The following is a 57,671-nucleotide window of genomic DNA, read 5'->3' as shown; positions in this document are numbered from 1 at the left end:
GGCGGGGTGGTGCCGGAGATAGCGGCGCGGGCGCATGTGCAGGCGATCGTGCCGTGTGTGCGGGCGGCGTTGGCGTCGGCGGGGATGGCGGCGTCCGATATCGGGGCGGTGGCGGTGACGGCGGGGCCGGGGTTGGCCACCGCGTTGCATGTGGGGGTTTCCGCGGCGAAGGCGTATGCGACGGCGTTGGGCGTGCCGTTGTACGGGGTGCATCATCTCGCCGGGCATCTGGCGGCGGACCTGGTGGATGGGCAGCCGCTGCCGAATCCGCTGATCGCGTTGATCGTCTCGGGTGGGCACACGTCGTTGTTGCAGGTCGGGGACCTGGCGCGCGATCCGATCGTCCATCTTGGGGACACGTTGGATGACGCGGCGGGTGAGTGTTTCGACAAGGTCGCGCGGGTACTGGGGCTGTCCTATCCGGGGGGGCCGGCGGTCGACCGGGGGGCGGCCGGGCATGATCCGACGGCGCTGGCGTTTCCCCGTCCGTTGCTGGGGCGAAACGATGCGCCGTACACGTTCTCGTTCTCCGGGTTGAAGACGGCGGTGGCCCGCTGGGCCGAATCGCATCCGGATTCGGGGGTGGCGTCCGGGGATGTGATCGCGTCGTTTCAGGAGGCGGTGGTCGACGTGCTCACCGCGAAGGCGATCCGGGCGTGCCGCGACCGGGGCATCGCCGATCTGCTGATCGTCGGTGGGGTGGCGGCGAACAGCCGGCTGCGGGAGGTCGCCGCGTCCCGCTGTGCGGCGGCGGGGATTCGGCTGCGGGTACCGGCCCGGCGTCGCTGCACCGACAACGGGGTGATGATCGCCGCGCTCGGTGACCTGCTGGTGCGGGCGGGTGCGCCGCCGTCCCCGCCGGATCTGGCCGCGATGCCCGGCGCCTATCTTGAGCGGGCGCAGCTCGGCGTCCCGGTGACCCTGACCCCGACCGCGGCCTGAATCGGGAGGACCCCCAGGATGCATCTCGGCCACGATCACAGCGATGCCCTGCCCGCCGGCAGCCCAGCCGGTGTCGGCGTCGGCGTCGGTTCCAGCGCTCGGCCGGGGTCGGTGGACGCGGGTCGCGCGCCGCGGATCGGGATCGGCGGGCCGGTCGGCAGCGGTAAGACGGCGCTGGTCGCGGCGCTGTGCCGGGCGCTGTCGGGGAGCCTGCGCCTCGGCGTGGTCACCAACGACATCTACACCACCGAGGACGCGGACTTCCTGCGGCGGGCGGGTGTGCTCGACCCCGGGCGCATCCGGGCGGTGGAGACCGGCTGCTGCCCGCACACCGCGATCCGCGACGACATCAGCGCGAACCTCGACACCGTCGAGGATCTCGAGGCCGAGACCGGTCCACTCGATCTGGTGCTGGTGGAATCCGGCGGCGACAACCTGACCGCCACGTTCAGCTACGGTCTGATCGACCGGCAGATCTTCGTCGTGGACGTCGCCGGCGGCGACAAGGTGCCGCGCAAGGGCGGTCCGGGTGTGACCAGCAGCGACCTGCTCGTCATCAACAAGACCGATCTCGCTCCGCTGGTCGGCGCCGACCTTGGTGTGATGGCCCGTGACGCCGCCGTCGCCCGCGGCACCCGTCCGGTCCTGTTCACCTCCCTGGCCACCGATCCCACCGCCACCGACGTGACGGCCTGGGTCCGCGTCCAGCTCGCCGAACTCGCCCCCGCCGCCCACTAGACCGGGCACCCGGGCATCCGGGCATCCGTCGGGCATCCGCGGAGCAGTGTCATCGCGCGGCCACAGGCGGCACCGCTCAGGGTAGGTGCGGTTCCCGCGCCTGACCGGACGGCTCCGCGACCAGGGGGCGTCCCCGCAGGGCAGGGGGCGTGGGTGTGTCCGACGGATAGGTTCGCAGCGAGCTCGGGGCCCGGCGGCGGGGCGAGGCGGGCCGGCCGGGCCGGTGCGCCCGGGCGACCAGGATGCCGGCGAGGAGAGCGGTGCCGGCCTGGCAGCCGAGCAGGGCGAGGACCGTCGAGGTGATCTCGTCGGCGAAGACGGCCACGACCACGGTGGACGTCGGCGTGCACACCGCCAGCACCCAGACGATCCCCCGATCACCGACACCGAGCAGATAGGTCGCGAACAGCAGGGTCGCGGCGAGGAACGTCGTCGCCAGCGCCAGCACCCACAGGACCCCGGACGCCGCCGCCAACCGGGACCCGAACAACAACGACAGCAGCGGGCGCCCCGCCACCGCACCCGCCGCGGACAGCAGCAGCCCCGGCACCACCACGATGATCATCGCCAGGGCCAGTGCCGCGTAGGCCGTGCGTCCCTCCCGGCGCCGCCGGGCCGCCTCGGCCAGCAGGTAGTTCGCCACCGCCAACCCGACGAACACCGGGATCTTGCAGGTTGTGGAGATCGCCGCGTAGCTGCCCGCCGCCTCCGGATCGCGCCATCCGACCAGGACGACATCGACGTTCTGGAGCAGCGCCAACGGCATCAGGGTCGCCAGCGCCACCGACGAGTCCGCCAGCAGCACCCGGCGCGTGCGCCGCCCCTGTACCTCGGAGCGCACATGCTCGGACCGGGCGTGGTCGGGCGCGGCGTGGGTGTCCGAGGTGCGGGCGTCCACCGAGGTGCGGGAGGTCGAGGTGCGGGAGGTCGAGGTGCGGGAGGTCGAGGTGCGGGAGGTCGAGGTGCGGGAGACCGTGGTGCGGGCGGCGGAGGTGGCGGCGAGGGCGCCGACGAGCAGTCCGAGGCCGGCGCCGTCCACGCCGAGGCCCGCGCAGGCCGCGACGATGATGACGGCGACCCGCAGGACCGTTTCGTACACCATGTTCCAGGCGAGTCCCGGATAGTTCCCGCGCGCCTGGAGCAGGCCCCGCTCCACGCAGACCGCCAGCCACAGTCCGGCGGCCACACCGGCCTCGGCGATCGCGACCGGATGCGGGTAGGACAGCAGCGCCGCGACCGGCCGGCAGGCCACGACCGCGATCCCCGCCGCGACCAGTGCCATGGACGCGGTCGCCGCCCGCAACCGCCGAATCCAGGCGATGCGGGCCCGTCCGGGAATGCTGCTGGGGGCCAGATCCCGGCGCACGACCGCGGTGAGCACGGCGGTGCCCACCACCGCCAGCACGAGGTAGATGTTCGTCTGCACGACCACGGCGCCATAGCCGGACGGGTCGAGCACCCGGGCGAGCACCAGGTTCATCACCAGGTTGAGCCCGTTGGCCACCCCACCCGCGACCGCCAGCAGCATCGGCCCGCGCAGCAGCTCGACCACCAGTTCCCGCCGTGCCGGCCGCACCGGTCGTGCTGGCTGTGCTGGCTGTGTCATCGGCCGGAGGTCCTGCTGTCCGCCAGGGGCGGCGAGCCGCCAGGGGCATCCGAGGTGGACGGGAGGGCTGGGGCGCCGGGCGGGAACGGGGTCCGCACGGTGGTGGGGTACGGGGCGGTTCGGGGGGTGGCCGGGTGGGTGAGGTCGAGGACGGCGGCGCGGAACAGGCCGGCGAAGGTGCGGGCGGCGGTGTCGTCCCACAGTTCGCGGGCATGGCTGAACGTCAGATGGATCTGGTCGCCCATGCGCACGACGTGGATGGCCAGGCCCTGGGGCATCCGGGCGGGGGCGGCCAGGTGCAGGTCGAGCAGTCGTGGGCCGTCCGGGCCGACGGTGAGGTCGGTGCCGACTCGTCCGATGTTGCTGACCGCGGCGCTGGGCATCAGCGCCGCTCGTGACGCCGAGACGGCCAGCCGCAGCAGGGCCGGCCGCCCCCGGTGTGGCAACACGGCGGACAGCGCGTTCGACAGTGCCATGGTCAGCGACGCGACGGCGGGACGGGTGGCACCGCCGACCAGGGCGGCATCGGAGCCGGACGGCGCCGACGCGGAGGTGCGCGCGACCCGGGTCTTGGCGGTCGAGGTCCGGTCGATCACGGTGGCGAGCAGCCGCATCGGTGTGGCGCGGGCGTCGGCGTCACTGGAGATGATCGTGAAGCGGCTGGACAGGCCGCCCAGCACGGTCGGGGTGCCCGAGGTCAGTGCCATCCGGACGCGCAGGACGTCGTCGGCGCGGCCCCTGCCGGCGTTCCAGCGTCCGATGGCCAGATGGGCGGCGGTGATCAGCACGTCGTTGACGGTCGGTAGCCGCCCGTCGGGCAGGCGAGGCGGCCGGGGTACCGGGATCACCTGCGGTACCAGGCCGAAGCCGTGTTCCCCCGGCCTGCCCATCGGCTCGACGAACCGTGACCGTGACCGTCGCCGCCACCACCACCGCGCCTGCGGTGAGCCGCGTCCGCTCACCGTGACTTCCACCGACCCGGGCGGCCTCGCAGGCGGGGCCGCCACCGGGGACGGGTCCGTTTCCGGCGCATCGTGGATGGCCTGGGGGTGGTCGGCGGTGAGCTCGGCGGGTGGGCCGGGCAGGCGCGTCGGGTGGGCAGCGGGGTAGCCGGCCAGGGTCTCGGTCAGGATGGCCAGCAGGCTTCGGCCGTCCAGGGCGAGGTGGTGCCCGACCAGGCCGATCCAGTCGCCGCCGCGATGGTGGACGACGAGCAGGCGGGCCAGGGGGGCGCGGTTCAGGTCGATGCCACCGCCCATCAGCCGGGCCAGTGCCTGCCAGGCCTCGCCGCTGGTGGCCGCCTCGGTCTCGTGGACCGGTGCGGGTCGGGGCAGCGGGCGAATCCGCCATCCGCCGTGTCCGGCCGGGTCGGCGAGTTCCGACCGGGTGATCGGATGGCGGGCGAACACGTCGATGGTCGCGGCGGCCAGGCGGTGGGCGTCCACGTGGCCGTCGGTGCGCCCGAGCAGGGCGATGACGATCGGTGTGTCGGCGCGGTCGGAGGCCAGCAGCACCTGTTCGGCCAGGCTCAACGGACGACTGACCAGGCCGGCCGCCACCGATGTCAGGTCCGGGGTGAGGTCCGGATAGAGGTCCGGGGTGAGGTCCGGGGTGGGCGGCGACTGCGGCGGGGAGGCCGCCAGCGCGGCGAGGACCGCCGCGAACGCGACCGTGCCGGCCGCCTGGGCCCATCCCCCGAACGCACCAGCACCTGATCGCGGTGGCAGGCCGGGCTGCACGATGACGGCGATACCCGCGACGACGATGCCACAGGCGGCGATCCACGGCGGCGCCAGCGGACGACGGCGGGCGACCACCGCCAGCAGCGGGACGATCAGTGCCAACGGCCCGGCCGCCAGGGCCACGATCAGGGTGGCCAGTCCCACCGCGCCCCACCGGTCAGGCAGCCACCCACACCGACCGAGCCAACCAGGCCGGCCGAACCGGCCGAACCGGCCGTCGAGCCTGGAGCCGGCACCGTCCGAACGGGCCATCGGTCTGGGGAATGGACGCGGTCGACGTCGTCCGGGAACCAACGCGCCGGCGAGCAGGGCCAGGGCGCACGCCAGGCCGACGAGCAGGCAGGTGCGGTAGAACTCGCCGGGCCGGTTCGTCAGGACGATCGTGCCGCCGGCGCCGGCTGGCAGGATCCAGCCCTGCTGCCAGCCGTCCAGGCGGACCGGGGCCAGGGCCACGCCGTTGAGCGACGCTGTCCAGGAGATGTTCGCGTTCTCGCGCACGGCGAAGAACGACTGGCCGCCGGGGCCGACCGTGACGGTGCGCCGCTGCGCCGTCCACTGCCCGACCGACGTCGACCGCACCTTCTCACCAGCCGTCCCCACGGTCCCAGCCACAGGCACGGTCCTGGCCCCGGTCCCAGCCACGGTCCCGGGGTCGGGGTCGGGGTCGGGGTCGGGGTTGGCACCTCCGACCAGGGTGATCGTGTCGACGAGCAGCGGCAGGGAGTCGTCGCGGACCACGCGCAGCAGATGGGCGCCGGCGGTCAGCGGCACGGTTCCGTCCGGGGTGCAGGCGGTGAGGCGCAGCGGTCGGCCGTCGGCGACGTCGGAGGTGGTGCCCTCGACCCGCAGCGGGTAGCGGACGCCGTCCAGGTCCAGGGCCGGACCCTGGCCGCACTCCCAGCCGCGCCGGGCGGCGGCGGGTCTGGGCGCCGTGGCCGGACTCGGCAGGGCGGTGACGGTGCCGTCCAGGGTGAACGACATCGCCCGGGGCACGCTGAAGCGTCGGACGATCAGCTGCTCCTCCGACACGCTGAACGGCTCGGTGATGTTCTCCCGGGTTCGGTCGAAGGCCACCAGCACGGGACCAGCCGGAACCGTCCGGCCGGTGGGGTCGGTCGAGGGGTCCGCCGCGAACAGGGCGGTGGCGTCGGTGGGCGCCTGCGCGTAGTGGACGAAACCCTGCCCGGGAACGGCCAGTTCGCGGATGCCGGCGCCCAGAAGCTCACCATCACCGCGGGTCACGTCGCGCAGGGTCACCTGGTACCAGGAACTCGGCCCGGCGGGCACCGCCAGGTACTGCGGATGGTCGGTGGCGGCCACCGACGTGTCCACCGAGCCCGCGGCGGAGGTCACCGTGATCGTGCGGGCCACCGGACGGCGCGGTGTCTCGGCGAGCAGCGCGACCACCAGGTAGGGCACGCGCAGCGGCGTGCCGACATCGACGCGCAGCCAGGCGCCCTCCGACCCGGTGCGCGGGTCCGGCCGGGCCGTCCACCCGGTGTGGGGCAGGCCGTCGACGGCGCTGGCCGGGCCGAGTTCGGGGGCCGCCCGCAGCAGATAGCCGTACGACGACGCGGTGACGGATTTTCCGTCGAGGTAGCCACCGACGGTCTGATGGCCGGCGGGTGGACGGTCGGTCCACTCGCGGGGCGCCCGGGTGGCGCCGGCGGCCCACTCGTCCGGTCCGAGCAGGTAGGACGGTGAGCTGTGGACCACGCCGAAGCTCTGGTCACGGCGGGTGAACGTGTCGGTGATGGCGAGGCCGGTGGTCGCGGACAGGACCGTGGCCGGCGGGGTGAGCGGGGCGGAGGCGACCACCGTGCCCGGCTTCCCGGTGCTCGCGGCACGCGGATCCCCGAGGTCCTCGGCCAGGATCATGGCCCGGTCGGGGGGTAGCAGGCCGTGTGCGGCGAGCGTGACCGCCGCCTCCGGACCCCCGGCGACGACCAGCGTGTCACCGGCCGGATAGGCCTGCACCTGACGCGCCCCGCCGGGCACCGTCCACACCTCCAGCGCCGGTGCCTGGCCGATCGGGCGTCGCCGGTTCACCGGCAGCACCCGCTCACGGTCCCCGGCCCGCCCGATCACCAGCGGTCCGAACGTCGCGGCCGGACGCAGCCCCCCGGCCACCAGCGCCTGGTGGATCTCGTCGGTGGACGGGGGGACGTCCCAGTTGCTGTCGGCGAGATCGTTGCGGACGAGGACCTGCCCGACCCCCGCCCGGGCCAGTGCCACGCCCAGGCCGCGGCCGTCACCGGACAGGGACGTCTCGACGGCGTCCAACCAGCGGGTGAGGCCGACGCCACCGAGCGGGATGAGGCTGCGTTCCCCCCATGGGGTGGACGACAGCCAGCGCATCGGCTCGTCGAGGGGCCGACCCCAGTCGTACTGGGCGAACGGCGCGCCCGGCAGCAGCAGTGTGCGGCCGTTGTCCGGATGGTCCGTCAGCCAGTCGGCCGCCTGCTCCCAGTAGGCGGGCACGGCCCGAAACGATCCCGGCTGCAACACCTGCCCGCGTAACACCGGCAACGTGCTCGCCACCAGCGCCGTCACCGTCAGCACCAGCAGCGCCGCAGCCGGTCGCGGGCTGGGGCTGGGGCTGGGGCTGGGGCTGAACCAGGATCGGGGGCCGCGGTGGGATCGGGAGCTCAGGCGGCGGCCGGCAGCGGTGGTCAGGCCGGCGGCGTGGGTCAGGCCGAGGGCCATCGGGAGGTGGGTGACGGCCTGGAACTTCGCGATGTTGCGCAGCGGGCTGAGCTGGCCGTCGAGCAGCGCCCGCACATCGGCGGACACCGGCCCGCCCAGCGCACCCGGATAGCCCGCGACGATCACCACGGTGCCCAGCGCGAAGCAGAGCACGAGAAAACGCCGGGCGGGCAGGTCACGCCGGGACAGCCCCCACACCCCGATCGCGGTGAGCGCGTATGTCCCGGCGATGACCACCCGGGAGCCGGCGTAGTCGGCGGCCGAGGGCAGCCAGACGTTGGGAACCCGCAGGTAGGCCATCCAGTCGGTGGCCGCGCGCAGCGCTTCGGGCAGCGAGGCCGAGGCGGTGGTCAGATCGGCGGTCTCGGTGAACGGGACGAAGTTCAGCCCATACCGGCCGACCGCGAGCAGACCCAGCGCCCACCAGGCGATCGCGGCGCCCACCGCGGCGACCCACCAGCCGCGCACCGCCCAGGCCCGCCGGGACCCACCGGCGAGCAGCAGCAGCATCGCCGGCACCACCAGCACATCCACCGCGACGCTGGCGTTGATGCCACCGACGCACAGCACCGCCAGGCCCGACCGGGCGGCCGCGCGCCGAGGTGAGAGCCATCCATCCGCGTACAGCGCGCGGACCAGCGGTGTCACGATCCACGGCAGCATCGCCGCCCCCAGGACCGCGGCCGACGTCGCCCCGATCTTGCCGAGGAACATCGGCGACAGCGCGTAGCCGAGCCCACCGAGGACCCGTCCGGTCGGCGCGCCGATGCCCAGCGCGTCCGCGAGCCGCACCACCCCCCAGGCGGCCACGGTCAGCAGCAGCGCCATCCACAGACGTTGGACCAGCCACACCGGCAGTCCGGTGAGATGACCGGCGAGGAAGAACGGTCCCATCGGGAACAGGTAGCCGTAGGCCTGGTTGGGGACGGCCCCGAAGTCCGCGGTGGAGTCCCACATCCGGGTGGCCGCGGCCAGGAACCGGGCCGGGCTGACGGCCAGGGGAAGCTTCGTGTCCGCGGTCAGCCGTCCCGGCGCCTGCGACACGAACAGCAGGACATGTCCCAGTGCGATCCACAGCAACGCCCGACGGGACGTGCGCGACGGCGCGGCCGGGACGAAGGAGCGCGCGGGGGCCGGCGAGGTGCGGGTGGCGCTGGCCGCCGCGGCCATCTCGCGGCCCGCGCGCCGGACGTGGCGGCGGACCCGGGTCAGCTCGACCAGCATCATCGGGGTGTGTGTCAGGGCGTGGAACCGGCCGCCGGGCTGCTCGACCCAGCGCACCGGGACCTCGGCCATCCGGTAGCCCAGTGCGCGGGCGAGCGCCAGGACCTCCACGTCGAACGCGAACCCGGTGAGCCGGGTGCGGGCGAACAGGACCTTCGCCTCGGCGTGGCGGAACGCCTTGAAACCGCACTGGGTGTCGGCGACGTCCAACCGCACCAGCAGCCGCACGACCAGGTGGAACAGCCAGCTGCCGAGGCGCCGGACGGGGGCCCGTTCGGCGCTGTTCGCAAGCCGGCGGGAGCCGAGGGCCACCTCGGCGTTCCCTAACGCGTTCAGTAATCGGGGCAGGTCGTCGACGTCCGAGGCGAGGTCGGCGTCCATGAAGGCGATCACGTCGCCGGTGGCCGCGGCGACCCCGGCGCGCACCGCCGCGCCCTTGCCCTGGTTGACCGGCAGGCGCAGGACCCGCCGGTTCGGTGCGTCGCCGAGCAGTCGCGCGGCCAGCCGGGCGGTGTCGTCCACACTGCCGTCGTCGACGACGATCACCTCGGCGTCGGCCAGGTGATGACGGCGCAGCGCCCCCACCAGGACGGGCAGTGATCGTGGCAGCCGGGCCGCCTCGTTGAACGCGGGAACCACGATGCTGACGGAGGCCTGACGCACACCACACCCCTAGCCGCGCCGGCTCGCGAGTTCCGCGGGTCACCAGCCGTCGCGCGTCGCTGTCCTCAGCGGAGCTCGCGAGGGCGACGATGACAGGAAAAAGTGCGATGTGCCCTGTTTAGTCAGGCCTGAATGGCCCTTTTGGGTGACTTCCTGATGCGCTTCCGGTCAGCTGTTGACATCCTGGCCGGCGGCGGCGCGGGCGGCCAGCAGGGTGTTGCGCAGCAGCATCGCGATCGTCATCGGACCCACACCGCCGGGGACGGGCGTCAGCTTCCCGGCGACCTCACGCACCGCGTCGAAGTCGACGTCGCCGCGCAGACCCGCCTCGGTGCGGTGCATGCCGACGTCGATGACGGTCGCGCCGGGCTTCACCGCGTCCGCGCCGATGATGGCCTGCTTGCCGGCGGCGACGACGAGCACGTCCGCGCCCCGGCAGACCGCGGCGAGGTCCCGCGTGCGCGAATGGCAGATGGTGACGGTGGCGTTGCGGTCGACCAGCAGCTGTGCGACGGGCCGCCCGACCAGCTCCGAACGTCCGACCACGACCGCGGACGTCCCCTCCAACGCCACCTCGTAGGCGTCCAGCAGTTCGAGGATGCCCGACGGCGTACACGGGCGCAGCCCCGGCTCGCCACGCGAGAGCAGACCGACGCTCGCCGTGGTCAGACCGTCGACGTCCTTACCCGGCGGGATCCGCCCGACCAGCGCCGAACCGTCCAGCCCCCGGGGGACGGGCAGCTGCAGCAGGATGCCGGAGACGGCCGGGTCGGCGGCGAGGGAGTCCAGCAGGGCCGCGACCTCGTCCTGGGCGGTGTCGGCGGGCAGGTGCTGGTGCAGGTCGGCCATGCCGGCCTCGACGCACGCCTTGCGCTTACCGCCGATGTAGACCGCGGACGCCGGGTCGTCACCGACGAGCACGGTCGCGAGCCCCGGCTGCAGCCCCGTCGCCGCACGGAACTCGGCGACGTCCCGGGCGACGTCCGCCCGGACCCGCGCGGCCACGGCCTTACCATCGATGATCACTGCGCTCATGTCGGCCTTTCGCCTTGACGATCTCGCCGGATGACGGCGCCGCCCGCCGCCCGCCGTCGTAGCGTGGCCCGCGGGGCGACCTCCGTGAACGTCGACCGTATCGCCCACCACCATGACGCGACCCGCGGCGGCGAGCAACGACGAGGAAGGTGGCCGCCGGACGTCCGCCGTAGCGGTGTTACGGGATGTCAGGTGCCGACGTGACCGGCGGACAGGGAGCGCATCCGGGGCAGGCCCGGCGCCGCCGCGCCGCCCAGCCAGGCCCGCACCTCGCGGGGATTGCACAGGCGCACCACCCGGGCCGCGGCACCGTGCGCGTCCAGTGCCTGCAGCAGCCGGTCGCGGCTGTCCCGCGGGTAGGTCCACATCCACCGCAGGAACGACACGTCCATCTTCTCGGGGCAGCCCGCGCCCATGTCCGGACGGGTACGCCCATGCCAGCGCGCCCAGCGCCGCACCGCCCGGATGATCGCGACTCGCCGCGGCAGATCGAGGAACACGATCAGCTCGGCCGCGGGTATCCGCAGGTCCAGCGTGCCACCGTAGTTGCCGTCCATCACCCACGCCGGCCGCGCGACGAGCCCCGCGACGACCGCGCGCCACTCCTCCACGGGGGTGGCGACCCAACCCGGCTGCCAGAAGTACCGGTCCAGATGGATCACCGGCAGGCCGGCCCGGCGGGCGATCTCCCGCGCCAGCGTGCTCTTGCCCGCGCCACCACTGCCGACGACCAGCACCCGCTGAATGTCCGGGGTCATCGACGGCGGGCCCTCCGGGCACGTCCCGTGCGCATTCACGGTTCCAGTCTCGCACCACGACCCACCACAGGAACCCCGAACACCCTCCTTGGCGTGCCCCTCCCACCCGCCGGGTCGCGCACCGCACCCCGACGTGATCGCAGCGCAGCCTTCGGGTTGACCGGTACCCGCCGAACCGGGGGTCGGCCGGGTGCGGTGGTGGGGCGCCGGGAACTCCGGCGCCGACGGCGATCAGCCGAGCCCGCGGGAGTCCTGCTTGAGGGCGGTGTCGATCGTGAGGGCCGAGGCGACGACCATGCTCAGCAGCGGCTGCGGCAGCGGACGGTGGAGCTGGACGACGTAGTTGTCGGCGCTGGTGAAGACGTTGCGCATCAGGCCCTCCCAGGTCTTGGTGACCCGGGCGACCTCGGTCTCGGTGTGGTCGACGATGGAGAAGTTCCAGGCCCGCCAGTTCTCGGCCCTGATGGATCCGATCGTGGCGCCACCGGACTGCAGGTCGAAGCGGATCTTACCGAAGACGTTCTGCTGAACGATCACGCCGAGTTCGGTGCCGTCAGGAGTCGAGACGATCACCTTCGACTTGAGCACCTTCGCGGGCCGAACGAGCATCAGCTGCGGCACACCGGCGGCATCACGGACCTCCAGCCGGTGTGTGAAGAACTGGTCCCAGGAGGAGAGCACCCGGACGGCCTTCTTCAGCGCGTTCTGCCCGACCTCCACCACCGAGCCGATCTGGCGGCCCTGCTGGTCGAAGACGGCGTACTCGTTCGTCACTTCGATGATCTTGGTCTTCTGGTTGACGACGAGAACAGGCTCGCTGAACAGGCCCCCGCCACCCGGCCCGCCGGGGGCAAGCCCGGCCTGTTCGCGGACCTGCCGCTGCACCTGCTCAGGGGTGCGGTTGGTCAGCACCGACGCACCGCCCTGCGGCGTTCCCCAGCTCACCGCGCCCGACCCGCCGCCCTGCCCCTGGGGATAGCCCTGACCCTGGCCATATTCCTGGCCCTGACTCTGGCCATAGCCCTGGCCTTGGCCATAGCCCTGACCCTGCGGGTTGCTCTGGCCCTGGCCATATCCCTGGCCCTGGGGATAGATGTGCCCCTGGTCCTGGTCCTGGCTCTGGCTCTGGCTCTGGCCGGGAGGTGAGCCGGCCTGGGTGTGGTCGGTCCACTGGGTGCCGTCCCACCATCGAGAGCCCTGCTGCCCGCTCGGATCCGGGTACCAGCCAGGCGGGACGGTCTGCGTCATGCCGCCACTTTCGCATCTGGAACTGGCCGACCGCCAGGGTGGGTCCGCGTCGGCCATCTGACGCTCAGACGGTCTGCTCGTGGACCGTGCCCTCGGCGACGTGGAGCCGACGGGTGACCGACACGGCGTCGAGCATCCGCCGGTCGTGGGTGACGAGCAGCAGGGTGCCCGCGTAGTCGGCGAGGGCCTGCTCCAACTGGTCGATGGCGGGGAGGTCCAGGTGGTTGGTGGGCTCGTCGAGCACCAGGCAGTTGACGCCGACGGCCTGCAGCAACGCGAGACCGGCCCGGGTCCGCTCACCCGGGGACAGCGACGCCGCGGGCCGGGTCGCCTGGTCGGCACCGAGACCGAACTTGGCGAACAGGGTCCGCACCTGCCCGGCCGCCCATCCGGTGGCCTCCTCGGCGACGGAGACACAGGTCTGCTCGCCGCGGAAACGTTCGCGGGCCTGGTCGATCTCACCGAGGCGCACCCCGGAACCCAGCGACTGACCGCCGCTGTCGAGCGGGACGCGGCCCAGCAGCGCGCCGAGCAGCGTCGACTTGCCACCACCGTTCGGCCCGGTGATCACGATCCGGTCCGCCCAGGCGACGCTGAGGTCGACCGGTCCGAGGGTGAAACCGCCGCGGCGCACGGTGGCGGCGGTCAGCGTCGCGACGACGTCACCGGAGCGCGGCGCGGTGGCGATCGACATCCGCAGCTGCCATTCCTTACGCGGCTCCTCGACCGCCTCGAGCCGGCCGAGGCGGCTCTCGATCGAGCGGACCCTGGCGGCGCTCTTGGTCGCGGCCTCGATCCGCGCGCCGCGGGCGGCCCGGTCGCCGTCGGGCGCACGCCGCTTGGCCCGCACCGCCCCGCGCACCGACTGCTCACGCTGGCGCTGCGCCTGGGAGACCAGGTCGGAACGCTCGTCGGCGAAGTCCTCGTAGCGTTCACGGGCCTGCTGGCGGGCGAGCTCGCGGGCCTCCAGATAAGCAGACCAGCCACCGGCGAACAGGGCGAGGCTGTGCTGGTGCGGATCGATCTCGGCGACCGTGTCGATCGCCCGGTCGAGGAACTCCCGGTCGTGGCTGACGACGACGAGCGCCCCGGAGACCTGGCGGACGAACCGTTCGAGCCGGTCGAGACCGTCGAAGTCGAGGTCGTTGGTGGGCTCGTCCAGCAGGGTGATGTCGAACCGGGACAGCAGCACGCTGGCGAGCGACCCGCGGGCGGCCTGACCACCGGAGAGGGTCGTCGTCTCACTGTCGAGCGCGCCGGCGGGCAACCCGAGGTCGGCGCAGACCTCCTCGGCGCGGGCGTCCAGATCGGCGGCGCCCAGGGCGAGCCAGCGTTCGAGCGCCACGCTGTAACGGTCGTCCACACCGGGGCCGCCGCAGGCGAGGGCCTCGGCCGCGTCGTCCAGCTCCCGCTGGGCGGACGCGACCCCGGTGCGCCGATGCACGAAGGCGCGCAGGGTCTCCCCGGGCGACCGGTCGGGTTCCTGGGGCAGCAGGCCGACGCCGGCGCTCGGCGGCGCCAGGTCAAGACGGCCGGAGTCGAGGGGCACCAGGCCGGCGAGGGCGCGCAGCAACGTCGACTTGCCAACGCCGTTGGGCCCGACCACACCGAGACGATCGCCGGGCGCCACAGTGAGGGAGATCCCGTCCAGGACGGTTGCCCCACCGCGGGTGACGGTGAGGCCGGAGGCGATGAGCGTGGCGGACATCCCACGAGTCTCGCGTATGCCCGGACGGCGCTGCGGACGTACCCGCCCAGCACGGCCAGGCCCGCATCATGGCGGGCGGGCGCGGGTGTTCGGGCGCGGGGTGTTCGGGCGCGGGGTGTTCGGGCGCGGGGTGTTCGGGCGCGGGTGTTCAGGCGCGGGGGCGATCCCAGCCGGGGGGCAGGCTCGTCGGGGTCTGCCAGGACGGATCGGGTTGGAAGTCCGTCCAGGTGCCGTCGAAGGGGAAGGCCCCGGATTCGACCAGGCGCAGCAGGCGTTCGCCTTCGGCCCGCACCGCGTTCGGATCGCTCACCCAGTAGTGCTCGGGGAAGGCCAGGCGCTCGGCGAGTTCGTGTTCGTCCTTCCACTCCCAGGTGCGGGCGGGGGTGACCCACACGTCGAGGTCGTGGTCGGTGGTGTCGACGCCGACGAGGCCGTCGCGGCGCCAGGCGACCGCCGGCTCCTCCAGGTTGATGTACCAGCGGACGAAGCGGCCCTGCCAGTCCCAGAACCACCAGACCGAGTGGGCGCCCCGCGTCGGGATCAGCATGAAGATGTTCGGGCCGCGCCAGATCGAGGTCGTCATCACCGTCGGCTGGCGGACCCACTCGGCGAAGGGCATGTCCCGCAGGCCACGGCCGTCCGCGCTGAGTTCCACCGCCATCGGGCAGCCATGCGGAATCCACAGCCGCAGGCCACGCTCGTCGTGGTCGATGACATGCCCGGTACGGACGAAGACCAGCCGTTTGGTCGTGAACGACCGGTGCACGACGATCTCACCAGGCGTGTAGGGCGCGCCGGCGGGGGGCCCCCCCCCCCCCCGCGGGGGCCCCCGGGGCCGCCCCCCCCCCGGGGCGGGGGCGGGGCGCGCGGGGGGGTGCGGCGGGGGGACCGCCCGCCTGGGGCCCCCCCCCCCCCCCCCGGGGGGGGGGGGGGGGGGGGGGGGGGCCCCGCCGCCCGCCGACGTGGGCACCGGTACCGACGACGACACGGGGCCGGGTTCGTCGCGCGCGGGGCTGTCCGGCTTGGTCACGGCCTGACTGTACGACCAGCCGCGGCACGCGCCACCCCCCGGTCAGGGCGGGATGGCCACGAGAGGGCTCGGTGCGGGTGGCTCAGTGCGTGTGGTCGGGCTGGGCGGCCTCGGGGTGGGCGCGCAGCCAGGCCAGGCGGGCACGGGTGGTCTCGTCGACCGGGTTGTGGACGGTCAGCCGGATGCCGGGGCGACCGCTGAGATCGAGGTGGGTGGCGCGCAGACTGATGTCGCCGACGGCCGGGTAGCAGTACACCTTGTCGCACGGGCGGGGTGGGGCGACGTCGTGGGTGGCCCACAGCCGGGCGAACCGGTCGCTGGCCGCGCTCAGGCCCTGCACGAACTCCTGCCAGCCTGGCTCGCCCAGATGCTGGATGTGCCGGTAGCGCAGGATCGCGACGTACTCCGCGGCCTGCTCGTCCAGGTTGCGCATCGGATTGCAGCAGGACGGCGTGGTGAAGGCGAACCAGAGGGTGTTGCGGTGGGGTGGCGCGGTGGAGGCGATCATGGGGAGCAGACTGGCGTAGCCCTCGTTCCAGGCCAGGACGTCCGAACGGGCGTTGGTCACCGCCGCCGGCAGCGGATCCAGGGCGTCCAGAATGCCGCGGATCTCGGGTGGCAGATCGACCGTGTCGTCCCCGATGGACGGCGGTGGCGCCACATCGGCCAGGCGGAACAGGTGCGCGCGCTCGGCCGCGTCCAGCTGCAAAGTGCGGGCCACCGCGTCGAGGACCTGGCCGCTGACGTTGATCGGACGGCCCTGCTCCAGCCAGGTGTACCAGGTGACACCGACCCCGGCGAGCTGGGCGACCTCCTCCCGGCGCAGCCCGGGTGTCCGCCGGCGAGGGCCGGGCGGCATGCCCACGTCCCGTGGGGTGACCCGCGCACGCCGGCTCCGCAGGAACGCCGCGAGATCGTCCCGGCGCCGCGGCGCGTGCCGGGTCGCCGACGTGTGCCGGGGCGGCGGTGCGAGCCGGGGCGGCGTCGTTGTCATGCGTCCAGCGTCCCCTGTCAGTGGCACGGGTGCCAGGTGCTGCCACTACCAGTATCAACGGGCTCTCGTTACTGGTATCCGACGCCCAGCACGATGTGGACCATGCTCCGATTCGCCGCACCCACCGACTCCGTGCGGGCCCCTTCGGCCGCACCCACCTCGAACCGCGGTGATCCGCCGACGCCGGCGCCGCCCCCGGGCCGGCGGGCGTCCGCGGGGCTGGTGCTGGGGGTGGTGCTCGTCGGGCAGTTCATGGCGAACCTCGACGTCAGCATCGTCAACGTCGCGCTCCCGGTGTTGCGGACCGATCTGCGTGTCTCCGACGCCGGGCTCCAGCTGGTCGCCGCCGGGTACCTCATCAGCTACGCGGTGCTGCTGATCACCGGGGCTCGCCTCGGGGGCATCCTGGGGTACCGGCGGGCGTTCCTGGCCGGCCTCGCCGCGTTCACGCTCACGTCGGCGGCCTGCGGGTTCGCGCCGCGGGCGGGCTCGCTCATCGGGTTCCGGTTCGCCCAGGGGGCGAGTGCCGCGCTGATGACGCCGCAGGTGATGAGCATCATCCAGCGCACCCGCTCCGGCCCCGCGCGCAACCGGGCGCTCGGCTACTTCGCCGCGGTCATCGCCGGTGGGATCGTCGTCGGGCAGGCCGCCGGTGGCCTGCTGGTCGACGCGGACCTGTTCGGCAGCGGCTGGCGGGCGGTGTTCCTGGTCAACGTGCCGGTCGGGCTGCTGCTGCTGATCGTCGCCCCCCGGGCGCTGCCCGCGGACCGGGGGCATGGTGGGCCCGCGCTGGACCTTCCCGGGCTCGCCACGCTCAGCGCGGCGGTGCTGCTGTTCGTCCTGCCCCTGGTGCTCGGGCATGACCTGGGCTGGCCCGCGTGGACGTTCGCGTCGCTCGGCGCGTCCGTCGTGCTCGTCGGGGTGTTCGTCCTGGTGCAACGGCACGTCGCCGCGCGCGGTGGCCGCCCGTTGATCTCCCCGCGGGTGCTGCGCGCGCCGGGCCTGCCGGCGGCCGGTGTGGCGCTGCTGCTCGCCCCGTGCGCGTGGGGGGCGTTCCTGTTCACCACGACGCTGCACCTGCAAGGGGAGCTCGAGCTCAGTCCGCTGCGTTCGGGGCTCGCGTTCATCCCGTGCGTCGGGGCGTTCGCGCTGGTCAGTCTGAGTGTGCCGCGGCTTTCGGGGCGGCTTCGGCGGCCGGCGATCCCGGTCGGGCTGTCCTTCGCGGCGGTGTCCTACCTGTTCCTGGGGCCGACCGCGGGCGGCGGGGTGCCCTACGAGGTCGTCACCGCACTGGTCGGGCTCGGTCTCGGCGTGATACCGCTGATCATCTCGGTGGCGTTGGAACACGTGCCGGTCGAGGACGCCCCCGACGCCAGCGGGCTGCTGCTCACCCTGTTGCAGCTCGGGCAGGTCATCGGCCTCGCCACGGTCGGGACGCTGTTCCTCGCCCTCGCCGGCGACACCGGGGCGACCGGGCACGCCGAGTGGGGCGTCGGCTGGGCGCTGGCGGCACTCGCCCTGCTCGCCGCGGCCAGCGCGGCCTTGCTGGTGCGCGGTCCGCGACTGAACCGACGCTGAACATCCCCCGCCTAGGATGGTGACATGGCCGTGACAATCGGTTACGACCGCGTCCGGACAGGACGGGAACGGAGGAACAACTCATGATGGCGCAGTACGAAGCACCGGCTCTGCGTGCGCAGGGATCGTTCCAGGCCGTGACCCACGGATTCTTCATCGCCGGTTTCGGCGGCGGTGGCGGCTGGGGTTGGCGTCGCGGTTGGGGTGGCGGCGGCTGGGGTGGCGGCGGCTGGGGCGGTAACGGATGGGGCTGCGGTGGCGGCGGCTGGGGCGGCGGAGGCGGCTGGTAGACCGTCCACTGACTCCACTGACTCCACTGACTCCACGTAGCTTCTCGCATCGGGCCCGGGCGGGCCGGCAACGGCCACCCGGGCCCTCGCACGTCCACCGCGGACCGGGATGGCCCGCTCCGCGGGACGATCCGCATACTGGTAGACATCGGACGTGACGCCGGGCGCTGCGGCGGCGAGGGCGAGGACGGGAGCGGACGGGGACGGTGAGGGCGGATCTGCCAGCCGGTGTCGAGCCGCTCGACGACGGCGACCCGACCCAGGCCGGCCCCTACCTGCTGACCGGGCGCATCGGTGTCGGTGGGATGGGCAGCGTCTACTACGGTCAGGCGCCCAGCGGGGCACCGGTCGCGGTCAAGGTGATCCGGCGGGAGTACGCCCGCGAACCCGAGTTCCGCACCCGGTTCCTGCGTGAGGCGCAGGCGGCGCGCCGGGTCGCCCGTTTCTGCACCGCCGAGGTCCTCGACGTCGACACCGACCGGACCGAGCCCTATCTGGTCACCGAGTTCATCGACGGGCCGACGCTGACCGAACGGGTCCGCCGGGCCGGGCCGCTGCCCGCGGCCGAACTCGAGCGGGTCGGGGTGGCCGTGGCCGGGGCGCTGAGCGCCATCCACGGCGCGGGCCTGATCCACCGGGATCTCAAACCCGGCAACATCCTGCTGTCGTCATCCGGCGCCCGCGTGATCGACTTCGGGATCGCCCGGGCGCTGGAGGCCACCACCACCCTCACCCAGCGCGGTGTCCTCGGCACACCGGCGTACATGGCCCCCGAGCAGGCCCTCGGTGAACCGCTCACCCCCGCCGCGGACGTCTACGCCTGGGGTGCGGTGATGCTGTACGCCGCCACCGGACGGACCCCGCACGGCGAGGCCGTCACCCCCGTGCTGATGTACCGGATCGTGCACGACGAACCCGATCTGTCCGGGCTCACCCCGACGTTGCACGCCCTCGTCACGTGGACGATGAACCGGGATCCCGCGGCCCGCCCGAGCGCCACCGCCCTGCTGCTCCGGCTGACCGGAGCCACCCCGCACCCCGTCGTCGCGGCCGACGCGGCCCCTGCGCCCCCGACCGCCCCACCACCACCGACGGCAACACCGTGGTCCCCCCTCGCCAGGGCGGACCACGCGTCCATGCCTCGCCCGCTGGACGTCCCATCGGCGGACGCGCCGACGAGCCTGACCCCCGCGCCGGTGCTGCCCCCGCCCCCGGCCGTCGGGCCGACCGCTGCCGGGCCTACCGCTGCCGGGCCTACCGGTGCCGGGCCTACCGGTGCGGGGCCTACGGGCGCCGGGGCGACCCGTGCTGGTGGGGGGAGGCGTCCGTGGCTGCGGCCGGCGCTGGCGGCAGCGGTCGTCGTCGTGGTCGCCGCGGCCGGGGTGGGGCTCGCGGTCGGGCTGCGTGACGATCCACCGGCCAACGCCACTCCCCCGGTCTCGCCCACGCCGTCCGCGAGCGCGTCCGCGTCCGCTGGGCCATCCGCCGGATCGGTCACCCTGACCGACTACCGGGGGCGGGAGAGCACGCTCATCGTGGCGCGGCTGCGGCGTTCCGGGCTCACGGTGCGGACGGTGTCCGAACCGAGCGTGACCTCCGCGCGCGGCCGCGTTCTGGACACCACACCGCCGTCGGGGACCCGGGTGGCACCGGGCAGCGTCGTGGTGGTCAAGGTCGGCGACGGATCGCAGGCCGAGGCGCGTGGCTGGCGGGTGTTCCCGCGCTACGCCGACGGCGCCTCGATGAACGGGAGCCCGATCATCGTGGTCGACCCGGCCGGCACCGAACATCAGGTCGGCGTCGGCGACCATCCGTCGCTGTCCCCGGACGCGTCCCGGGTGATCTTCACCGGCACGGACGGCGAGATCGTGAGCGTCCGGGCATCCGACGGCGGCGACCCCCGCCAGATCACCGACGAACCCGACGGCTCGTCGGACTACGCCACCTTCTCCCCCGACGGGCGCACCATCGCCTACGCCCGCAACATCGGCGGCATCTTCCTCATCAACACCGACGGCAGCGGACGGCGCCGCATCAGCGCCCTCCGCGACGCCTTCGAACTGTCCTTCGCTCCGGACGGCGACCGGCTCGCCTACCGCTCCGGTCGCGACCAGGCGCTGCACGTCGTGCGCCGCGACGGCACCGACACCACGCTGGCCACCTCGCCCGTCGCCGGTGACGGCATCGCCGAACCCACCTGGTCACCGGACGGCAGGACGATCGCGTTCAGCACGGCGACCGGCGGCCTCTACCTGTACACCGTCGACGGCGGTGGGACCCGCGCCGTCGGGCCGCCCGGATCATGGCATCCCAGCTGGTCGCCCCAGGGCGGGCTGGTGTACGTCCAGGACACGTCGGCGGGACGTTTCTTCGCCGCCACCGGCCCCGTGCGCGTCCGCAACCCGGACGGGACCGGCGACAGTCTCCTCGACACCCACCCCGCCAGCGGACCTGTCCGCTGGGCCGCACCGACCGGCAGCTGACCTGACCGCGCGGCCGACCGACCCGGCCGTGGCGTGGCTGGCTGACCTGGCCGCGCGGCGGCGCAGGGCCGGCAGGGCGGCGGCCAGGGCGCCGAGGGCGAAGGCCGCGGTGTGGCCGATCCCGTCCACATCGCCGTAGACCAGGTCGAACATCATCGCCGGGGCGATGGCGCCCAGGGCGACAGCGCAGCTCAGCCGCAGCCGGCGGGACGTCGGCAGGACCGCGACGGCGGCGAGCGCGGTCGCGACGACATAGCTGGGACCGACATCCAGGATGTGCAACGCGCTGGAGGGCAGGTTGCCCGTCGCGACCCGCAGGCCGAGTATCCCCTCGGAGATCAGGGTGGCACCCGTGTGCCCGCCGAACACGACGGCGAACGCCGCCACGCTGCCCAGGGTCGCCTCCAGTCCCCCCACCGCGAGCGCCGCCAGCGCCAGCCACGGGATGACCGGACCCCCCGTCACCCACGGGATACTGCCGAACAGCACCCCCAGCGGATGATGCGCCAGCTGGTCGAGGCTGGTGCTGGTCGCCCACCACCACCGGTGGACGAGCTCCGGGGTCACATGCCGCAGGATCCGCGCGGTCAGCAGCGCGGTCATCAGCAGCGCCGTCACCGGGTAGGCGCGTGGCGCCCCGACCAGCCGGACCGCCACGCCCGCCGCCCGCCATCGACCCGCCGACACCTCCCGCACCGCCGACACCTCCGGCAGCGCCACCACCGCACCCGGTGACCGGGCCCCGGCGGGTGGTGTCATGTGCCGCCCGTGCTGCGCGGGCAGGGCACCAAGCGTGCGGAATCCGGCGATCGGCAGACAGCACACCATCTCGGACCTGCGCCACGGTCGTCTCACCAAGCACCCCCACCCCGGAGGACAGTCACCCGTCGGCAGGCGCCACCTGCCGCTGTCACACCGCCGCCCACGAGGACCGGCCATCCACCCGGGACCGCACCAACCGCGGGTACGCCTCCCGGCGACGGCGGTGGTCCCTGCCTGAACAGCGGTGCTCACTACACGGTGATGCTCACTGAGATGACGCTGCGCTGAGCACGGACATTCCCCGTTGAGCCGCGAGGCACTCCTCACGTCCCTACCCGCACTCCCCCGTTCACCCTCCGCGACCGTCCCTCGCGGTCTGGGCAACCCCTACCGCCCTGGTTTCCCCAGGAGTCCCCAGCCGTCCCCAGGTGTCCCAGGGGGCGGCCCGCGGGGTGATCAGGCGCGGGCGATGTGAGATGCCGGGTGACGAGCGGGGACCGAGGACGGACGGCGATCACCTACGGCGACCGAGACGGGGCTGGAGGTGTCGAGGGTCCAGGCGAGGCTTTCACGCAGGGCGGGGCGCCACACGGTGAAGTCGTGGCCGCCGGGGCGCAGGTGCAGCTCGACCCGGAAACCGGGGCGGGCACCGAGGGTGGCGGCGAGATAGCGGGTGTCGGAGTACGACTCGCGGTCACCGCGGCCACAGTCGAGCCAGACCCGCATCGGTGGGGACGCCGCCAGGTGCGCCGCGTACCCGGCGGGGGTGTTCGCCGCGACGACCTGGGCCAGGTCACGGCGGCGGCCGAACAGGCCGATCATGCCGCCGTCATGGGTGGGGCGGTCCATCCCGGACATATCGATGATCGTGGCGACCTGGTCGCGGTGGCGCAGGCCCAGGTTGAGGGCGCAGAATCCGCCGGCGGACATCCCGGCGAAGATCCGGTCGGCGCGGTCCGTGCGGGCGCGCAGGTCGGCGTCGACGGTGGGGATCACGTCCTCGACGACGTAGGTCTCGATGCGCTCGCCGGGGCGGTCGACGCATTCGGAGTCGTCCAGCCAGCCGTGGCTCAACCGCGGGGCGACCATGATCACCGGATGTCCGCTACCGGCGAGCCAGGAACCGGTCTGGGCGGCCCGGTCCGCCCGGAACCAGTCGACGGGCACTCCCGGTGATCCGTGCATGAGGTAGACGACGGGGAAGCGGGCGTGCGGCTCGGTGAAGTACTGCGGCGGCAGGTACACCAGGGCCTGCTGGGTGCCGAACCCGCTGTGCACGCCGGGTACGGACAACCCGATGACGGTGCCCTGCGGATGTCGGCGCACCGGCGCGGCGACCACCGCCTCCCGCGCGGACGCGGTGGGCCAGGAGTGCACACCGAGCGCATCGTCGAGTCGCGGCAGGTAGCTGTAGTGGGCGTTGACCAGGTCCGCGGCCATGGCCAACGTCAACGTGGCCGCCAAAGCGCCGGCCCCCGCGGCCAGCACCCGCCCCTCACGTGGACGCCGCCGCAGCCGACGGACGGCACAGCCGCAGCCCACCCAGGCCACAGCCGAAAGCGACCCGAGCGACAGCAGGAACCACCGCCCGATGATGACCAAAGACCCCACCGATCCACCCCCCTGCGCGTGCCGACCCCGCAGCGTCCGCCGCGCGGGTCAGGGGCCGCCTCCGGCCGACCGTGTCACTCCCGCTCCGTCCGGCGCGGTCGGGGACGCCACCGCGGCCAGACCAGGAACGCCTCGGCCTCGAGTATCGCCAGGGCGATCCGGGGCAGTTCCGCGCTCGCTGGATAGCAGACGAAACGGGGTGTCCACCGCGGGGCGAACTTGGCGTTGAAGCGGTACAGACTGTCGATCTGGAACCAGCGGGACATGAACATCAGCAGCCCACGCCAGCAGCGGATCACCGGGCCCGCACCGAGGCGCTCGCCGCGTTCGAGCGCGGACCGGAAGAACGCGAAGTTCAGCGAGACCCGGCGAACCCCCAGGTCGCCAGCCTGGCGCAGCGTGTTGACGATGAGGAACTCGTTCAGGCCGTTGTCGGCGTCCCGGTCGCGGATCATCGCGTCCAGGGAAAGCCCGTCGGCGCCCCACGGGACGAAGTGCAGCAGCGCCCGCAGCCGTGGTGGCGCACCGGTGGCGCCCGCCGCCGCGACGGACTCGCCCGCGCCGGCGACGGATACGCCAGTGACAGATGGGCCGGCGACGGATGCGCCGGTGTGGGCGGTCGACTCGTCCGCGCCGACGGCGGTGGCTTCGGGGACGCTGTCGTAGGCGAGCACGAGGACGCAGTCGCCGTCGGCGGGATCACCGATCCGGCCCAGCGCCATCGAGAAGCCACGTTCGGTCGCCGCGCCGCGCCAGGTCCTGGCCTGGGCCTCCACGGTGGCGATGGCCGCCGGGTCGAGGTCACGCACCCGGCGGACGCACACCGTGTACCCGGCCCGTTCCACCCGCTTGACGGCCTGGCGGACGTTGCGCATCGAGCGGCCCTCCAGCGAGAAGGCCGCGGTGTCGACGACGGCCTCGTCGCCGAACTCGAGCGCGGTCAGACCGGCCCGGGTCCAGGCGAGACCGGCGGGTTCGGAACAGCCGATGACGGCGGGGGTCCAGGCGTGGTCGGCGGCCTCGCGCAGGAACGCGCTGATCGCACCGGGCCAGGCCTCCCGGTCACCGAGCGGGTCGCCGCTGGCGAGCATGACGCCGTTGACCACCCGGTAGGCGACACATGCCTTGCCCGACGGCGACCAGATCACCGACTTGTCCGAACGCAGCACGAAGTAGCCGAGTGAGTCGGCGCTGCCGTACCGGGCGAGCAGGTCGCGTACCCGGGTCTCGTCGTCCTCGGTGAGCCGCGGCGCCGGGCAGGGCGGGCGAAGCGCCAGGTAGCCGGTGACACCGATGGTGACGACGCCGAGGGTGAGCAGCACCCGTTCGGCGAGGTCGGCGAAACGGTCGGAGCTGAAGTGCAGCGGGCCGGGGATACCGACCAGGCCCAGCAGGATCTGTTCGAGCTGCGCCGACCAGGAGTGCGCGCCGACGATCCGGTGCTCACGCAGGTGGAAGAGCAGAAAACCGCAGCAGATCGACAGCGCGGCCAGCGTGACCGCGGCGCCCAGCGCCCGCCATCGGGTGGACGGATCGCCCTTGGCCCGGAACTCGCCGCGGGCCAGCACCAGCATCGCCAGCAACCCCGCCGACACCGCGGCCTCGTCGTAGTCGAGGCCCTTGGCGACATGCAGGACGACACCGATGCCCAGCAGGCTCACCACCGCCCGCCACGCCCGCCTCTTGCGCCGACGCAGGCCGGCGGCGAGCAGCATGAGCAGCAGGCCGACCACGACCGTGAACGCCGCCGCCTGGCGGGACGCGGCCGCCGGCACCAGCGCCCGCAGATCGGCGAGCCTGGTGCGCCACTCGGGTGTGAGGGCGGAGACGACGTCGAGCAGCCCGACGACGAAGGTCAGCAGCGCCGCGACCCGCGGCACCCACGGCCGACCCCACGCCGGCAGACCCGGCGTCCACCGGGGACGCCCTCCGCCGCGTGGCCGCTGCGCGGTCCCCCGCTCCCGCTCGCCGCGACTGCCACCCGCCTGATCCGGACCAGCCGGATCACCCGGACCGGGTGAACGCCCCGAACCACCCGCACCGGCCGGACCACCCGGGGCGTCCCGGGTGCCACGTCCGCCGCCGGGATGGGGAACGGAACCGCCGCGGGCGGAGCCACGGCCACGGGCCCCGGGCGCGCCGACGAGGCGCCGACCCACGGCCGGACGGTCCGCGGCAGGACGCCGCGGACCGGTCGAGCCTGGGGTGCCCGCGATGCGGCCACCCCCACTGGACGTACTCATGCAGGCATCGTCCCCCCGACGGGTGACTGGGACAGCACGGGACCCGGGAGACGATAATCCCTTGCGCTCCAACCGCCCCGTAAACCACCCCGAACGAGGTGGCCGAGGGTCGAACCGACCGCATCGACCCGCCGGGCTTACCCCGCTGGCCCGGTCCGGGCCACCCCGCGGGATGGCGCGAACCGGGCCAGTCGAGGGCCAGACCAGCCGACGACGTCAGCCGAGGATGTCAGCCGACGTGCACGGGTGTGCCTTCGGCCGCGGTGGCCGTCTCCCGCCCGGCGTTGACCATCACGAACGTCACGACCGCGGCGATGGCGATCAGCACCGCGCTCCAGGTGAAGGCCGTCGTGTACCCCTCGATCTGGGACTGGGCGACGGCCTGACGGGAGTTGCCGTGATCGGCGAGGTAGCCGGAGACCGCCGTCGCGAACACCGTGTTGAGCAGCGCCGTGCCCAGCGAACCACCGACCTGCTGGGTGGTGTTGACCAGGGCGCTGGCCACCCCGGCGTCCTGCGGGTCGACCCCGATCAGCGCCACACTCGACAGCGGAACGAAGGAGAATCCCATCCCGAAGCTGATCAGCAGCACGGAGGGCAGCACGTGCGAGGCGTAGCCGGTGTCGAGGCCCACCCGCAGCAGCAACGCCATGCCGACCGCGGCGAGCACCGCACCTCCGCCGGCCAGCAGCCGCGGCCCGACCCGGGGCAGCAGTTGGCTCGCGACCCCGGCCGAGACGATGATCCCGCCGCTGAACGGCAGGAAGGCCAGGCCGGTCTTGAGCGCGCTGTAGCCCAGGGTCTGCTGGAAGTAGAAGGTGAGGAACAGGAACATCGCGAACAGGCCGGCGCCGGTGAACAGCGAGGCCAGGAACGACCCGCCGCGGTTACGTTCCAGCGCGACCCGCAGCGGCAGCAGCGGCGCGGAGGTCCGCATCTCGATCACGACGAACGCGACGAGCAGTGCGACCGCACCCGCGAGCAGCCCCAGCGTGCGGGCGTCGCTCCAGCCGTCGTCGGCGGCCACGGTGAAGCCGTAGACGAGCGCGACGAGCCCCGCGGTCACCGTCAGCGCGCCGGGCAGGTCGTAACTGGCCCTGCCCTCGGTGCGGCTCTCCCGCACGACCGGCGCGGCGGCGAGTGCGGTGACCAGCGCGATCGGTACGTTGACCAGCAGGCACCACCGCCACGAGGCGTACTCGGTGAGCAGACCACCGAGGATGAGGCCGATCGCCGCGCCACCGCCGGAGATCGCGCCGTACACGCCGAAGGCGCGGGCCCGCTCCTTGCTCTCGGTGAAGGTGACCGTGATCAGGGAGAGCGCGGCCGGTGCGAGCACCGCGGCGAACGCGCCCTGCAGCGCGCGGGCGGCGAACAGCAGCCCGGCGTTGGGCGCGAGACCACCCAGCGCCGAGGCGAGCGCGAACCCGATCAGACCCCAGATGAAGGCGCGCTTGCGGCCGACATAGTCGGCGATCCGGCCGCCGAGCAGCAGCAGACCGCCGAAGGCGAGGGTGTAGGCCGTCACCATCCACTGCCGGTTGGCGGTGGAGATGTGCAGCGCGTCCTGCGCGTGCGGCAGGGCGATGTTCACGATGGACGCGTCGAGCACGACCATGAGCTGCGCGACGGCGATGATCGACAGCGCCAGCCAGCGCCGTGGATCGGGAGCGTCGTCAGCCAGCGGCGCCGGATCATGATCTGTCCGGGCGGCGACGGTATCGGTCACGAGTGGGCTCCTAGCCACAACAATCGAATTGCCGGATGTTCACGTCGGATGGCCGCGCATGGGCATACCGGCGCAGAACCGCGCACGACGACATGGCCGTCGCGTACGGGTGGGACGGACCGAACCTGGCTGGACGGGCACCAACCGGGCTGGTCAGACCGGGCTGGCTTGCTGACTGGGCTTGCTGGGCTGGCTTGCTGGCGGCATGACAAAGGGGACGTCTGACCAGGAGGACGGAACACCGCCCAGTGACGTGACACGATCAGCGCCCGCCGCGGACCACGGCGCGCACCCGACCGACGTCGACCCGAGAACCGATCAGACGTTCGGACAGATAATAGCTCAGACGTTCGAGGCGGCTGACGCTCGGGCCGCCAGGCCCGCGATCAGCGGCATGGCGACGTCATCGACGACGTGCGTGACGAACCGCTCGTCGAGCGGGCCGACACCGAACATCTGCCGGGTCAGGATCATGGACAGAATCGCCTCCGCCAGCGGGACGGCGTCGAGATCGGCGGGGATCTCACCCCGTCTGGCCGCCAGCACAAGCGCGTTTCCACACAGTTCGGCCTTGTTACGCACCATGTGCTCCTGGATGACCTCGGCCAACCGCGGGGACTCGGAGGCCGCGCGCAGCACCCCCATGAGCAGCCCACCGCCGACGTCGACGATCGAGCGAGCCATCAGCCGGACGTCGACCATCAGGTCGTCGCGCAGACTTCCGGTGTCGGCGGCGACATGTTCGGCGGGCGCCCGACGACGCAGCGCCTCGACGACCATCGCGTCCTTGCAGCTCCAGCGCCGGTAGATCGTCGCCTTGCTGGCCCGGGCCCGGTTCGCGACGGCGACCATGCTCATCCGCTCGTAGCCGACCTCGACGAGCAGTTCCAGCGCCGCGTCGAGAATCGCCTGCTCGCGGGACTCATCTCGAGGACGGCCCCGGCCCGAACCCTCCGGAGGCGACACACATGCCTCCCTTCACATCCGCGCGCACCACGGTCACCGCTCGTTCACCACACCCACAGATCCCGCCAGGCGGGCCACAGCCAGGTCAGGGACCGTCGACCGCCAAACGAAACAGTACTGTGCCGTACTCATATTCAGACCCCCCGAAACGCCGTGACCCCTGCCACACCTGTGCGCGGACGCCGAGCCCGCGCCGCCTTCCCTCGCCAGAAAGGTCCCATCCGGATATTGTCTGTATCAGACATAAACAACAGAAGGCGAGGTGAGTACCGTGAGCCCGTTGGCGGAGATCGCCGTCATCACCGCCGTGTGCGTCGCGTCGGGGGCCCTGGGGAGTCTGCTGGGGCTGGGCGGTGGCACCTTCATCGTGCCGATCCTCACCCTCGCCTTCGGGCTGGACGTCCGGCTCGCGATCGGCGCCTCGGTGATCTCGGTCGTCGCCGGCAGCGCCGCCGCCTCACCCCGCTACCTGGACGAGGGCTTCGCGAACCTGCGTGTCGCGGTGACCCTCGAGGTCGCCACCGTCATCGGGGCGGTGATCGGGGCGCTGCTCGCCGGCCACCTCGGCACCCATGTCCTCTACACCATCTTCGGCGTGGTGCTCGCCTTCAGCGCGATCCAGATGCTGCGCACCCGCCGCGACGTGGCGACCGACGCGCTCGCGGTCCCCGGTGATCGCCTCGCCGATGTCCTCACCCTGCACGGCGACGTCGCGAACGGAAGCGAACGGCGTGCCTACCGGGTGACCAGAACCGCGACCGGCCTGACGATGATGACCGCCGCGGGCACGGTCAGCGGCCTGCTCGGCATCGGGTCGGGTGCGATGAAGGTGCCCGCGATGGACCTCGCGATGCGACTTCCCCTCAAGGTCTCGACCGCCACGAGCAGCCTCATGATCGGGGTGACCGGCGCCGCGAGCGCCGTCGTCTACCTGCAACGCGGGGACGTGGTGCCAGCCCTGGCCGGCGCGGTCGCGATCGGCACGGTGGTGGGCGCCCGACTCGGTTCCCGCCTGCTGTCCGTGGTGCCCGTCGCGACACTGCGCCTGGTCTTCCTCACGGTCCTGCTGGTGATCAGCGTCCAGATGCTGCTGCGGGGCCTGTCATGACCCGCCCGACCACCCCGCCCCTGGATCCGCCCGACCAGCCCACCACCTCCCCCGGACGGGCCACCACCTCCCCCAGGCAGACCATGGACGTCCCCGGACGGGCCACCGACGTTCCCGGACCGGTCGTGACGGAGCGCGGCCGTGAGGTCGGGGCTCGGCCGGTCGCATGGGTGCTGCGGGTCGGGGGGCTTCTCGGGGTGCTGCTGGTGACCGCCGGACTGGTCACGGCGTTCGGCCAGAACGGCGCGGCGTGGACCGGCCGTTCCCACGGCGACATCCTCGGCCCGGGTGCCGCGCTGCGGCTGTCAGACCTGGCTGGTGGGCTGCGCCACGCCCGGGCGGACGCGATCGTGCTGCTCGGGATGGTGGTGCTCGCCGCCACCCCGGCCGCCGGGGTCGCCGCCGCCGGCTGGTGCTGGCTTCGCGGACGTCAGCCGCGGCTGGCCGCGGTGGCCGCGCTCGTCCTGGTGCTCCTGCTGGTCGCGGGCGCCCTCGGCGCCGCCGACTGACTCCCCACGCCCCGCTCCCCTCTCCCCCGCTCCCCTTCCCCCGCTCCTCCCACTCTCCCCGCTCCGCTTCTCCGCTTCTCCGCTTCTCCGCTTCTCCGCTACCCACGGTCACGTTCAGCGCCGACTTTCGCCGGGCTCGCGGATGTGCAGGATGCACACGGGTCGTCGTGGGGGTGTTCGTGTCCGATTCGCCCCCAACGACAACCCGTTTGTGTGGATCTTGACCTGGGGGCGGTTGCAGGACGTGAGGGCGGCGGGGGTGGGGCGGGGTCGGCGGGCGCTGAGGACGTTCGGCCTGGCCATGTTCACCGTGCCGACCGGGAATGGCGGGCTTTGCTAGAGTCCGATCACTGTCCTGAGTGCCAGCGTCCAAGCCCCGGCTTGCTGGCCGGCAACCCTCCTCACGCAGCGGGGTGCCCCGGGTGACGACAGGGCCGCGGCGACCAGCCGATGGCAAGTGCAGACCCGACACGGGTTGTTCTCGGAGCAATGATGACCTCGATCATTTCTGCCGTGCCCACATCCACGCCCGCCCAGGCGGCGTTGCTCCCGGTGGAGGGGGCGGGGCTACAGGTGCCACTGGCCGGCGGCGGCCAGGTGGAGTACGCCAACCTTGACTACGCGGCGAGCGCGCCGTGCCTGGAAGCCGTGGCCGATCATGTTCGCCGGGTGCTGCCGTACTCGGCGAGTGTGCACCGCGGCGCGGGGTTCGCCTCGGCGGTGTGCACGTCGCTGTACGAGGGGGCACGCCACGACGTCGCGCGTTTCCTCGGTGCCCGCGGCGAGGACGCCGTCCTGTTCACCCGCAACACCACCGACGCGGTGAACCTGCTGGCCCATGCGGTGGCGTCCATCAGCACCGAGGGTGCGGGCGGTGCGGCGGCGCAGGTCGTGCTGTTCGACCTCGAGCATCACGCGAACCTGCTGCCCTGGCGGCGGGCCGGGGCGCGCTGCGTCACCGTCCGCGCGACGTTGGGCGAAAGCCTGGAGGCGCTGGACGCCGAGCTGCGGGCCGCGCCGGTGCGGCTGCTCTCGGTGACCGGGGCGTCCAATTTGACATCCTCCCCGGTCTGAAGACCGGGGATTCCTACCCTCGCGGGCAGGTTTTCCTGTTTCACTGACAGACGCCTCCCCACTCTAGGAGTGGGGTGGTCTCACTCCGTCTCCGCAGGCGATCACGGCGAGCCCCGCCGCGAGAACGTTCCGTGCCGCGTTCACATCCCGGTCGTGGACCGCACCACAAGCGCAGGCCCATTCCCGGATGTTCAGCGGCAGTTTCTCGACGAGCGTCCCGCAGGACGAGCAGGTCTTCGAGCTGGGATACCAGCGGTCCACCGCGACCACGTCGCGTCCGTACCAGCCGGCCTTGTATTCCAGCATGGTCCGCAGATCCCGCCAGCCCGCCTCCGCAATCGCACGGGCAAGACTGTGGTTGCGGACCATGTTCTGGACCGCCAGGTCCTCGATGACCACCGTTTGGTTCTCGCGGATGATCCTCGTGGACAGTTTGTGCAGATGATCCCGCCGCCGGTCGGCGATCCGACCGTGGATCCTCGCGACCTTCAGCCGGGCCTTCGCCCGGTTCGCGGAGCCCTTCTTCTTCCGGGACAGTTCCCGCTGCGCCCGGACCAGCCGGGCCCGGTCGGTCCGGGCGTGCCGCGGGTTGGCGATCTTCTCCCCGGTGGACAGCGTGACCAGCGACGTGATGCCCGCGTCCACCCCGACCTGCCCGTCCGCCGCCGGCAGCGCCTCGATCGGGCAGTCCACCAGGATCGACACGTGATACTGGCCCCGGCTGTTGCGGGACACCGTCACCCGCGACGGCACCGCGCCGTCCGGGAACGGACGGGACCAGACGATCCGCAGCGGCGCGGCCTGCTTCGCCAGCCTCAGCCGCCCGTCCCGGAACGTGAAGCAGTTCCGGAAGTAGGTCGCCGCATCGTTCGTCTTCCCCTTCCGCTTGAACGTCGGGTAGCCGGCCCGTTTTCCCCAAAAGTTCACGTAGGCGGTTTGGAGATTCCGTAGCGCGGCCTGTAGCGGGCCTTTCGACGGCTCAGCCAACCACAGAGTGTCCGGGTCCCGTTTCCACCCGGTGAGCATCAGATCGGTTTCCCCGTGGCTGATCCGCCGCTGTTCCTGGGACCACGCCCGGTGCCGTTCGGCAAGTGCCCGGTTGTAGACGTAGCGGACACAGCCGAATGTTTTCGCGAGGTTCTCCATCTGGCCGGGGGTCGGGTAGAAACGGTAGCGGTACGCCCGCTTCACCACCCGACTTCCCACACCTGACAGAACACACGATTCCCCGGTCATTCTGGCAGCCGAGTTGACGCGCTCACCCCGCCCTGAAGGACGGGGCCTGCGCGCTACTTTTCCCGGTCACCCGGCAGGCGACGGGCGCCGGACCGCAGGCGGCGTCAGACCGGCTCGTCCAAGACCGCGGCGTTCGAGCCGGTCGACGAGATCGCTCAGGTTCTCCGGGTCGCCGCCCCAGTCGACGGTGCGCACGGTCTCCGGACGAAACCAGGCGACGCCCTCGTCGCGGGACAGCCGGAAGGCGAGCATGCCGCAGGCGACGGCGCGGTACTCGGCGAACTGCGGCAGCTCGGTCGGGACCGCGTCACAGGCGAGGATCTCGGCCTGGGAACCGAGGGTGTCGAAGACGGCGCGGGCGATCCGGCGCGGCGGTACCTCGCCGACGGTGCGGTACTCGCCGTCCACGGCGATCACGGCGCCGGAGCAGCCGATCAGGTGGGTGAGGTTCAGGGCCGCGGTGGTCAGCTGGCCGGCGAGGGACACCCCTTCGCGCTGCGCGGCGGTGACGAGCTGGTCGAGCACCCGCCGGCTGGCCAACGACGCGGCGAGACGCTGCTGCTCCTCCCGCGCGACCAGGCGCAGCGAGAAAAGATGGCCGAGGAACTCCGCGGCCGCGCACACCTCGTAGCCGGGTTCATGCGCGCCGGAGTAATGGTGGCAGGCGATGAGCCCCCAGCCGTCCCTCGCGCAGCAACGAGATGGACATCGACGCGGTGACGCCCATGTTGCGCAGATATTCGAGGTGGATCGGCGAGACGCTGCGCAGCCAGGCGTCGCTGAGGTCGAGCGCCGCTCCCGTGGACGGATCCAGGGCGGGCACGACCGGCACCGGCTGATAGTCGACGTCGGGGATCAGCCGCAGCCAGGAACGCTCGTACAACGCCCGCGCCTGGACGGGAATGTCGCTGGCCGGATAGTGCAGGCCGCGAAAGCTGTTGAGCCGCTCGAGGCGGGCCTCGGCGACCACCTCGCCGTTCCACTCCGGGTCGAACCGGTAGACCATCACCCGGTCGAAGCCGGTCAGCCGCCGGACCTCCTCGACCACGACGTCGTAGAGCTCGGCGAGCGAGCGGGAGCCGTTGAGCCGCAGCACCGACTGCCGGGTACGGGCGTAGGTGCCGACGTAGGTCAGCGGACGCACGCCCTGAGCCGCCTGCAGTTCGCAGACGACGAGTTCGCCCACCCGGTGCAGCAGCGCGTCGTAGTGCCGCCAGTCGTCCCCGTCGCCGAGCAGGAGGTCCACCGGGCTCGCCTCGCGCAGGTCGAACGCGGTGCGCACCACATCCAGGATGGTCTTGGCCACGGCCGGCCCGGCGACCTCGCGCAGCGGACGGCCGAGCAGCTGGTCGGGCTCGCGCCCGAGTGCCTCCGCCACGTTCGCTGACACCCGCGCGACCGTGAGATCGTCGTCGGTGCGCACGGCGAGCAGCACGCCGTGCGGCTGCACGCTGCCCGGGATGTGGATCGGTTCCCGGTCGCAGTTCGTCAGGTCGACGGGCCCGTCGAACCATGGTTCCAGCGGCTCCTCGAACGGCCCGGCGACCGCCCCGGACGGATCGGCCTCGCGCGCGGACCCGGGCGCGCCGGTGACACGCGGGACGCCCCCGCTCATCGGGAGAACTCCACCTCGAGGGCGCCGAACAGCGCCTCGGCCGTATCCGCGCAGGCCGCGACGCGTGCTTCGTCCGCACCCGACCAGGCACGCAGGGCGTGGCGCAGCTGGCTCCAGCGCCGGCCGACCTCGTCGCCGTAGGAGCCGAAGAACGCTGTGGCCGCGGCCGGCACCTCGGTGGACGCGACCTGTTCGACGATGAACCGCCCGCCCAGCGTCGCCCCCTCGAAGACGTACAGCACGCCCATGGCCGCCGCGACATCGGGGACCGCGGGCACCTTCGGCCGTGGCAGTGCCGCGAGTGTGGCCTCGGCCACGCCGAGCACGGCGAGGTCACGGCGCAGCAGCGGCGTCTTACGCCGCGAAGGCCAGTCCGGCACGGGTGAACCGGGCACATCCAACATCGCGTCGAGACGCGGCTCGAGAAGATCGTAAAAGCCGTGCATCCGCATGAGGACGTCACGATAACGGCTGACTGAAAGGTCATGCCCGGTCAGTTGCAGGACACTTTCCAACCGGGTGTGCGCGGTGGCTGTACGCCTACGCAGAACGAACATCACATCGGCGGTATCAGGAACCGGTTCAGCACCGTCGCCCATACCTGCTCCCCACATCTGACTGCCCACCTGCCCGCTCTGCCGTGCTCAACCGGCCGTGCTCAACCGGCCGTGCTCAACAACAGCCGCCTCGGGGGACTACCAGCGGCATCCGAGACGCCGCGCTTTGTCGACATCCCGATCGCCAACAAGCATATTGATGTGGGGAGCGGGCTGACCGCGGTCCGAAGCTGTTCGGCCGCTCCCGCCTTCGGTCGGCCGATACCTCCCGGTGTCCCGCCGCCGTCGATCAGCGCAGGTCGTCGGCGCCGGACCGGGCGGCCTCGGTGTCGCTGCCGGCGCCGGCGGACTCACGGGCGAACACGTCGGCCGCCCGCCGGTCCGAGCTGGTCTGCCCGGCGACTTGGCGGGCCACCTCGTCGTCGCCCAGCCCCGCACCGGCCGGACGGGTCGTGCCCGCGGTGGTGACGTTGCGGGTCGGGCGGACGTGGCGGACGATCGCGGCGCAGAAGGCACCGAGGTCGTCCGGGCGACGGCTGCTGATCAGGGTGTTCGGCCCGGATTCGTCGACGACGACCTCCTCGTCGACCCAGTCGGCACCGGCGTTGCGCAGGTCCGTGCGCACACTCGGCCAGCTGGTGATCCGCCGGCCGCGGACCGCGTCGGCCTCGACGAGCGTCCACGGGCCGTGGCAGATCACCGCGACCGGGCGGCCCGCGTCGAAGAACGCCCGGCTGAAGCGGACGGCGTCGGGCTGGGTCCGCAGCTGGTCGGGGTTGGCGACCCCGCCGGGCAGGACGAGGGCGTCGAAGTCGGCGGGATCGGCCACCTCGACGGTGATGTCGACGCCGAACTGGTCGGCCCGGTCCAGGTGGTCGTAGGCCTGGATCCGGCCGAGCCGGGTGGACACGAGCACCGGTTCGCCGCCGGCCCGGCGCACCGCCTCCCAGGGCTGGGTGAGTTCGGCCTGCTCGACGCCTTCCGGCGCGACCAGGAAGGCGACCCTGGTTCCAGCGAGATCACTGCTCATCGATCCGCTCTCCCTGCACTTCGAGGACGGCGGCGCTCACGTCGGATTCGTCACACACAGGACGGATCTGCGCGCGCACTCCGGGGACCCTCACCCGAGCCACTGCGGACCCTCTGTGCGAGCCGCCCGCCGCCGCTGTCGGATTCGCGTCCGCCTCGCGGCGCCGCTCTGACGACAGGGCCCCTGCCCGACGCCGGACCTGTTACGCACGCCGTCGCCGAAACGCCCGGAATCACCCTCGGACCACGCCGGTTCATCACCCTGAGCACCCGTTCCGCGACACACGGCTGCGGTCAATGCAGAGGAGGGGTGGCACATGGTACGCAATGCGACGCTTCCCCGCCTGTCAGAACAAGGACTTATCCCGGGGCGGGGGCGACTTATGCGGGCCACATACTATTTCGTTTCAACCCGGGCATCACGATCTTGCGTCGCCGTCGTAGTCGCGCCCCCCGCTATGTCCGGCATACCCGAGGAGGCCTCCGATAGACCGCTACGAGCTCATCGATCTGACTCGACGGGCACTCAAAATCACCACGGACCGAACAACTGACATGACGGCCGCGGAACATCGTCAGCCGGCCAGCGTGTACACGGACAGCGAACGCGCCGAGCAGGAGCGGGAAGTAGTTCGGCGCGCTCCGCAGCTGGTCGGTTATCGATCCGAACTGCCCGAGCCGGGCAGCTACTGCACGAAGACCGTCCTGGATGTGCCGATCCTGCTGACCCGGGATGCCGACGGTCAGGTTCACGCCTTCCAGAACATCTGCGCGCACCGCGCCGCCCCCGTCGCCACGGGCTGCGGCACGGCCGAGCGGTTCGTCTGCCCGTTCCACGCGTGGACCTACGACAACCACGGCCGCTTCGTCGGCGGCCCCGGCCGGGAGGGTTTCCCAACCGCGCTGGCCCCCGGCGTCGGGCTCACCGAACTGCCCGCCGCCGAATACGCCGGCTTCCTGTGGCTGAGCCTCGTCCCGCTGGACGGGCCGCTGGACATCGCCGCGCACCTGGGTGACCTTGGACCGGAGCTCGCCTCCTGGAACGTCGGGTCCTGGTCGCACGTCGGCGAGAAGACACTGGACGCGCCCGTCAACTGGAAGCTCGCTCTGGACACGTTCGCGGAGAACTACCATTTCGCGACCGTCCACCGGGACTCGTTCGGCACCTTCGCCCGCAGCAACTGCGCCCTGTTCGACTCCTACGGTCCGCACCACCGGTTGGTGTTCCCGTTGCGGAACATCACCGATATCGCGGACCAGCCGGAGGACTCCTGGCAGCCACTGAACCACCTGGTGGTCATCTACGCGCTGTTCCCGAACATCGTGTTGTCGTGCACGGTCGCCAACGGCGAGATCTTCCGGGTCTACCCCGGCCAGACTCCCGGGCAGTCGGTCACCTACCACGACAACGCGACGCTGATGGACATCTCCGACGAGATGATGCGCATCGGTGCCGGCGAGATCTTCGAGTACGCGCACAGCTCCGTGCGTGACGAGGACTACTCCCTCGCCGCCGACATCCAGCGGGCTCTGGCCTCCGGTGCCCGGGACGCGCTGGTCTTCGGTCGCAACGAGCCCGGCCTGCACCACCGGCACGCCGCCGTCGACGCGGCCCTCGCCAACACGGCGCTCGCCGACACGCTGGGCGCCTGACCGTCCCGCACGGACGGCTCCCCCGCACCAGCACCACCGCGGCGGGCGGGCGGCACTCGCCACCGCCTCGCCCGCCCGCGCCAGCATCGAGGTAGCGTCTGCCCCCGCTTCCGCGGGTGACTCGTGCGTCACGCTCGAGAGGACGCTGATGCCAGGCCACGAACCAGCCACCCCCGCGGCCCCGGCGAGCATCGTCGCGACCGTCGACGTCTCCCCCTGGACCCGCCCGGACAGCAGCACCACCAGCACCACCAGCACCACTGTGGACGGCGGCGGTCGTCCCACTCGAGCGGCGACGGCGCGGCGGTTGGACGAGGTGTGCCGGACGGTGGGCTTCGCGCAGATCGTCGGGCACGGGGTGCCGACGGCACTGATCGCCGAGATGCTCGAGGTCACCACGGAGTTCTTCGAACGTCCCCTGGCCGAGAAACTGGCGCTGGTGCCGCCGCGGCCGGAGGTCAACCGGGGTTACGCCCCCCTCGGCAGTGAGGCCCTCGCCTACAGCCTCGGCGCCGAGCGGTCGCTGCCCGACCTGTTCGAGGCGTTCAACATCGGCGTGGACGACTGGCCCGCCGGCGATCCGTACTACGAGGCCGAGGCGCACCGGATGTTCGCGCCGAACCTGTGGCCAGCCCGACCGGCGCGGATGCGGGCGGTCGGGACCGCCTACTTCGACGCGCTGACCACCCTCGCCCACCAGCTGATGGCCGCCTTCGCGTACGCCCTCGACCTGCCCACGGACTTCTTCGTCTCCCGCACCGGACGAGCGCCCGACGTGATGCGGGTCAACCGCTACCTGCGCCAGCCCGGCTCCCCCGCGCCCGCCCCCGGCCAGCTGCGGATGGGCGCCCACACGGACTACGGCGCCTGCACGATCCTGCTCGCCGACGACGTCGACGGCCTGGAGATCCTTGGCCCGGACGGGTCCTGGCATCCCGTGCGTCCCGTGCCCGGCGCCTTCATCCTCAACGTCGGTGACCTGCTCGCCCGCTGGACGAACGACCGCTGGCGTTCCACCCTGCACCGCGTCGTCCCCCCACCGCCCGACGCGCACGGCCCCGCCCTACGCCGCTCGATCGCGTTCTTCCACGAGGGCAACCACGACGCCCTCGTCGAATGTCTCCCCACCTGCGTCACCGCGGACCGCCCCGCGCGCTATCCCACCGGGACCGTCGCCGAGCACCTGCTGGCCAAGCTCCTCGGCCCCCGCACCCTGTCCACCTCCACCGCCACCTCCACCACCACCGACCGCACCACCCCCGAGCGTGCTGCTCCTGAGAGCGCCACCCCTGGCCGCGACAGCACGTAGCGTGCGGGTTTGGCTTCCATACCCCCACCGCACCCGTCGTCGCGGCCGGACTCGTCGGCGGCTACTCCGTCGCCCGGCTCAGTGGACGCCGTCCGCTCGGCGGGGTCGTCCTCGCCGCGGCCGGCGCCCGGTACTCACCGTCACCGCCGCCGCCTCGGCCACCTCGGCCACCTCGTACCTCCTCGCGGACCGCCCCAAGGCCCGCAGCACCAGCTCCCCCTCCCCCGCTGCCTGATCCACTCCCGACTCTCCACCTGATCCACTCCCGCCCCGTCCCCGATCCGTCCCCACCCCGCTCCCGTTCCATCCCGCCCCTCCGTCCGGCCCGCCCTCCGTCCGGCCCGTCCCTCGGCCTGACCACGTCCCGCGTCGCACTCCCCGGCCACAGTCCAGATAGTCCTATTCGTACGGATATGAGACTTTCTGCTGGCACGTGAGGCCGCCGCGGAACGGGCTGCGGCACTACGCCGAGGTTTGTTCGGTGCCATGCCGAGGCCTGTTCGGGGAATCAGGCCCCTTCTTTCCGAACAAACCTCGGCATCCGCGTCTTGGGCAGGCGTCTCGCGGCCATGACGGTGACATCACGGCCATGGCCTTCACGCTGGGAGCGCAGGCGAACACCGAACGCATCCAAAGGAGCGATCAAGGGCTACCGGACTCCACCGAAAACGCGGGATCGCCTCATGCCGAGGCTCGGTGAGGAAATCGGGGTCCCGATTCTTCGCCAGACCTCGCCACGATGAGCGACGGCGACTTTTCCTCGGTGATGTGATCCGTTCGGCGCGCGCCTGCGCACCCGCTCCACCTGCCGTGGTGGCCCGGAGACCGATCCTTTGCCGCGCGGCCCGCCTCGGCGTAAGGCCACCAGGACCTCATCGACACTTTCGGCATGCGTCGACATACACACCGTGATCGCAGCCGGCCGACGACCGCCGAAGCGGGTGGGCGATCGAAGCCAGCGAACCAGTGCACGAGCGGACGGCCGAGGCGGGCGGGCGGAACCCGCAGAGCGGGCAGAGCGGATGGGAGTGGCGGGACTGGTGGCCCGACCGGAACGGGCGGAACGGGCGGGTTGGGTGGGACGGGCGGGTTGGGTGGGACGGGTGGTGGTCAACGAGCGAGGGGGCGGATTGGTGGCGGTGGGAAGAGGCGGGGTTTGGGTGCTGGCCGCAACGGGCCACCCCATGTCAGGTGGCGCGATCGCCCGGGTGGGAGTCCCCGCGGATAGCCGTCAGGTGCCGGTACCGACGGTGGAGGTCACCGCGCGCAGGAGTGCGCCGAGGCGGTCCCAGGCGTGGCGTGCCTCGGCGGCGTACTGCTGTTCGTGTGGCGGCGCGGAGGCCAGTAGTTGCACCGTCTTCACGGCTGCGTACAGGTACAACGGACGTCCCCGCCAGATGGTCAGCAGGGGGTAGGTCTCGCTGAGTGCCCGGTGGACGGTGCGTCGCAGGGGGATGTCGGGGCTGCGCTGACCGACGTCCATCCGGTGCAGGATGGTCACCGCGGCGTCGATCTCGTCCATGTCCGGGATCCAGAAGCCGGACACCAGGGCCTGCGCGGCCTCGTCATACGCATCCGCGGCGGCCACCACCGGGTATCCGCCGCCGTGGTGCACAGGGGGCGGCGCCCAGTCGTCGTCATCATCGGTCACTGGACCACCGTCCCTGACGCAGGCGGCTGTGGGCCGGACAGTGGCCAGGCCCATAGCCCGCGGCCCCGTTCGGGCACCTGCCCCACCCCGTTCGGACCAGGTAGGGCGTGGACGGACAACCGGCCCGATCGGGTGGTTCACCCAGCCGCCATGACCCGATTGGACGCAACGGCCCGCCTGGCGCCAGCGGCCCGACCGGTCGCAGCGGCCCGACCGGTCGCTCTGGCCGCGTGCGCGGCTGGGAGCATGGCCGACATGCGGCCAACCCGGCGGACCCTGCTGACCACTGCGGTCGGCGCGGCACTGTCCGGAGTCGCCGCGGCCGGCTGCGCGGTGCCCTACGGTTCCGACGACCGCGCGGTCCCCACCGGGACGGCTCACGCACGCGGAACGGGCGGGCCGGGGGCGGAGCCGGCGGTCGCGTCGCCACGGGACGATCCGGCGGCGCGGACGGCGCTGGCCGCGGCTGGCCCGGCGGTGGTGACGGCGACCTCGTTCGTCAGCGGGGCGCGGGGACGCGAGGTGACGATGGTGCTGGTCGCGCCGGCCGGTGGAGCCCGCGACCTGCCGGTCTGCCTGGTGCTGCACGGGCGGGGGGACGATGCTCGCGGTTCGGTCGGGCTGCTCGGGCTTGACGGCCTGCTGCCGAGCGTGATCCGTGCGGGGACGCCGCCGTTCGCGCTGGTCACCCTGGACGGCGGCACCGCCTACTGGCACCGGCGGGCCTCCGGTGATGACCCGGAGGCCATGATTCTGAACGAGGTGCGGCCCCGGCTCGCCGCGGCCGGGATGCGCACCACACGCCTGGCCGCGTTGGGGTGGTCGATGGGTGGCTACGGCGCGCTGCTGCTCGCCCGGCGCCATCCCGACCTGGTCGTCGCCGCGGCGGCCAGCAGCCCGGCGATGTGGCACACCTATGGTGCGAGCGCCCCGGGTGCCTTCGACTCGGCCGCCGATTTCGCCGCCCACCGCGTCCTGGGCGCCGGGCCCGCGCCGGGCGTCGCCTACCGGATCGACTGTGGCGCTTCCGACCCGTTCGCCGCCGTCTCCCGCGAGGCCGTCACGCAGCTACAGCCCGCCGAGCACAGCCTCGGCGCCGGTAGCCACAACCCGGCGTACTGGCGCTCGGTCGCCCCCGCCCAGCTCGCCTTCGTCGGCACCGCCCTGCACCGGATGCCTTCCTGAGCTTCGCGAGCCGCGCCAGCCTGGACGGCCGTCAAACGGCCCGTTGGATGTTGGACGGCCGGCCGTCGCCAAGGACGCGTTCCTGGCCGTCCAACGCTGTTTCCCGCGGACAGGAGCGACCGTCAGCCGGTGGTCTCGCTGACCTGGACCTGGCCGGGGATGGTGCTGTAGTTGGGCAGGTCGTCGGCGAGGAACTTGAAGTCGAGTTTGGCCAGGGCGGCCTTCAGTTCGTCGAGGGAGTCGAAGGTGACGGTGGCGGAGGCCTCGTGCGGGCCGTCGATGCCGCGGGTGACCTCGACGTCGGAGCGGCCGAGGGCGGCGGCGAAGACGGGGATGTGCTTGTCGCGGTAGTAGTCGTGGTCGAACGTCGCACCTTCGGTCTTCGGGTAGAAGACGGTCCACCGGATCACTGCGATCTCCCTGCGGCTCGAGACGCGCGGAATGTGTCGTACGCCTCGTCCCAGTGTGCCCAGCTCACCCCAGGGACTCAACAAATGCCTGGTCATGGCGCACGGCAGACCTGACCGCCGGCAGCCGACGGGCCGGCCGGGAGCACCCCGTCCACCCCAGGGCCACAACGTGTCGCACATCACAGGTCGAGGGAGTCGGAATCCTGGGCACTTCCCGGGGTGCTGACCATGCACAACACGGACGGCGACGCGCGCGGCACAGGCGATCCACGCGGCACAGGCAGCGATCCACGCAGCACTGATGATCCGCCGAGCACAGGCGGTCCACGGAGTACGACAGCGGAGGCAGGCCCATGGAACTCGGTGTGCACGGAGTGAACATCACGGTGGCGGCGACCGGAAAGGACACCGCGCACCTGGCCCGCCGGGCCGAACAGCTCGGCTACCAGTCATGGTGGACGGGCGATCACGTGGTGATGCCGGCGTCGCTACCGCAGGGTGGGCCGAACGGCCCGGCCGACCCGATCGTGGATGCGCTCGTCCACCTGTCCTACGTGGCGGCGGTGACCGAACGGATCAAGCTCGGTACGGGCATTCTGATCCTGCCGCAGCGCAATCCGCTGGTGCTGGCCAAACAGGCCGCGAGTCTGGACGCGCTCAGCGGCGGGCGGTTGCTGCTCGGGGTCGGCCCCGGCTGGCAGGAGGCCGAGATGCGGGCGGTCGGCGTGCCCCCGGAGCACCGCGGGGCCCGCACCGACGAGTACCTCGACGCGATGACCTCGCTGTGGACGGACGAGTCGCCCGAGTTCCACGGCCGCTACGTCGACTTCGCCGATGTGCTGTCCCATCCGCGTCCGACGACACCCGGCGGGCCGAGGATCATCATCGGCGGGCACAGCCCGGCGGCGTACCGGCGGGCCGTCACCCGCGGGCATGGCTGGTTCGGCACCGGCACCGTCGCCGGTCTGGAGGAGAGTCTGCGCGGGTTGGAGAAGGCCGCCGCCGAGGTCGACCGCCCGGCCCGCCTCGGCCGGCTCGAGCTCACGTTCATGCACGCCGACCCCACCGAGATCAGCGTCGACGCCGTCCGGCGGGTAGCCGACCTCGGGGTCGACCGCTACCTCGTGTTCACGACGCCAAGTCGCACGGTCGCCGCCGCCGAGGCCCTCCTCGAGCGCCACGCCGACCTGCCCCGCTGAGCCGGTCGCGTTGGTCTACCCCTCGATCGCGCCGCCGGCGAGGCGCAGATGGTCGCGGAAGGTGAAGGTCGGGTCGGCGGCTCGGCCCGCCGGCGCGGGTGGTCAGCCTTCGATCGGGGTGACGCCGACGGGCTTGTAGGGGGTGGGCTGGCCCTTGCCGTCCAGAACCGTCACCAGGGTGCCGCGGACGCAGGCCGCCGGCTGGCGGGGAACCGCCTTGCCGTTGCAGCGGAACTTCAGGCCGGACGCGCCCGGAAGGTCCTTCTCCGGCATGGCCTTGACAGCGGCGGTGATGCCTGCCGGGGTGACGTCGCCGGTGAGGCCCTCGGTGGCCGACTGCAGCGCGGCGACGGCGATGAACATCGTGAACGTGCCGGAGCGATGGATGTCGATGTCGTGGCCGTAGGTGTCCACGACCGCCTTGATCAGCCGGCTCGACGGGTTGTCGGTGCCGACGGGTGAGGGCGCCGAGACGGACAGGCCCTTGAGGGTGGAGCCGGGCACGGACTTACGGGTCGAGTCCGTGATGCAGACGATGTTCGCGGTCACCGTGCCGGTGAAGCCGACCGCCTTGAGGCCGTTCAGCGCGCTGATGCAGAACGAGTCGCTGCCCAGCAGTGTCACCAGACCCGGGTCGCTCCTGGTGAACCGCTGCAGCTGCGGCGTCATGTCGGCGGTGCCGGCCGGAATCGGCACCAGCTCGAAGTCGAGGCCCGCCTGGCGGTAGGCGGGCCCGACGGCGCTCTTGTAGTAGGCGGTCACGGTGGGTACGTCGACCGCCACCGCAGTGATCTTCTTCAGGCCCTTTTCCCTGGCCTGTTCGACCGGGAGGTTGATCGAGCCGTAGTTGGGGTCGGTCAGGGCGAACGTGGTGTCCGGATCCGCGAGCGGTCCCGGCGCCGAGGTGTTACCGAACACCATCGGGATCCTCGCCGCGTGTACCGGCTGCCAGATGCTCTCCCCCACCGAGGACGAACCGACGATGACGGCGGCGACCTTCTCCTCGACCATCCGGTTCCCGCAGTCGGTGCCCTTCGCCGGGTCGGCCAGCGCCTCGCACTTGACCAGCCGGATCGGCCGGCCGGCGATTCCGCCGCGGTGCGCGTTGAGCCAGGACACGGTCGCGTCGGCCACCCGGCTCTCATACGCCAGGTCGGAGACCGGACCCTTGCCGTCGGAGACCATCCCGATCCGCACCGGCGTGCCCTTGGCCTCGTCGGCCGGGCCGAGTTCGGCCGCAGTACTCCCGGCCGACGCCGCGCCGCTGCTCCCGGCCGCGGGGCTGGCGCCGTCCGATCCGTCCGCACCGCAGGCGGCCAGTAACAGCACGCCGACGGACAACGCGGCCGTGGCGGTCAGTACTCGTCGAGGCGCACGGGCAGCGGACCTGCGTCGCCGCAGGCCCGGGCCGGGAAGAGCGGGGTGCCTCATGTTGGTCCCATCTGTCCAGGTGTGATCCGGGCAGCGCGGGGACGCGCCACCCGGGGGGCGATCGTCGAGCGGGCTGTTCGTCAGCCGTCGTCCCGGCCGGTGTCCCAGCCGGCGGTCAGCAGTGCGGCGGTGTGTTCACCCAGCCGAGGAGCGGGACGGGAGATCCGCCAGGGGGTGCGGCCGAACCGGTAGGGGGCGCCCGGATGCAGCTCGACCCGCCCGGTGTGCGGGTCGAGCAGCTCGACGGCGAACTCGCGGGCGAGTGCGTGCGGGCCGCGGATCGCCTCCTCCGGCGAGGCCACCATCCCGGCGACGATCGCCCGACGCTGACAGCCCAGGAAGAACTCGGCGGCGGGCAGATGCTCGGCGAGCAGCATCATCGCGGCGCGGGAGGCGTCCCAGATCGGCTGGGCCAACGGGTCGGTCCCCAGGCTCACGATGCTGACGCCCCCACGTTCGACGCCGAGTTCGAGCAGCACCACGTCCGGGAACGCCTCGCGCAGTCCCAGCTCGTCGATCCATGCGACGAGCGCCGCGTACCGCGCGGCGGTCCGCGGCGGGAAACCGAGCACCACGTACTGCCCGTCGGCGGCGCGGACCTGCGTCTGGTTGGTCGGTGACGCGGTGGCGTGCCGTCCCGTCTGGCGGGAGACCAGCTGCCCGTCGGCCAGATACTGGGTGGTCGCCAGCTCGCAGGTCACGTTCAGCGCCGCATCGACGCTGACGTCGACATGCTGGCCCCGGCCGGAGCGGGTGCGGTACAGCAACGCGGTGAGCGTCGCCGCGACCGCGAACGAACCGCCGACGTGTACCGCCTGCCCGCCGAGCCCGCGCACCGGCGGCAGACCGTGGTCGTCGTAGCCGCAGGACAGCACCGGTCCCGCCCCGGCGAGCAGGGTCAGGTCGGTGACCGGCCGGTCCGGGCCCGAGGCGGCCCGGCCGTACGGCGCCACCGTCGTCCACACCAGCGACGGGTAGCGCTGGGTGAACCGCGCCGGGTCCAGCCCGAGGGCGGCCGTGTCGGCGGCCGGCCAGCCTTCCAGCAGAACGTCACAGTCGGCCAGCAGCCGCTCGAACCGGCCAAGGTCGCCATCCCCGCCGCGACCGTCGTCCCCGCCCGTCGGCTCGCTGTCGACGGTTGTCGCCAGGTCCAGGACGATGCCGCGTTTGGAGGTGTTGTAGTGCCGCCAGCTGACGCTGCTCTCCGGGTGTGGCGTGCTCTCGACGAACGGGGCGCGCCCGCGGGCCGCGGCACCACCGGGCGGTTCGACGACGACGACGTTCGCACCGAGGTCCGCCAGCAGCTTGCCCGGGTAGGCGGTGAACTCGCCGGCCAGTTCCAGCACCCGCAGCCCGAACAACGGCCCACGCGGGACGCCCCCGGACGACTCCTGCCGTGCGGCCGAGCCGCCCAGCGCGCCGTTTTGCGGGTCCCCCGCGCGGACGCTCACAGCACGCCTGCCGCGGCGAGGTCGGCGAGGTCGGCGTCGTCGACCCCGAGCAGCTGCCCGAACACGAACTGGTTGTGCTCGCCCAGGCACGGCGCGCCCCGGCGCAGCGACCAGTCCGTCTCGGACAGATGCACCGGCAGACCCTCGACCCGGGCCGGTCCGATCCGGGAGTGCGCCACCGTCGGCCACAGGCCCCAGTCGGGGGTGGCGGGACGCGGGCCGTCGATCCGCTCGGCGGCCGAGCGCACCGGGCTCGCCGGGACACCGGCGGCCAGCAGCCGGGCGGCGAGCTGCTCGGCGTCGAACCCGGCGGTCCAGGCGCCGAGCAGCTCGTCGAGGGCGTCCTGGCCGGTCAGCCGCGCCGCCGCCGACCCGAGCATCGTCTCGCGCGCCCAGGGCTGGCCGATCTCGGCGGCGAGCCGGCGCCAGTCGTCGTCGTCGCGGCAGGCCAGGGCGATCCAGCGGTCCTCGCCGCGGGCCGGGTAGATGCCGTGCGGCGCCATCTGGGGATCTCGGTTGGCGTGCACCGTGCCCGGCGGGCGCGGCGGGCGGCCACCGAGGTGGCGCTCGAGGATGTCGGTGCCGGTCAGGGCGATGCCGGCCTCGACCGTGCAGACGTCCACCGCCTGGCCCTCGCCGGTGCGGTCACGGTGCCAGAGCGCGGCGAGCACGGCGATCGCCATCGTGTAGGCGCCCATGTGGTCCATGTAGGAGTAGCCCCAGCCGGCGGGTGGCTGGCCGGGCAGACCCGAGGTGAAGGTCAGACCGCTCATCGCCTGGACGATCGGCCCCCAGGTACGGAAGTCACGGTAGGGGCCGCTGGTGCCGAAACCACTGTTCGAGACGTACACGATGGACGGGTTGAGCTCACGTAACCGCTCGTAGGGAAAACCCATCCGGGCGAACACCCCGCCCGCGAAGTTCTCGGTCACCACGTCGGAGACGGCGATCAGCCGTTCCAACAGCTCGCGGCCGCGCGCGGTGCGCAGGTTCAGGGTGACGCCGAGCTTCTCGGGGTTGTGGTTGTTGAAACCGGCGCCGAACTCGATGCCGCGCCGCTCGTCCAGATACGGCGGTCCGCCGCGGACGACGTCCCAACCACCCTGGTTCGTCGGGTCCTCGACCCGGATCACCTGGGCGCCGAACGCGGCGAGCAACCGGGTGGCACCCGCACCGGCGAGCTGACCGGACAGGTCGCACACCCGGATGTGGCGCAGAGCGTCGCAGCGGCCTTCGAGATCGGGTGGGCAGCCGGCCCACCGGTCGGCCGGCGCGCCGAGCTCCTCCCACGGCGACCCGCCCACATCTCGCGACCCGCTCGCCTGGTGTCGTCCGTCCGTTAATCGCGGCCCGTCCACCTGTCGCCTCCCGATGCCCGGCGCAGCGCCACTGGAGCAGCGCCTGCGGAGCATCGGTCTATCAAGCGTCTGGTATGAGAGTCCAGAGCTCGGGCTTCTATGCGTGCAATGTCTGCATATGACAGTTGGATATCGCCGGTCGAAGACCCCCGGCGTCGTACCCGGGTGACCGGACGAACGTCGGCCACCCGGGTACGCGACGACTACACCGCGCTGTGACGCTCCGCGTACAGCCGTGCCCACTCCTTGCGGGAGCGGATCGCGGTGTCGACGTCGGTCGCCGTCGCCCGCAGCGCGCCCACGTTCGCCCGCTCGCGCGGCAGTTCGGCGAACGGATCCCAGTTGAAGAACCGGCAGGCGTTCTCCCAGGTGATCTTGTTGATCTCCGGGTCGGTGGCGCCCGCGCCGTTGAGCTCGTTCAGGACGAACTCCGGCGCGTTCGGCCAGATCGAGTCGGAATGCGGGTAGTCGCACTCCCAGGCGATGTTCTCGATGCCGATCTCGTTACGCAGTCGCAGCGAGGTCGGGTCGGTGACGTAGCAGGCCAGCGAGTGGTCACGGAAGACCTCGCTCGGCAGCTTGTCGCCGAAGTCGCGGCGCAGCCACCGCTGGTTGGTGTAGTGCCGGTCGCAGCGGTCCAGGTAGAACGGGATCCAGCCGATCCCGCCCTCGGAGAAGGCGACCTTGAGGTCCGGGTACTCGCGGAACGCCGGCCCCCACAACAGATCCTGGACGGCGAGCACGGTGACCTGGGTGGCCAGAATGATCAGGTTGTCGATCGGGCCGTCCGGCGCCATCTTCAGCGCGGCGAAACCGGAACCGATGTGCAGGCACATGACCACGCCGGTGTCACAGAACGCCTGGAAGACCGGGCCCCAGAAGGCCAGGTCGTGGTAGCTGGGCAGGCCCTCCAGGTGCGGCAGCTCCGGCATCGTGACCGCTCGGGCACCCTTCGCCGCGACCCGGTGGATCTCGTTCACCATCAGTTGGCTTTCCCACGTCGGCACCAGCGCCAGCGGGATGAAGCGACCCGGGTAGGTGGCCGCCCACTCGTCGATATGCCAGTTGTTGTAGGCCTCGACCATGCGCACGGTGACGTCGGACTTGTAGTGGTTCAGGTGACCGGCGCTGAACCCGGTGAACGTCGGGAAGCACATCGACGCGACGATGCCGTTACGGTCCATGTCGCGGACCCGGTCGTGGATGTCGTACACCCCCGGGCGCATCTCGTCGAACTTGGCCGGCTCCATACCCCATTCCTCGGCCGGCCAGGACACCACCGCGTTCAGCCCGCTGACCCCGGTCACCCGACCCTGGTAGATCCACTGGTCGACGCCCTGCTCGTTGCGCACCACCTTCGGCGCCTGGTCGGCGAGCTTCGCGGGCACGTGGTTGCGGAACATGTCCGGCGGCTCGACCACGTGGTCGTCGATGCTCACCAGCACCATGTCGTTGACGTCCATGCCAGTCCTTTCTCGCGATGTGACCGGGCATACCCTCTGGTTCGGTTGTACGCTGTCGAGCCGTGACCGTCTCCGCGCCATCGGCCAGAAGCCATGCGATAACGGCCAGGATGGCCCGGCCCTCCTCGCCGAACGGCCCCCGTGGGGCGGCCCATCATGGTCCGCACGGCCGGTCCGACCAGGGCCTGGTCGACCACGGCCTGGTCGACCTTCGCCAGGGCGGGCGGGGGCTGGGCGGATCGTACGCCTGGGACGGGCCGCACCTGGTCACCGGACTGCACTCGCACGACATGCATCAGATCGAGTACGCGATCAGCGGCGTCATCGAGGTGGAGACCGCCGCCGCGCACTACCTCCTCCCCCCGCAGCAGGCCGCCTGGATCCCCGCCGGGCTGGAGCACTCCGCGACGATGAACTCCTCGGTGCGTTCGGTCGCGGTGCTGTTCGACCCGTCCCTGATTCGCTCCCCCGGCGACCGGGCCCGCATCATCGCCGTCCCCCCGCTCATCCGGGAGATGGTGATCTACGCACAGCGCTGGCCGATCAACGGCGCCCAGCCCGACCCGGTGGCCGACGGGTTCTTCCGCACGCTCGGTCACCTGCTCGTCGAGGCGCTCGACCAGGAGGCGCCACTCGACCTGCCCACCCCGGCCGACCCGCTGCTGGCCGCGGCGGCCACCTACACCCGCCAGCACCTCGAAGCCGTCACGGTCGAGCAGGTGAGTCGCGCCGTCGGAGTCTCCGAACGCACGCTGCGCCGCCAGTTCCGCGCCGAACTCGGCCTGTCCTGGCGGGACTACCTGACCCGGGCCCGACTGCTGCGCGCGATGGCACTGCTGGCCGAACCCGGCCCGTCGGTGCTGGAGGTGTCGAACGCGGTCGGCTTCGACAGCCCCAGCTCCTTCGCCCGGACGTTCACCCGACACTGCGGCGAGAGCCCGTCGGACTACCGGCGCCGCGTCACCGCCCGCACCTGACCCCGCCCACCGCCACCATCGTGCCCCTGGCTTCCTGACCCACCTGACGGTGGCGTCACGTGAGACGTCATTCAGCATCATCTGGGCGGCAATGGCCGCCGTGCTGTTCGTAGCTCCGCTGGCTGGCGCCATGCGGGTGCTCTCACCTGCCATACGCCGAGAACCCGAGGATCCGATGCTGACGACCGGGCCGCTCGACGTGGCACCGCTGACGGATCCTGGTGGCTACGGCGGTGTCCGGCGAACCGGCCGTCCACCCGCGTTCGCACCGAACGGGCGGCGCCACCACAGCCGGCTCCCCCGCAGGTCAGGCCGGCCGATGGTGAGCGTCGACAACAACCGGTGCCGGCTGTACGCGATCTGCCCTGCGTAAGCAGGGCATCGAGGTGTCCCTGATCGGACGTGGGGACGCGGCTGGCGGGCGGGGTCAGGGCTGGCGGGGCTGGTCGGCCTTGGCGGCGACGGCGGCGGCCCAGCGCAGGTCGGGTTTGCCGGCGGGCGAGCGTCTGACCTCGTCGACACGGATGTAGGCCTTGGGTAGCTTGAACCGGGCGATGTGCGCGGCCGCCGCGGTGGCGAGGTCGTCGTCGGTCACCACCACACCCTCATGGGGCTGGATGAGCGCGACGACCTCCTGCCCCCATCGCGGCGAGGGACGGCCCGTCACCACCACGTCGCGGATGCCGGGGTGGCTGGCGACCGCCTGCTCCACCTCCTCGGCGAAGATCTTCTCGCCGCCGGAGTTGATCGTCGCCGAGTCGCGGCCGAGCAGCGCGATGGTGCCGTCCGCGAGCAGGCGGGCGCGGTCGCCGGGAATGGTCATCCGCTGGCCGGCGATCGTCGGGAAGGTGCGGGCGGTCCTGTCCGGATCACCGAGGTAGCCCAGCGGCAGCGCACCGGTCTTACCCAGCCAACCCGTGCCGTCATGGCCGGGGGGTAGCAGGCCGGACCGATCCTCGGCGACCACCACGCTGCCCTCCGTCGGGCTGAACACGCCGGCCGGCGGCGGCTGCTGCTGGCGGGAGGTCAGTTGCAGGCCCTGACTGCCACCCTCGGACGAGCCGATCGCGTCCATGATGGTGACCTCGGGCATCAGGTCGAGCAGCCGCTGCTTCGTCGCCGCCGTCAGCACCGACCCGCCGGACAGGATCGTGCGCACCGACGAGACGTCGTAGCGCCCGGTCCCGATCGCCTCGACGATCGGCCGGGCGAACGCCTCGCCGACGATCTGCAGCAACCGCACCCGTTCCCGTTCGAGCAGCGTGGCGATGTCGTGGCCGTCCAGCCGGTCGGTACGGCTCTGGATGACGACGATGCCACCCTTGTTCATCGTCATGAACGCCGTCCAGTGCCCGGCGCCGTGCATGAACGGCGGTGCCGGCAACGCGACCGTGGGGTCGGTCTCCACAGCCGTGCGGGCGATCTCCGCCAGGGACGAGAACGGGGTGCGGTCGGGTCGGCGCCCGCCCATCGCGGTGAGGTGGATGTCCCCCTGCCGCCACAGGACACCCTTGGGCAGTCCGGTCGTCCCGCCGGTGTAGAGGACGTAGAGATCGTCGGGTGACCATTCGTCCGACCAGGCCGGCAGCCGCGCGGACGCCCCGGCGAGGGCGTCGGCGTACCAGGTGGCGCCGGGCAGCAGCGGCTGGCCCGAGTCGTCCTCGATCTGGATGAGCAGGTGCAGGTCGGGCAGGTCCGCGAGGACCTCGGCGAGCCGCGGCGCGAACTCCGACTGGTACACGATCGCCCGACTGCGGCTGTCCCACAGGACGTGCCGCAGCTCCTCGGCGACATACCGGTAGTTGACGTTCACCGGGGCGACCCGGGCCTTGAAGGCGCCGAGCATCGCCTCGAGGTACTCGTTGCCGTTGTGGGCGTACACCGCGAGATGATCGTGCTGGGACTCGTGCGAGCCCAGACCCGCCCGCCCGGTGGGCCGGGCCCCGAGCCCCCCGTCGCGCAACACGTGGGCGAACCGACGGGAACGCTCGGTGATATCGGCGTAGGTCAGCCGGCGATCCCGAAAGACAATGCAGTCACGATCCGGCACCGCGGCGGCGACGGCTTCGTGAACCGCGGCGATATTGTATCCCGACTCCACCCCATGATCGCCCATTCGGGTGAGGCTATCTCAGCCCCATCCGCACAGTCGACCGTTTAACAACGTTTAGAAAACCACCGTGTCCCCTGGTCAGGCCGAGCCGTTGAGGGTTTTCCAGTGGTCCGCGATCTCGGCGTGGACGTCGGCGTGCGCCTGCGGCCAGGCGAGCCCCGCCTCCAACGTGTTGACGGCGATATGGCTGGCGCCAAGCTCCAACCAGCGTCCGAGCCGCCCTGCGGCCTGCGCCGGCGTTCCTCCCCGCAGCACCACGTGGCCCTGCAGACCGACCGTCCCCGGATCCCGTCCGGCGTCCCTGGCCGCCGAACGCACCAGCGCCCAGGCCGCCGCCAACCGTTCCCCGTCACCGAGCGCCGGATGCGGAATCCACCCGTCGGCCAGCCGCCCCACCCGCTCGAGAGCGGCGGGCGCGTCCCCACAGCCCACCCAGATCGGGATCGCCCCCGACGGCGGACGCGGCTCGATGCCGGCCCGGTCGATCGTGTCGAACGCCCCCTTGTGCGCCACCACCGGCTGCGTCCACAGCGCGCGCAGCAGCGGGATCTGCTCCTCCAACCGGCGGGCCCGGCTGCGAAACGCCACCCCGAGCGCGTCGTACTCGACCTCGTTCCAGCCGATCCCCACCCCCAGCCGCAACCGTCCACCACCACTGCCAGCGCTGCCACCACCAGTACCGGCACCGGCACCGAGCAGGACGTCGAGGGTGGCCGTCTGCTTGGCGACCAGTGCGGTCTGACGCTGCGGCAGGACGAGCACATCGGTCATGAACGACAGCGACGTGAGCGCCCCCAGGTGCGCGAACAGCACCAGCGGTTCGAGGAAGGGCACGGTGTGGTCGTAGTAGCCGGTCCAGTCCGGCCGGCTGGCCGAATCCGCGCCGAGCACGTGCTCGAACACCAGCAGATCGACATAGCCGGCGGCTTCGAGGCCCTGGGTGAACGCGACGACAGCAGCGGGATCACTCGGCCGGATCTCCGCCTGCGGCAGCACCGCCCCCAACCGCACCGGCTGCCCCGTCACCGCACCTCCCGCTTGTCCGTCGCGCTCACGTTCCCGGTCTGCGCGGTCCCGGTCTGCGCGGTCCCGGCGGGTTCGGTCCCGGCCACGGGTGTCGCCGCGGCTCCGGTGATCCCCGTTTCGGTCGTGACGTTACGCCAGGTCGGGTGGAACTCGCGCCGCTGAATCACCCAGCGATCGGCCAGGTGGACGAACAGGTCGCGGTAGCGACCGAACACCGTCTGGCAGGACGTCAGATCCGCGCTGACCAACACCGCATGCAGATAACAGGACGCCTCAGCCAGCACCGGCTCACCTCCGCCCCCGCCGACTGCTGCCGTGGCCTGCTCGCCACCGGCACCTGGTCGCACGTGGTGGGTGCTCACCTGGTGCAGGGTGGGGCCGAGCGCGGCGTGGAACGGCGGCGCCCAGGCCAGGAACTCCTCGAGGGCCGCGAGGCGGGGGGGGGGGGGGGGGCCCCCCCCCCCCCCCTCGACCCGACACCGAAAGCGTTGGTTCGTCCATCGGCTCGGCACCTCCAGGGTGTCTCCTCAGACCGGCCAGCCCACCCGCCGGTCACCCGCCAGTCGGCCGCCAGTCGGCCATCGCCGCAGGCAGGCCGCCCGGGCGTCGGCCCGCGGCCACGACGGACGGGCCCGCCGGTGGGCAGGCCCACGACAGTGCCCGACCCGGGCGTGGATGGCCACTCCCGGCGACGGGATGCGCCTAGGATGACCTCTGAACCGCTTCGCCGCCGAACAGGGAGCCGACCACAAAGATGCGTGATGGCTGAGGTCCGGCCGTTCTGGCTCGCGGGCCGGCCGGCGCAGGGTACGGCGGAGCTCGAGGTGCGCCATCCCTACGACGGTGCGCTGGTGGCCACGGTCGCCCAACCGTCCGCGGCGCAGGTCGAGCAGGCCGTCGCCGCCGCGGCGGCGGTCGCCTCGCAGCTGGCGGCGTTGCCGGCGCATGTGCGCGCGTCCGCGCTCGGGCATGTGTCCCGGGAGATCGCCCGGCGCGGCGACGAGATCGCCCGGCTGATCACCGCGGAGAGCGGCAAGCCGCTGACCTGGTCACGGGCCGAGGTCGCCCGGGCCAGTTCGACGTTTCGCTGGGGAGCGGAGGAGGCCCGCCGGTTCGTCGGCGACCTGACCCGGCTCGACACCGACCCGACCGGCGAGGGCCGTCTGGCGCTGTCGCGGCGCTTCCCCCGTGGGCCGGTGCTGGGCATCGCCCCGTTCAACTTTCCGCTGAACCTGGTGGCGCACAAGGTCGCGCCGGCGCTGGCCGTCGGGGCGCCGATCATCGTGAAACCCGCGCCGCGCACCCCGCTGTCGTCGCTGCTGCTCGGTGAACTGCTCGCCGAGACCGATCTGCCCGCCGGTGCCTTCTCGGTGCTGACCGTCGACAACGACGTGGTCGGCGCGCTGGTGGCCGACCCGCGGCTGCCGGTGGTGTCGTTCACCGGGTCGGGTCCGGTCGGCTGGTCGATCCGGGACGCGGTGCCACGTAAGCAGGTCGTCCTGGAACTGGGCGGCAACGGCGCGGTGCTGGTCGCGCCCGACTTCCATGCCCCGGGGGACCTGACCCGGGCCGCGGGGCGCATCGCGCTGTTCGCGAACTACCAGGCCGGGCAGTCGTGCATCGCCGTGCAACGGGTCTACGTCGACCGGTCGCTGCACGACGAGCTGCTCGGCGAGATCCTCACCGCCGTGCGGGCGCTGCGCGACGGCGATCCCAGCGATCCGGCCACCGACGTCGGCCCGCTCATCGACACCGCCGCGGCCGAACGGGTCGAGACCTGGATCGGCGAGGCGGTCGCGGCCGGCGCCACCCTGCACTGCGGCGGCACCCGCACCGGTGCCAGCGTCGCGCCCGCGGTGCTGACCGGTGTGCCCGAGTCGGCCCGGCTGGTCCGCGAGGAGGTGTTCGGGCCGGTGATCGTCGTCGCCCCGGTCGACGGGGTCGACGACGGCTTCGCCCGGATCAACGACAGCGCGTTCGGTCTTCAGGCCGGGGTGTTCACCCACGATCTCGCGACCGCGTTCCGCGCCCACCGCGAGCTTGTCGTCGGCGGCGTCGTCGTCGGGGACGTCCCGTCCTACCGGGCCGATCAGATGCCCTACGGCGGGACGAAGAACTCCGGCATCGGCCGGGAGGGCCTGCGTTCGGCCATGACCGATCTCACCGAGGAGCGAGTTCTCGTCCTCACCGGCCTGGACCTGTGACGATCGAACGGTGACGATCGACCTGCACACCCATTCCACCGCGTCGGACGGGCTGGACGCCCCCCAGGAACTGGTGCGCCGCGCCGGGACCGCCGGGCTCGCCGTCGTCGCGCTGACCGATCATGACACGACCGCCGGGATCGACGCGGCCGCCGCCGCGCTGCCCCGCGGGCTGGTCCTCGTGCCCGGCGCGGAGATCTCCTGCTACGTGCAGGTGGACGAGCGGCGGATCGCCCTGCACGTGCTGGCCTACCTGTTCGACCCGGCGGAGCCCACGTTCGCCGCCGAACGGGCCGAGGTCCGCAGGCACCGGGTCACCCGGGCCCGTCGGATGGTGGAACTCCTGCACGCCGACGGGCACCCGGTGCGCTGGGAACGGGTCAGCGAGCTGGCCGGCGGCACGGTGGGCCGGCCGCACGTGGCCGCCGCGATGGTCGAAGCCGGCCTGGTACCCAGCATGGACGCGGCGTTCAGTCGCTCCTGGATCGGCCCCGGCGGGCCTTACCACGTGGGCAAACAGCAGCCGGACGTGTGGCGGACGCTGGAGCTGATCCGCGCCGCGGGCGGGGTCAGCGTGTTCGCGCATCCCTATGCGAGCCGGCGCGGTGTCACCGTCGGCCCCGAGGTGATCGAGCGGATGGCCGCCGCCGGGCTCGGTGGCCTCGAGGTCGACCATCCCGACCACGACGACGACGAACGGCGCCGCCTGCGCGCTCTGGCCGCCGACCTCGACCTGTTCACCACCGGTTCGAGCGACTACCACGGTGCCAGCAAACCCCAGGGGCTCGGCGCCGAGACGACCAGCCGCGCCGCCTACGAGCGGCTCGTCACCACCGCCACCGGCGCGACCCCCATCACCGGATAGGCCGACTCTCAGACGCCGCGGCCGCAGGTTCCCTCGCGCGGGGAACCGAGCCGCTCGAGCAGCACGGCGAGCTGTTCCTGCTCGGCGCGGGAGTAGTGGCTCAGCACGTGCCGACCGACGCCCTTGAGATGGGTGCCGGTGGCCACCCGGAGCCGGTCCAGCCCCTGCGGGGTGAGCACGGCCAGCGTTCCCCGCGCGTCGGACGGGCAGGAGCGACGGGTCACCAGGCCCTCCCGTGCCAGCCGGTCGACGAGCCTGGTCAGGCCGCTGCGGGAGAGCAGCACCGCGTCGGCGAGCTCGCTCATGCGCAACTCGTGTTCCGGCGCCTCGGAAAGCTGGACGAGCACGTCGTAGGAGGCCAGCGGCAGGTCATGCGCGCGCTCCAGTTCCGCTTCCAGCACCCGGGTGACGTGCGCGTGGGCCTGTAGCAGCGACCGCCAGGCACGCATGCCGCGGGCGTCCACCCAGACGCTGTCCGTCTCAGAACTGGCGCCGACCGTGTCCTCGACCATCCCGAGCCCTCCCGCCACACCCCGAACCAGCCTATGTGCCCCGGTCGCTGGACCAGCCCGCGCTGCCCAGGCCTGTCACCTCGACAACGTCCCAGTACCTACCGATAAATTCCGCTCTCGAAGTCAGATGAATGACAGCTTGGATGGGTGGCACACACCCGGGCATCGCCGCAACACCGCCGAGGCGCGCGCGGGCTATCGTGGATGCACAGGCGGCCCCGGGGGTCGCATCTGGTGCCAATCAGTGACTGAGGTTTCCCTTGTCCCCATCCCGGCCTTCCACCGACGCGATCCAGTCGGCTCTGGCGACGGTCAACGATCCCGAGATCGGCCGTCCCATCACGGAGCTGGACATGGTCTCGGCGGTCCACGTCCTCGATGACGGCTCCGTCAGTGTCACGGTGCTGCTAACCGTGTCTGGCTGCCCGATGCGAGATGAGATCATCAGCCGCGTCAGTCGCGCGGTCGGCGCCGTCGAGGGGGTGCGTTCCGTCCAGGTCGACCTGCAGGTCATGTCGGACGAGCAGCGCAGCGCCCTGCACACGAAGCTACGCGGCGGTATCGCCCCCAAGGTCATCCCGTTCGCCCAGCCGGGCTCCATGACCCGGGTGTACGGCATCGCCAGCGGCAAGGGCGGCGTCGGCAAGTCCTCGATCACCGTCAACCTGGCGGCGGCGATGGCCCGTTCGGGGCTGTCCGTCGGTGTGCTCGACGCGGACATCTACGGCCACTCGGTGCCGCGGATGCTCGGCATCGACCGCCCGCCGACCCAGGTCGACAAAATGATCATGCCGCCGCAGGCGCACGGCGTGCGGGTCATCTCCACCGGCATGTTCACCCGTGGCAATGAGCCGGTGACCTGGCGTGGGCCGATGCTGCACCGGGCCCTCGAGCAGTTCCTGTCGGACGTCTTCTGGGGCGACCTGGACGTTCTGCTGCTCGACCTGCCGCCCGGCACCGGTGACATCGCCATCTCGCTGGCCCAGCTCGTCCCGTCCTCCGAACTGCTCGTCGTCACGACACCGCAGCTCGCCGCCACCGAGGTGGCCGAGCGCGCCGGCACCATCGCCGTGCAGACCCGGCAGAACGTGGTCGGCGTCGTGGAGAACATGGCCTGGCTGCCCTGCCCGCACTGCGGGGAGCGGGTCGACGTGTTCGGCTCCGGCGGTGGCGCCGCGGTCGCCGAGCGACTCACCCGGGTCCTCGGCCACGACGTGCCGCTGCTCGCCCAGGTCCCGGTGGACGTCCGCCTGCGTGAGGGCGGCGACAACGGTGTGCCGCTGGTCATCGGCGAGCCCGACAGTGAGGCCAGCAAGGCGCTGAGCTCGGTCGCGGATCGGCTCACCTTCCGCTCCCGTGGCCTCGCCGGCCGCAGCCTCAACCTCACGCCCGCCGGCCGCTGAGCGCAGCCAGTCCCCGTCCCCCGGAAACAGCCGGTTCCAACCGGCTGTTTCCGGGGGACGACTCTCGTTGCGGGTCCTGTTTCGAGCCGGGAAGCACAGGCCACAGACCAGCCCGGGGTGATCCAACCCCCGACCTCCGACCCAGCCCGGGTGTCAGCGTCAGCCGCCGGCCCAGATGGTCAGCCGCGGCCGGGCAGTGTCTAGTGCAGCGCCTCAGTAGTTCCTTGCCGCGAGGCATACCGATTGATCGTTACTTCTGGTAGTCGGTTAGGTGGAT

At 72.3% G+C, this 57,671-nt stretch carries 43 protein-coding genes, 1 pseudogene and 1 riboswitch (1 of these 45 running past the window's edge); of the genes and pseudogenes, 16 read left to right on the top strand and 28 right to left on the bottom strand.

Going from position 1 to position 57,671, the window contains the following annotated elements; genetic code table 11:
• Positions 1-942, top strand: the 3' portion of a protein-coding gene (gene tsaD / locus MXD61_RS27380; RefSeq protein ID WP_248816302.1) for a tRNA (adenosine(37)-N6)-threonylcarbamoyltransferase complex transferase subunit TsaD. It extends 132 nt beyond the left edge of the window; 942 of the gene's 1,074 nt are visible here — the last part of the coding sequence; its start codon lies beyond the left edge, outside the window; it ends in the stop codon at positions 940-942.
• Between the two features lie 18 nt (positions 943-960).
• Complete coding sequence (gene ureG, locus MXD61_RS27375; RefSeq protein ID WP_251080707.1) at positions 961-1,680, top strand: urease accessory protein UreG; 720 nt, start codon at positions 961-963, stop codon at positions 1,678-1,680.
• A 76-nt stretch (positions 1,681-1,756) separates the two neighbouring features.
• Here the strand turns inward: ureG and MXD61_RS27370 are convergent, their stop codons facing one another.
• From MXD61_RS27370 to MXD61_RS27335, 8 genes are all read right to left on the bottom strand, one after another.
• Positions 1,757-3,286 (bottom strand): lipopolysaccharide biosynthesis protein, encoded by a 1,530-nt coding sequence (locus MXD61_RS27370; protein ID WP_248816301.1) that lies wholly within the window; start codon positions 3,284-3,286, stop codon positions 1,757-1,759.
• On the bottom strand, positions 3,283-9,621 hold the full coding sequence (locus MXD61_RS27365) for an alpha-(1->3)-arabinofuranosyltransferase family protein (protein WP_248816300.1): 6,339 nt from the start codon (positions 9,619-9,621) through the stop codon (positions 3,283-3,285). The genes MXD61_RS27370 and MXD61_RS27365 overlap by 4 nt, the downstream gene beginning before the upstream one ends.
• Before the next feature lie 168 nt (positions 9,622-9,789).
• A complete protein-coding gene (folD, locus tag MXD61_RS27360; RefSeq protein WP_248816299.1) occupies positions 9,790-10,656 on the bottom strand; it encodes a bifunctional methylenetetrahydrofolate dehydrogenase/methenyltetrahydrofolate cyclohydrolase FolD in 867 nt (288 codons plus the stop codon).
• A gap of 188 nt (positions 10,657-10,844) precedes the next feature.
• A complete protein-coding gene (locus MXD61_RS27355; RefSeq protein WP_225438549.1) occupies positions 10,845-11,414 on the bottom strand; it encodes an adenylate kinase in 570 nt (189 codons plus the stop codon).
• A 231-nt stretch (positions 11,415-11,645) separates the two neighbouring features.
• The gene (locus tag MXD61_RS27350; RefSeq protein ID WP_248816298.1) at positions 11,646-12,662 is read right to left on the bottom strand and encodes a phospholipid scramblase-related protein; all 1,017 of its coding nucleotides are present in this window, start codon (positions 12,660-12,662) and stop codon (positions 11,646-11,648) included.
• Between the two features lie 64 nt (positions 12,663-12,726).
• On the bottom strand, positions 12,727-14,370 hold the full coding sequence (locus tag MXD61_RS27345; protein ID WP_248816297.1) for an ABC-F family ATP-binding cassette domain-containing protein: 1,644 nt from the start codon (positions 14,368-14,370) through the stop codon (positions 12,727-12,729).
• A 148-nt stretch (positions 14,371-14,518) separates the two neighbouring features.
• A complete protein-coding gene (locus MXD61_RS27340) occupies positions 14,519-15,136 on the bottom strand; it encodes a DUF402 domain-containing protein (RefSeq protein WP_248816296.1) in 618 nt (205 codons plus the stop codon).
• Positions 15,137-15,482: 346 nt separating this feature from the next.
• Complete coding sequence (locus MXD61_RS27335; protein WP_248816295.1) at positions 15,483-16,394, bottom strand: helix-turn-helix transcriptional regulator; 912 nt, start codon at positions 16,392-16,394, stop codon at positions 15,483-15,485.
• A gap of 102 nt (positions 16,395-16,496) precedes the next feature.
• Here MXD61_RS27335 and MXD61_RS27330 point away from each other — a divergent pair, with 102 nt between their 5' ends.
• The 3 genes and pseudogenes from MXD61_RS27330 to MXD61_RS27805 all read left to right on the top strand — a co-directional run.
• Positions 16,497-17,972 (top strand): MFS transporter, encoded by a 1,476-nt coding sequence (locus MXD61_RS27330; protein ID WP_248816294.1) that lies wholly within the window; start codon positions 16,497-16,499, stop codon positions 17,970-17,972.
• A gap of 83 nt (positions 17,973-18,055) precedes the next feature.
• Complete coding sequence (locus tag MXD61_RS27325; RefSeq protein WP_248816293.1) at positions 18,056-18,262, top strand: lasso RiPP family leader peptide-containing protein; 207 nt, start codon at positions 18,056-18,058, stop codon at positions 18,260-18,262.
• A 206-nt stretch (positions 18,263-18,468) separates the two neighbouring features.
• Positions 18,469-19,929, top strand: a pseudogene (locus MXD61_RS27805) (serine/threonine-protein kinase); the annotation flags it as partial.
• 633 nt (positions 19,930-20,562) lie between these two features.
• Here MXD61_RS27805 and MXD61_RS27800 read toward each other — a convergent pair.
• The 5 genes from MXD61_RS27800 to MXD61_RS27300 form a co-directional block, all read right to left on the bottom strand.
• Positions 20,563-21,504, bottom strand: a complete 942-nt coding sequence (locus MXD61_RS27800) for a rhomboid-like protein (protein ID WP_251080706.1) — start codon at positions 21,502-21,504, stop codon at positions 20,563-20,565.
• 459 nt (positions 21,505-21,963) lie between these two features.
• Complete coding sequence (locus tag MXD61_RS27315; protein WP_248816291.1) at positions 21,964-23,118, bottom strand: esterase family protein; 1,155 nt, start codon at positions 23,116-23,118, stop codon at positions 21,964-21,966.
• Between the two features lie 74 nt (positions 23,119-23,192).
• The gene (locus tag MXD61_RS27310; protein WP_248816312.1) at positions 23,193-24,998 is read right to left on the bottom strand and encodes a phosphatidylglycerol lysyltransferase domain-containing protein; all 1,806 of its coding nucleotides are present in this window, start codon (positions 24,996-24,998) and stop codon (positions 23,193-23,195) included.
• 592 nt (positions 24,999-25,590) lie between these two features.
• Positions 25,591-27,090, bottom strand: coding sequence for an MFS transporter (locus MXD61_RS27305; protein ID WP_372512120.1), 1,500 nt, complete (start codon positions 27,088-27,090; stop codon positions 25,591-25,593).
• A 342-nt stretch (positions 27,091-27,432) separates the two neighbouring features.
• Positions 27,433-28,056 carry a TetR/AcrR family transcriptional regulator gene (locus MXD61_RS27300; protein ID WP_163548847.1) on the bottom strand — a complete coding sequence of 208 codons (624 nt, stop codon included), beginning with the start codon at positions 28,054-28,056 and terminating at the stop codon, positions 27,433-27,435.
• A gap of 271 nt (positions 28,057-28,327) precedes the next feature.
• On the opposite strand from MXD61_RS27300, the gene MXD61_RS27295 reads away from it, so the two are divergent.
• The 3 genes from MXD61_RS27295 to MXD61_RS27285 all read left to right on the top strand — a co-directional run bounded on the left by MXD61_RS27295 (position 28,328) and on the right by MXD61_RS27285 (position 30,747).
• The gene (locus tag MXD61_RS27295; protein WP_248816290.1) at positions 28,328-29,164 is read left to right on the top strand and encodes a sulfite exporter TauE/SafE family protein; all 837 of its coding nucleotides are present in this window, start codon (positions 28,328-28,330) and stop codon (positions 29,162-29,164) included.
• Positions 29,161-29,673, top strand: coding sequence for a DUF1634 domain-containing protein (locus MXD61_RS27290; protein WP_248816289.1), 513 nt, complete (start codon positions 29,161-29,163; stop codon positions 29,671-29,673). Before MXD61_RS27295 ends, MXD61_RS27290 begins: the two co-directional genes overlap by 4 nt.
• Before the next feature lie 351 nt (positions 29,674-30,024).
• Positions 30,025-30,139, top strand: a riboswitch (SAM riboswitch).
• A gap of 47 nt (positions 30,140-30,186) precedes the next feature.
• On the top strand, positions 30,187-30,747 hold the full coding sequence (locus tag MXD61_RS27285; RefSeq protein WP_248816288.1) for an aminotransferase class V-fold PLP-dependent enzyme: 561 nt from the start codon (positions 30,187-30,189) through the stop codon (positions 30,745-30,747).
• Between the two features lie 63 nt (positions 30,748-30,810).
• On the opposite strand, the gene MXD61_RS27280 is transcribed toward MXD61_RS27285, so the two are convergent.
• The 5 genes from MXD61_RS27280 to MXD61_RS27260 all read right to left on the bottom strand — a co-directional run bounded on the left by MXD61_RS27280 (position 30,811) and on the right by MXD61_RS27260 (position 35,185).
• Complete coding sequence (locus tag MXD61_RS27280) at positions 30,811-31,938, bottom strand: RNA-guided endonuclease InsQ/TnpB family protein (protein ID WP_374629654.1); 1,128 nt, start codon at positions 31,936-31,938, stop codon at positions 30,811-30,813.
• Positions 31,939-32,049: 111 nt separating this feature from the next.
• Complete coding sequence (locus MXD61_RS27275) at positions 32,050-32,607, bottom strand: hypothetical protein (RefSeq protein WP_248816286.1); 558 nt, start codon at positions 32,605-32,607, stop codon at positions 32,050-32,052.
• 13 nt (positions 32,608-32,620) lie between these two features.
• The gene (locus MXD61_RS27270; protein ID WP_248816285.1) at positions 32,621-33,598 is read right to left on the bottom strand and encodes a GAF domain-containing protein; all 978 of its coding nucleotides are present in this window, start codon (positions 33,596-33,598) and stop codon (positions 32,621-32,623) included.
• On the bottom strand, positions 33,595-34,197 hold the full coding sequence (locus tag MXD61_RS27265; RefSeq protein ID WP_175084767.1) for a biliverdin-producing heme oxygenase: 603 nt from the start codon (positions 34,195-34,197) through the stop codon (positions 33,595-33,597). The genes MXD61_RS27270 and MXD61_RS27265 overlap by 4 nt, the downstream gene beginning before the upstream one ends.
• 247 nt (positions 34,198-34,444) lie before the next feature.
• Positions 34,445-35,185 (bottom strand): type 1 glutamine amidotransferase domain-containing protein, encoded by a 741-nt coding sequence (locus tag MXD61_RS27260; RefSeq protein ID WP_248816284.1) that lies wholly within the window; start codon positions 35,183-35,185, stop codon positions 34,445-34,447.
• A 485-nt stretch (positions 35,186-35,670) separates the two neighbouring features.
• Between MXD61_RS27260 and MXD61_RS27255 the strand changes: the two genes are divergently transcribed.
• Both MXD61_RS27255 and MXD61_RS27250 read left to right on the top strand, forming a co-directional pair.
• Entirely contained in the window at positions 35,671-36,837 is a 1,167-nt protein-coding gene (locus MXD61_RS27255) for an aromatic ring-hydroxylating dioxygenase subunit alpha (protein ID WP_374629652.1), read from the top strand.
• A 148-nt stretch (positions 36,838-36,985) separates the two neighbouring features.
• A complete protein-coding gene (locus MXD61_RS27250) occupies positions 36,986-38,146 on the top strand; it encodes an isopenicillin N synthase family oxygenase (RefSeq protein WP_248816282.1) in 1,161 nt (386 codons plus the stop codon).
• 1,231 nt (positions 38,147-39,377) lie between these two features.
• On the opposite strand, the gene MXD61_RS27245 is transcribed toward MXD61_RS27250, so the two are convergent.
• A complete protein-coding gene (locus tag MXD61_RS27245; RefSeq protein WP_248816281.1) occupies positions 39,378-39,797 on the bottom strand; it encodes a hypothetical protein in 420 nt (139 codons plus the stop codon).
• A gap of 255 nt (positions 39,798-40,052) precedes the next feature.
• Here MXD61_RS27245 and MXD61_RS27240 point away from each other — a divergent pair, with 255 nt between their 5' ends.
• Complete coding sequence (locus tag MXD61_RS27240; protein ID WP_248816280.1) at positions 40,053-40,982, top strand: alpha/beta hydrolase-fold protein; 930 nt, start codon at positions 40,053-40,055, stop codon at positions 40,980-40,982.
• Between the two features lie 122 nt (positions 40,983-41,104).
• On the opposite strand, the gene MXD61_RS27235 is transcribed toward MXD61_RS27240, so the two are convergent.
• Positions 41,105-41,392, bottom strand: coding sequence for an EthD family reductase (locus tag MXD61_RS27235; RefSeq protein ID WP_248816279.1), 288 nt, complete (start codon positions 41,390-41,392; stop codon positions 41,105-41,107).
• 353 nt (positions 41,393-41,745) lie between these two features.
• Here MXD61_RS27235 and MXD61_RS27230 point away from each other — a divergent pair, with 353 nt between their 5' ends.
• A complete protein-coding gene (locus MXD61_RS27230; RefSeq protein ID WP_248816278.1) occupies positions 41,746-42,591 on the top strand; it encodes an LLM class F420-dependent oxidoreductase in 846 nt (281 codons plus the stop codon).
• 102 nt (positions 42,592-42,693) lie between these two features.
• Here MXD61_RS27230 and MXD61_RS27225 read toward each other — a convergent pair whose 3' ends face one another.
• The 4 genes from MXD61_RS27225 to MXD61_RS27210 form a co-directional block, all read right to left on the bottom strand.
• Positions 42,694-44,022, bottom strand: coding sequence for an ABC transporter substrate-binding protein (locus tag MXD61_RS27225; RefSeq protein ID WP_248816277.1), 1,329 nt, complete (start codon positions 44,020-44,022; stop codon positions 42,694-42,696).
• Between the two features lie 80 nt (positions 44,023-44,102).
• The gene (locus MXD61_RS27220) at positions 44,103-45,473 is read right to left on the bottom strand and encodes a CoA transferase (RefSeq protein WP_248816276.1); all 1,371 of its coding nucleotides are present in this window, start codon (positions 45,471-45,473) and stop codon (positions 44,103-44,105) included.
• Entirely contained in the window at positions 45,470-46,777 is a 1,308-nt protein-coding gene (locus MXD61_RS27215) for a CaiB/BaiF CoA-transferase family protein (protein WP_248816275.1), read from the bottom strand. The genes MXD61_RS27220 and MXD61_RS27215 overlap by 4 nt, the downstream gene beginning before the upstream one ends.
• A 257-nt stretch (positions 46,778-47,034) precedes the next feature.
• Positions 47,035-48,294 carry an amidohydrolase family protein gene (locus MXD61_RS27210; protein WP_248816274.1) on the bottom strand — a complete coding sequence of 420 codons (1,260 nt, stop codon included), beginning with the start codon at positions 48,292-48,294 and terminating at the stop codon, positions 47,035-47,037.
• Between the two features lie 110 nt (positions 48,295-48,404).
• Between MXD61_RS27210 and MXD61_RS27205 the strand changes: the two genes are divergently transcribed.
• Complete coding sequence (locus MXD61_RS27205) at positions 48,405-49,271, top strand: helix-turn-helix transcriptional regulator (protein ID WP_248816273.1); 867 nt, start codon at positions 48,405-48,407, stop codon at positions 49,269-49,271.
• A gap of 427 nt (positions 49,272-49,698) precedes the next feature.
• On the opposite strand, the gene MXD61_RS27200 is transcribed toward MXD61_RS27205, so the two are convergent.
• From MXD61_RS27200 to MXD61_RS27190, 3 genes are all read right to left on the bottom strand, one after another.
• Positions 49,699-51,372 (bottom strand): AMP-binding protein, encoded by a 1,674-nt coding sequence (locus MXD61_RS27200; RefSeq protein ID WP_248816272.1) that lies wholly within the window; start codon positions 51,370-51,372, stop codon positions 49,699-49,701.
• Between the two features lie 90 nt (positions 51,373-51,462).
• Positions 51,463-52,410 (bottom strand): TIGR03619 family F420-dependent LLM class oxidoreductase, encoded by a 948-nt coding sequence (locus tag MXD61_RS27195; RefSeq protein ID WP_248816271.1) that lies wholly within the window; start codon positions 52,408-52,410, stop codon positions 51,463-51,465.
• Positions 52,407-52,922 (bottom strand): hypothetical protein, encoded by a 516-nt coding sequence (locus MXD61_RS27190; protein WP_248816270.1) that lies wholly within the window; start codon positions 52,920-52,922, stop codon positions 52,407-52,409. Before MXD61_RS27190 ends, MXD61_RS27195 begins: the two co-directional genes overlap by 4 nt.
• 249 nt (positions 52,923-53,171) lie before the next feature.
• On the opposite strand from MXD61_RS27190, the gene MXD61_RS27185 reads away from it, so the two are divergent.
• Together MXD61_RS27185 and MXD61_RS27180 are read left to right on the top strand one after the other, a co-directional pair.
• A complete protein-coding gene (locus MXD61_RS27185; RefSeq protein WP_248816269.1) occupies positions 53,172-54,614 on the top strand; it encodes an aldehyde dehydrogenase family protein in 1,443 nt (480 codons plus the stop codon).
• Positions 54,615-54,624: 10 nt separating this feature from the next.
• Positions 54,625-55,479: a PHP domain-containing protein gene (locus MXD61_RS27180; protein WP_248816268.1), complete on the top strand. Its 855-nt coding sequence runs from the start codon at positions 54,625-54,627 to the stop codon at positions 55,477-55,479.
• 8 nt (positions 55,480-55,487) lie between these two features.
• Here the strand turns inward: MXD61_RS27180 and MXD61_RS27175 are convergent, their stop codons facing one another.
• Entirely contained in the window at positions 55,488-55,991 is a 504-nt protein-coding gene (locus MXD61_RS27175; protein ID WP_248816267.1) for a MarR family winged helix-turn-helix transcriptional regulator, read from the bottom strand.
• Positions 55,992-56,251: 260 nt separating this feature from the next.
• Between MXD61_RS27175 and MXD61_RS27170 the strand changes: the two genes are divergently transcribed.
• Complete coding sequence (locus tag MXD61_RS27170) at positions 56,252-57,394, top strand: Mrp/NBP35 family ATP-binding protein (protein ID WP_163549790.1); 1,143 nt, start codon at positions 56,252-56,254, stop codon at positions 57,392-57,394.
• Positions 57,395-57,671: the final 277 nt, after the last annotated feature.

Origin of the sequence: Frankia sp. AgPm24 (assembly GCF_023243055.1) — a bacterium.
GTDB lineage: Bacteria > Actinomycetota > Actinomycetes > Frankiales > Frankiaceae > Frankia > Frankia umida.
This window is presented reverse-complemented; position numbering and strand designations above follow the sequence as displayed.

Coding starts and splice junctions, on each gene's coding strand:
- MXD61_RS27240 (WP_248816280.1), top strand. CDS start 40,053: ATGCGGCCAACCCGGCGGACCCTGCTGACCACTGCGGTCGGCGCGGCA.
- MXD61_RS27250 (WP_248816282.1), top strand. CDS start 36,986: ATGCCAGGCCACGAACCAGCCACCCCCGCGGCCCCGGCGAGCATCGTC.
- MXD61_RS27350 (WP_248816298.1), bottom strand. CDS start 12,662: ATGACGCAGACCGTCCCGCCTGGCTGGTACCCGGATCCGAGCGGGCAG.
- MXD61_RS27370 (WP_248816301.1), bottom strand. CDS start 3,286: ATGACACAGCCAGCACAGCCAGCACGACCGGTGCGGCCGGCACGGCGG.
- MXD61_RS27290 (WP_248816289.1), top strand. CDS start 29,161: ATGACCCGCCCGACCACCCCGCCCCTGGATCCGCCCGACCAGCCCACC.
- MXD61_RS27210 (WP_248816274.1), bottom strand. CDS start 48,294: ATGGACGTCAACGACATGGTGCTGGTGAGCATCGACGACCACGTGGTC.
- MXD61_RS27800 (WP_251080706.1), bottom strand. CDS start 21,504: ATGACACCACCCGCCGGGGCCCGGTCACCGGGTGCGGTGGTGGCGCTG.
- MXD61_RS27205 (WP_248816273.1), top strand. CDS start 48,405: ATGGCCCGGCCCTCCTCGCCGAACGGCCCCCGTGGGGCGGCCCATCAT.
- MXD61_RS27185 (WP_248816269.1), top strand. CDS start 53,172: ATGGCTGAGGTCCGGCCGTTCTGGCTCGCGGGCCGGCCGGCGCAGGGT.
- MXD61_RS27335 (WP_248816295.1), bottom strand. CDS start 16,394: ATGACAACGACGCCGCCCCGGCTCGCACCGCCGCCCCGGCACACGTCG.
- MXD61_RS27325 (WP_248816293.1), top strand. CDS start 18,056: ATGATGGCGCAGTACGAAGCACCGGCTCTGCGTGCGCAGGGATCGTTC.
- MXD61_RS27345 (WP_248816297.1), bottom strand. CDS start 14,370: ATGTCCGCCACGCTCATCGCCTCCGGCCTCACCGTCACCCGCGGTGGG.
- MXD61_RS27225 (WP_248816277.1), bottom strand. CDS start 44,022: ATGAGGCACCCCGCTCTTCCCGGCCCGGGCCTGCGGCGACGCAGGTCC.
- MXD61_RS27265 (WP_175084767.1), bottom strand. CDS start 34,197: ATGGGCGACGGTGCTGAACCGGTTCCTGATACCGCCGATGTGATGTTC.
- MXD61_RS27230 (WP_248816278.1), top strand. CDS start 41,746: ATGGAACTCGGTGTGCACGGAGTGAACATCACGGTGGCGGCGACCGGA.
- MXD61_RS27175 (WP_248816267.1), bottom strand. CDS start 55,991: ATGGTCGAGGACACGGTCGGCGCCAGTTCTGAGACGGACAGCGTCTGG.
- ureG (WP_251080707.1), top strand. CDS start 961: ATGCATCTCGGCCACGATCACAGCGATGCCCTGCCCGCCGGCAGCCCA.
- folD (WP_248816299.1), bottom strand. CDS start 10,656: ATGAGCGCAGTGATCATCGATGGTAAGGCCGTGGCCGCGCGGGTCCGG.
- MXD61_RS27260 (WP_248816284.1), bottom strand. CDS start 35,185: ATGAGCAGTGATCTCGCTGGAACCAGGGTCGCCTTCCTGGTCGCGCCG.
- MXD61_RS27270 (WP_248816285.1), bottom strand. CDS start 33,598: ATGAGCGGGGGCGTCCCGCGTGTCACCGGCGCGCCCGGGTCCGCGCGC.
- MXD61_RS27355 (WP_225438549.1), bottom strand. CDS start 11,414: ATGACCCCGGACATTCAGCGGGTGCTGGTCGTCGGCAGTGGTGGCGCG.
- MXD61_RS27330 (WP_248816294.1), top strand. CDS start 16,497: ATGCTCCGATTCGCCGCACCCACCGACTCCGTGCGGGCCCCTTCGGCC.